Genomic DNA, 56,441 nt, shown 5'->3' with positions numbered 1-56,441 from the left:
AAGCGGTTAACAGTACTCACGTAGATTTGATCACATCCCAGTTTTCATAAATTCCCTAATGAATTTAGCTGAATTGCTGTGTTATGCTGTTTGACCAATCGTAGAGAGTTAAACATGACCGCGTTATTAACCAATAGCACCATCAGCGTTGCGCGCGAACTAGCCGTCAAGTACGGGCTAGAAGAAGCTGTGCTGCTGAGCCATTTGAATGAAGCAGTAATCATTCGCGGTGTTAAAGGTAAAGACGGACATGCCTGGGTCAAACTCGAAGGTCCCCGCTTACTAAAGCTATTCCCTTTTTGGAATACTCAAGACCTGCAACGCATTATTCAAAGCCTGAACAATCAGTCCGCAATTATCGTTGCTTCACCCCCAGTTTCTGAAAGTAATGAACTTATTTACCGGCTGATCCCACAGCAATTATCAGCTAGCGTTGAACAGCGAATGGCTCCGGTCACCCAAGCCATTGCGCGGCCTACCCCCACACAATTTAACGCCGCTTCACCCATGGCGCCAAACTGGCAACCAAGTGAAGACGATATGCGAACGCTAACTCAGTTTGGCGTAAGCCGAGAATTTGCACTTGAACAACTTACTGAGTTCGTTAGTTATTGGCGCGAGCGTGGCACCGCACACAATGCGTGGGGAAGTAAGTTTGCTGCTCAGGTTCGCCGAAAATGGCGAGAGCATCAGCAAGACGAGGCCGAGTCCGCTCGCAAGCAGCCGTTGAACGAGGGTTGGATTCCCGGCGACGATGTCACTAATATTTTGTTAAGAGATGGAGTACCACAGAGCTTCATTGATGACTGCGTTCCAGAATTCAAACTCTATTGGCGCGAACGCGGTGACAGTTCGTCAACATGGGACTCAAAGTTCCTGCAACATATTCGTCGCCAATGGCAGTCCTATTCCCATAATATTAAGCATGACACCAACCCGCAGCCTATCGCCCCGAATTGGCAGCCCGACCGAGATGTTATCGATATTCTCGCGATGGCTAATATCCCAGCCGATTTTGCCGCCAGCGTAGTGGGTGAGTTCGTGCTCTATTGGCGCGAAAGCCAACAGCTACATCGTTCATGGAATAGTAAGTTTCTACAGCATGTTAAACATCGTTGGGCACAACGCCACCAACAGGGTGTCGTGTCGACAACAGGAGATAATCATGGCAACAGAGCCACGCGTGACCTATCAACAGGGGAACTCGTCCAAGATCGCAGCTGGGCAAACTAAAGCAGTTTTTTCGGAAACTCATATTGATGCCATTAATCAGGTAGTAGGCATTCTGCGCCTGAATTATCACAACCAGTTTTTGGCTGCCTTCAAAGATGATCAAACACTCACACACATGCGAAGACTCTGGGCTGAATCCCTGCAGTGTTTTGAGGCAGATATTATTTTGAAGGCGGTAAAGAAACTCATTAACAACAGTGAGTACTTACCAACACTATTCAAAATGCAACAATTTTGTCGTCGTGAGTTGTTTGCTGCGCATGACTTACCCGGTGTACGTGCTGCGTATGTTGAGGCCTGCAACGCACCTACTCCGCGCGCCGCTTTCAAGTGGAGCAACCCCATTGTATACCACGCTGGCAGTGCTACCGGTTGGCATCTAATTGCCTCCGAGACCGAGCAAAAGGTGTTGCCTATTTTCACTCAGCATTACGAAAGCTGGTGCCAGAAAGTGGTAGAGGGTGAGTTTATACCTGCACCCGAAGTGAAAGAATTACCAAGTGAAATTTCGCAGCCGCTGTCAAAGGCCGAGCAGCTGGAGAATATGAAGGCACTCAAGAAAAAATTGAATATGAGCTAGCGGCTAGGTCGCTAGCTCATACCTTATAAATGTAACAACTCTCAGCCTAAACTCTCAGCCTAAACTCTCAGCCTAAACTCTCAGCCTAAACTCTCAGCCTAAACTCTCAGCCTAAACTCTCAGCCTAAACTCAACGCCCGACTAAGCTACGCCACCCGTTTGAACATCCCAAAGCTGGCGATAAATGCCGTTTTCAGCCACTAGCTCCGAATGAGTACCCTGCTGAACGATGCGCCCCTTATCCAGCACCACAATCTGATCGGCATCGACAATAGTAGATAGACGGTGGGCAATCATGATCAAAGTTCGACCTTCACGGATCTGCGTCAGTGACCGCTGAATAGCGGCCTCGGTTTCATTATCAACTGCCGAAGTTGCTTCATCCAAGATAAGCACCCGAGGATCTTTAAGTAACGCCCGTGCGATGGATAAACGTTGTCGCTGACCACCGGAGAGTTTCTGACCGCGCTCACCCACAATGGAGTCATAGCCGTTGGGTAGCTCGTTAATAAATTCATGTGCTTCGGCCAACTTAGCCGCCTTTTCTACCGCTTCGAGACTGGCATTTGGCTCGCCGAAGGCAATATTCTCGCGCACCGTCCCGTGAAACAGGAAGACATCCTGGCTGACTAGGCCAATAGTATCTCGCAGGGACTGCGTATCCCAATCCGTAAGGCTAACTCCATCTAGTTTCACCGCGCCGGAACTCGGATCATAGAAACGAAGTAGTAGCTTAGTAATGGTGCTTTTACCAGCGCCTGTCGCCCCCACAAACGCCACCGTAGTACCCGGTTGAATATCAAGTGAAAGTTGGTTAATTACCGGTCGCGACGACTGATACGCAAAGCTGACACTGTCAATACTTATGGCACCCTTCACTGACTTGGCCGGTAACTTATGGCCACCATTTGAAAGCTGAGACTTCACGGAGAGCACATCTAAAATTCGACGCGTTGAAGCCATCGCACGTTCGTACAGATCAATCGTACTGGCAAGTTGAGTAAGTGGCCAAAGTAGACGCTGAGTCAAGAATACTAACAACCCGTAGGCGCCTACCTCCAAGTCACCCTGAAGACTCATATAACCGCCTACGCAAAAGGTGAGGAGGAAACCCGTCAAGATCGCCATCCGAATAACAGGAATAAACGCTGAGCTGACCGCAATCGCTTCTCGGTTTGCGGTGACATAGTCAGTGCTCTCCTGCTCCAGTCGAGATTTCTCTCGCGCTTCGGCCGTGAAGCTCTTAATAGTTGTCACACCGCTCAAGTTATTGCTCAGGCGGGAGCTCAACAGCGAAACCTTCTCACGTACCTTGTTGTAGCGTGGCTCAGCACGTTTTTGAAACCAAAAAGCGCCATAGATAATTACCGGGATAGGCAAGAATGCGAGCATGGCAATAGTCGGGTTAATAATGAAGAACACCGTTCCCACACCAATCACCGCCGTCAATACTTGCAGCATCGCATTCGCTCCGCCGTCAAGAAAGCGCTCCAGCTGATTGACGTCATCATTCAAAATCGCCACAAAGTGACCGGTATTATGCTGCTCAAGATAACTATGATCCTGCTTTTGGAGGTGATCATAGGCGTCAATTCGGAGACGATGCTGAAGTCGTTGAGCCAAATTACGCCACGCAACCAAATGGAAGTATTCGAACAGTGACTCACCAGCCCAGATTAGGAAAGTCAGTACGCCCAGCAACATAATTTGATGAACCGGGTCAACGATACCCAAGCTCGCTAGAAAAGATTCCTCCTGCCGGACCACCACATCAATGGCCACGCCTATCAAAATTTCCGGGGCGATATCAAATAGTTTATTCACTACCGAGCAAAAGCTTGCCCAATAAACTTGCGGGCGATCGGCATCCGCATAACGTAATAATCGACGAAGTGGTGAAACTTTTCCTGACATTGGGAGCTACTCATTCAGCATGATGAAAACACGAGTCATCGCGGTGGGGGCTACATTAACCGTCATCTAAACGGACTTCAAGCTGTGGAAAATCTCGACGCAGATGATCCCGCACGAAGTCCAGTTTAGCCTCGTTTAGGTCTACCAGTACTTTCAAGCACGACTCATACTCCACGAAGATTTCAGCCTCAGCCTGCGCAACGATATAGCGAATCTGTGCTTCCTGCTCAAAGCCCGCATCGAAGCTTAATCGAACTTTGGGCGAATAGTATTCCGTCTCAAGTGTTTGTAGGCCATGTTTTGCCGCCTCGCCATAGGCTCTTGCTAAGCCGCCGGTTCCCAGCTTAGTGCCGCCGAAATAGCGTATAACCACCGCGGCCACATGACTAACCTCAGCGTGTTGGAGCACAGTGAGTATGGGGCGCCCCGCGGTACCCTTGGGCTCGCCATCATCACCTTGCCCTTCGTGGCGGCCATTAAAACTCGTAAATGCCCAGCAGTGATGACTAGCAGTTGGGTGTGCCTTGCGCGCTTCAGCCAGGAGACGCTTTAGATCCTCTCGCCCTTCTGCATAGTCCAACCAACAGATAAATCGAGACTTCTTGACCTCGATTTCCGTGATATGACGACCTATTGGCACTTGATAAGATTGATCGGGCAATTTACTCTCCTGCTCCAAGCAGCGTAAAACTCGTAGCGTGCTAGCATATCATCTTGTAACGCGGCTTTTTAGCAATGCGCCATTTATGGTTTAAACTCATTAGTCAGAGAACTCCATACCAACTGACTCGCATTGCAACGTCGCCGTAAATAATGATAAAGGAATATAGCTTAATGAATTCAAAACAATCTTTGTTGATTCTATTTTTAACCGTCGCGGTGGCAGTTGGCTGGCTGGTAATGGTGGATACACCAAAGGAAGTAGCGCTTCCTTCAGAAGACAGTGTTGTTGACTCCGCAACGCCTTCATCCACTACCCCTAACTCGAACCTCTCGAACGTCGAGACGAGCGACACAAGACAAGCGACCTCACCGGTTCGCGTTGATCGCGCACCACCGCCAGTGGAAGATTTACCAGATTTTCGCAGTTTCACGGACACTAAAGCCAAGAAGCAGGCTTTCTTCGACTACTTCCGGCCAATTATAGCGGCCGAGAACGAACGCATGTTGGCTGAGCGAGAGATCGTTAGCAGCATAGCTAACCCTGAAGAACTAGCACCTTGGTGTGAAGAGTATCGCGTTGACCCGTGCGATCAGGAGCAATTACTCAGCCATGTTGATGAGATTCCAATGAGCATGGCGCTCGCACAAGCAGCCGTTGAATCCGCCTGGGGCACCTCTCGCTTCGCCGTTCAAGCTAATAACTTCTTCGGCCAGTGGTGCTTCCGTGAAGGGTGCGGCTTGGTGCCATCACAACGCTCTAGTGGCGCTCACCATGAAGTGCAAATCTTCGACCACCCGGACGACGCGGTGCGCGCTTATTTTCACAACATTAATAGCCACCCTGCCTATGAACCCGCCAGAGAAATTCGTCTTGAAGCCCACGAACATGGGCATCCCGTTTCCGGCTCAGATATGGTGGGTGGACTACTGAGCTATTCAGGAATTGGCGAGCACTATGTGGATGAGTTGCGCAGCATCATTCGCGTCAATAAACTCACAGATTAACTTGCTAGCCATTGCCCAGCAGCCGCCGCGGGTATCCTAGCCCGCGGCGATCCTACTTTAACAGTCCAAGCATGTTTATATGCCAATACAGTCAGCTCTGATCCTCTCGGAAACTCCGCTTCTAGCTGTGAGCCCCTGCGAGCCCCGATGAGCCCCCTAGGCTAACTGATACCTGCTAGTCAACCCAATTACCATCTTGATCCAGCTGCACTACTGGAACAGAGAACCAGTAGAAGCGATGTCGTTGATTGCTTCCCGCTGTACAGTTATATCGGCTACGACCCTTCTGAAGTGCGCCATCGGCAACAACACTGAAACTGTTTTCTCCTTCAGCGACCACCGTTTGTGCACCTAAACCCGATGCAAAGCAGTTGATTCCGGTAACACGGATACCACTGTCATCCTGCAGCGTTATATGTGCTTGCGGCCAAGGACTTCCGTAGTCGAGAATATGGCTAACTAGCGTTTCATCAGCACTGGTTAGCACCACGGACTCTACCGGCATTGCTAACGTTCTGACCTTGGTATGAAAGTCTTCGACTGTTCCGTATGGCCCACCAAATGGAAATCTTGGCAAGTGCCCTAAATCGGATAGTGCACCCACCGCACCAGATTGTTGCCCCACTGCGGCGAAACCTTCCTCAGCTAACACCTCAAGCATCTCCGGTGAAAATTCACCATAGGGATAGGCAAGAATCCTATGGGATTCACCTGTCATCGCTTCAATCCTGGCCTCGGCCTTGAGTAGATCTTCACGGAAGCGCGCTAACCAGGCTTCGTCTGACTCACCCGGTAGTTTTGCGGCTAGATGATTGTGCTCCCAGCTGTGGTTCGATAACTCACCTCCCAGCGTTTTCAGTTCATTTAGCTCATTCCAACTCATGTACCCACGGATGCGTTGATCAATCAGCAGGGGCGGCACAAAAATGGTAAAGGGCCAACCGCGCGGCACGATTTCAGCTTTGATCGCCGCCATATTATCGCTGTATCCATCATCAAAGGTGATGGCTACAACATCATCGGGAATGGCCTCACCATTTCGCAAGTTAGCCACTAGCTCACTCAAGGGTACGACTTGATAGCCGAGCTCCTCTACGTAGGCCATATGCTGAGCAAATAAGTCTGGGGAGATGCTCGTTGATGCGGGGGTATCATCTGAAACATGATGGTACTGCAAAATTACCGCCGATTTAGCCGCTGTGCTCAATAGCAATCCCGTGATGATCATTAACAGCCTTAGCATTAGCCTCTCCTCGCTTGTTGGGTCATAATGGTGCACAATAAATTTTTCATGACTAGGGCGCTATAGCTAGAACACTATGGTTAAGTTATCGCAAAAACTTCGCAAACATCGCTATCGGCTATCGGCCGACCTGCGCTTTTTGCTGAGGTCTTTACTAACTATCCTATTGATCCAGCAGCTCTTACGCGTCTGTCTCATGTTAGCCTATCCTTCTGATACGCTCTACTTGCCTCTACCAGTCATCGCCGAAGCGCTATTTTACGGTTTTCGATTTGATCTTATGTTGAGCACATGGATATGTATCCCCATGATTATAGCCTGTGCTTTTCCCTCGGGTCTTAGAGTTCGCAGTCTGTGGCGAGCTTGGTTGAGTTTTATGGGACTCGCGTCAATTATCACCGGCCTCGTGGCAATTTCCTTCTATCAGATTGTTGGTGCCGAACAAGGCAGTTCCTTCTACCAATGGCTCGCCAATGGCGAGAAGCTCCCGTGGCTGGCTCTGGCTCAGCGCTGGGAATCAGTAATTTGGTTAATGGTAGCCATTTTATTCAGCGGGCTGCTCCATGAGCTAATACGAGCTTCGGATCTTAGTTGTCGGAACATTGGACGCGAGAACAACTGGAAGCGACTTGGTATCTTTTCGCTACTAATTATCGTCGCCGCCGTCGCCATGCGCGGGACCATTTACTGGGGGCCACCACTTAAGCCTGAAGCAGCACAGTTTAGTAGCTATCAACACGCTAACCATCTTGCCGCGAATAGCTCATTTAGCGTTATTCGCACTCGTATGCGGATGCCCGATCGCGATAATTCCCCACAATAAACTACAGTTAACGCTAACGGCGTTAATGCAGATTCCACAAGGTATCAACCACTCATGAGTTTTGATTCGTTATTCCTGCGTGCTGAGTTACTCAGTGCGGTAGCACAAAGTGGCTACACTCAACCCACCGCTATTCAGGCAGCGGTTATCCCCGGAGTCCAGCGTGGACGAGATGTTTTAGCATCGGCGCAGACTGGTTCAGGAAAAACTGCCAGCTTCGCGCTGCCAATTCTCAATCTCTTCGATGAAGCTCCACCTTTGGAGAAAAACCAGGTTCAGAATCTGATTTTGGTACCTACGCGAGAGCTCGCCCAGCAGGTATTTGATCAGTTTAAACACTATGGCCAGGATCTTCGCGTTCGCTGTGCAGTGGTTTACGGCGGCGTTAGCATTAACCCACAGCTCATGCAGCTTCGCCGCGGTGCTCACGTGCTAATTGCTACACCCGGTAGATTGCTAGACTTAATGAGCCAGAATGCGGTGAAGTATGATCAATTTAGCACCTTGGTACTGGATGAAGCTGATCGTATGCTCGACCTTGGCTTCCGTGAAGACCTAGATCGAATTTGCGACAAGCTACCAACCCAGCGACAGAATCTGCTTTTCTCGGCAACCTTCTCCCCTTCTATCCGAGATTTCGCCCGTACTCGCCTGCGCGATCCACTCGAAGTAGATACTGCACCTAAAGTCGGCGCAGCTAGCTCAGTCAAACACTGGCTTCACCCTGTGGATAAGAAACTCAAGCCTGAGTTGCTACTCGAAATCATCGAAGTGAACAGTTGGGTTCAGCTGTTGGTATTCTGTAAAACTAAGCGAGGCGTAGATAAGCTAGTCAAACGCCTTCAACAACAGCGCTTCAAGGCCGTCGGCATCCACGGCGATAAGTCACAACGCCAGCGCACCGAGGCATTAAGTACCTTTAAGCGAGGTCAAGCCGACATTCTCGTTGCGACCGATGTTGCTGCGCGAGGGCTGGATATTGAAGATATGCCGGTGGTGGTCAACTTCGACCTACCGCGCAATCCGGAGGACTACGTCCACCGCATTGGCCGAACGGGCCGCGCAGGAAAGACTGGCCTTGCGGTTTCACTTGTCGCCGCTGACGAGATCGAGGAGCTCAAAGGGATTGAACGCCTTTTGCAAAAACTAATTGAGCGTAAACTCGTTGATGGCTTTGAGCCGGATCACGATCTTCCGGTCAGCCCATCTATTCGTCCCGCCAGGGGCCCCAAAAAGCCTAAAAAACCCAAGGCACGTGCTGCCGGCGCTCACAATACCGATCGTGCCCCAAAACGAGATAGTCGCCGCAAGCCAAGTCGAGCGGGAAAGTCGAGCGGATCGTCAGCACCATCGGCCAGTAAGCCAAGTCGTCGCGCCGGGAGTCAGCACGGAGCGAAGGCTGCTCCCAAGAACGCTGCTAAGCCAAGACCGGGTAGTGGCGAGAAAACGGCTGCGCCCGCTAAGCGCAAGACAAATACGAATGCAGCCGCCGCAACGCCACGCCGAAGAACTAGCGCTGTAACACCTCCAGCTGGAGCAAGGCAGCCGCGTCGGCGCTAGCCTGCGGCTTTCCACTAAATGCGGTTTGCACATATAGCAGATCCCCTCTGGACACTCTTTAATCAGTCCAGAGGTACCAAATTATGTCTACACAACGCTATTCGCTATCGGAGTTGTGCGCCATGTCGTCGCAACCAATTTCGACCATCAGAGAATTAACACAGGCCGGAATACTCCCCTGTGAGCAGTCCGGCATGTACACCCAAGAAGCGCTTCTGATGTTAAATAGAATGAGTCAGATGGAACGTTTAGGCTGCAGTAAAGAACAGATTCAGCGCTTTCTCGGCAAGTCTAATCCTTAGACTGTTTAGCTCGCTTCGCATCGCGCTGACGACGAGTAAGAAACAAAAACACATTCAACCCCACTAGCGAGCCAATCACCGCTCCCGCAGAAGCTCCCAACAGGAAATGCCCCAGCAGCAAACCTGCAACGGCGCCCGCGCCAAAAAAGCCGACTGCTAGAAATAAACCAACGTGGCTGGGTCGGACCTCTAAATCTGACATTAGCGTTCTGCCTCGGTTGAAGTGCCCGAATTGGGCTCTATGTCTGCGGATGAGTCACTGTTACCTGTACTCGCTGGTCTAACGTCGCTATACGGCAGCGACATTTGAATTGCTTGATCTAAGTAGGCAATCCAGCGATTGTAGGAGCGATGAATTGACGCCTTCTTCTCATTATAATTAAGGTTTTCGCTACTAACGTAGCGAATCTGATATTGGCTATCGGAGTAGTCGACAGCCACTTTAACGTAGTGTGAACGCACGTAAATATCCAGGATAACCTGATCTGACTCAATGGAGACCACGCGCCAACCTTTAAACTGCGCGCCGTTAACAATCGCTTGCTGAATCTTCTCCGCATCAGCACTCGCTGAGGTGATGGTGGTTGGACCACGGTCAATAAGCGGTGCCGACGTACAGCCAACAAGTAGTGTTATTAGAACAACCATCGCTAGCGAGGAAGCTTTCATCGTTTTATCTCCATGTTCATTGAATAGATTCGAGGTTAGCCCCTAGCCTGCCAGGCTACCTTTAGAGCGTCGCAAATTGGAAGCCGATGCCGAATCTTTCCACTTTGTAATTATAATCAATCAAACTTTCCCCATAACCATTTGCGTATTGCAGTAACAAATCGAAGCGTTCGGTAAGTGGATAGGCAGCATTTAGCTCATAATATGCGCGGTTCTTAGAGGTGGATAAATTATTGCGTAGCATCAAGGATAACTCGAGCTCTTCAAAACGAGTCCCAACGGTGAATTCAAAATTTCCCATGTAATCTAGAATATCGGGATTATCGTCACCTACAGGATTACTAGGATCATCCTTTTCCTCTTCAGGGAGGCGATACCAGAGTTTAGCCACGTAAAAGAAGTTATCGGTCTCGGCAATCATCGTTCCTACGACTCGGTTCCAGCTGCGCGAAAGCGGATTGGTTCTGCCATTAGACTGATGATTGATTCCCAGCTGAAGTCCTAAGATATCTAGCTCACCTATTTGATAGCGCGGTGTCCAACGATAGAAAAGTTCCGGCTCATAATTAGTCTCACGAAACGGCGCCGATATTTCCGAGTTATACACTTGCCACCAGCTCTTCAAGGTGAAAGCAAAATACAACCCTTCCAAAGTATCGTCGCTCGCGCTATATAAAGGTGCCTTAATAGAAAGCTGATACTTAGCTTCGGCCTTGTCCATAGGTTGATTGCCGAAGAAGCTGTAATGCGCTTGGCTTGGGTCTGGAGAATACGTGTACGGAAGAATGTAGTTGGCGCGATGCTGGGTAATGATGAAGGGGTTGTCATGCGATTGGCGTTCAGCATCAATCCGGCGATCGAGGATCTCGCTGGCAAATACCGATGCGGAACAGACCGCGAGTAATAACGAAATGCCTTTAACTAAGGCGCGGAGCATCGAGGGCATTATTCGTTGTATCATGGCTACTATCTCAACTTAAGCACTTGCTGGTAGATTCAAATTTGGGGCTAATGTTAATTAATAGTAATCGTTTAGCTGTGGACTTGAAACATTTGGTTAACAACTGTTCGTAATTAGATCGAAAGCCTTAAAAGAGTAATGACGTGGCAATACTAACCATGATAATTCCCACGACGAACTCAAGTATCCTCCACGCACGAGGCTGACTGAAGAGCGGCGCCAAAAAACGCGAGCCAAAGCCCAGTGAGTAGAAGAAGACAAGCGAGGCACTCATGGCGCCTAGCGCAAAGAGTAACTGATTAGGGTGATACTGGGTTGAGATTGAACCCAGTAGAATTACGGTATCCAAATATACATGGGGATTAAGCCAGGTGAAGGCTAAACACATCAGTACTGCCTTACCCAGTGAAGCGTTAACATTTTCTGCGGCCTCTAGCGCATGTTGTTGTGTGAACGCTGACTTAAAACTCAATGCACCGTAGATCAACAAAAAAGCGGCTCCACCATAACGAGCAAGCTGCTCAATACTTGGAAACTGAGTCACCACCGCACCAAAGCCCGCTACACCTAGTGCAATGAGCAGGGCATCGGAAATAGCGCAAACGGTGCAGACGGCCAGTACATGCTGACGCTTAATTCCTTGCTTCAATACGAAAGCATTCTGCGAGCCAATCGCCAAAATTAGTGATAGCCCTAGCGAGAAGCCGGCAACAAATGTAGCTAACATAGCGGGTGTTCCCTGCTCATAATGAATGATTCAATCCGCGCTGGCATGCTCCAAACGAGCTGATGAATTAGCACAACTATTATTACTTTTTTTGCAGATTTCCAGTATTTTAACAACAATGCAACCGCTGGTTGACAATAAAACAAGCACACTTGGTAGTTTGCAACCACTGTGCTTTCTAAGCTAGAGGCTTAATTAAACACCAGGGGATGGACCCATGATACTTGCCGCAAAAATTATCCAACTACGTAAACAAGCCAATTGGTCTCAGGAGGAGCTAGCCGAGAAAATGAACGTTTCGAGGCAGTCCATCTCTAAATGGGAGAGTACCAATAGCATTCCAGATCTTAACAAGATCCTTATGCTAGCTAACTTATTTGAAGTCTCTACGGACTACCTGCTCCGAGATGAATTAGAAGCCCCAACACCCACTGACGAGCGAATTGATAATAACGCTATTCAGGTTAATCTGGACCATGCGAATCAGTATATCCAGAGCAAGATTGCCGCCGCTGCGCTCACCACTAAGGGTGTGATTTTATGTGTATGTTCCGTAATTCCACTGTTTTTCCTCATGGCAATGGAAGAATCTGGGCGACTCAATATCTCCGATGATATCGCCACCGCCGGCGGGATCATGAGTATCCTATTGATGGTCTCTCTGGGCGTAAGCTACTTCATCAAGATGAATCAATATGAAGCAGATTTTGACACGATTGATAATGAGCAGTTCGAACTGTGTTACGGCGTGCATAGTGTGTTTCAAGAAAAGTTGAAGCAGTTTCGCCCCACTTATAATAGGCGTTTATCACTGGGCATATTTCTGTTCATCAGTAGCTTCGCGCCACTGATGTTAACCGCTTTACTCCACGGTGGGCAGGACCTCGTTAAGCTCATGTTAATCGTGTTGATGCTAATGATCTCGGCGGGACTGTTCCTTGTTATTCCAGCCTCAAGCGAATTCGAAGCCTATAATAACATCCTAAAAGATCGTGACATGGAGTCCGTTAAGAGTAAACGCGCAAAACGTGCCGAAAAGCTGGCCGCCTTCTACTGGCCTTTGCTCGTGGCGATATTCCTAGGATGGAGCCTCTGGACAATGGATTGGGGCGTTACTTGGATTATTTGGCCCGTTGGCGCCGTACTCTTCGCCGCTTTGCTTGGTTTAATGGAACTCTTTGTTAAAGACGGCAACTAAATTGCAGAGATAGACAATTATGCGGAGGTCAGCTCAATGTTAAAAAAAATAGGTCTAGTCGCCATCGCACTGGTGCTAAGTACTCACGCCGTATCATCCGGCGAAAGAGCGCTTGAGCTTTCTCCGCAACGCATTAGCGAACTCCCTGAGCTTGAAGCGAATCAAGTTAGCGAGGCATATCACTACATTGGACGCTATCAAGAATGGCAGTTGTTCGGCGAAACATTAACCACCTCCGACGGTGATATGCCATTTAGCAGTACCTATGGCTATCGCGTCGCCGCTGACAGCGTTGAGGTGATTAATGGTAGGGCGCTCGCCCTGAGTAAGTTGCCTAGATGGATAGATGTTGAGACCTGCCCAGCGATTATTTCGGTCATCGCTGAGCAGGAAAAGCATCGGATAGTCGTAGCAAAAACGGAGGCTGCCTGCTGACGGAGGACAACTATTGAACTTGGCCGTGGCTAAACCTCAGCCAAGTTGCCCTTGTCTTCCAGCCAGGTTTTTCGATCACCAGATCGCTTCTTCGCCAAGAGCATATCCATAGTACCCATGGTGTCATCGCCGGCTTCAACATAGAGCTGTATCAGGCGGCGCGTATCTGGATTCATCACCGTTTCGCGAAGTTGTGCAGGGTTCATCTCACCCAAGCCTTTGAATCGGAGTACATGAGGAGTCCCACGTTTCTTCTCTACGCGAAACTTTTCCAAAATATGCTCTTTTTCTTGCTCATCCAGGGCATAGTAAACTTCTTTACCCAAATCAATCCGGAATAGCGGTGGCATCGAAACATAAATATGCCCAGCGGTGACCAACGGTTTAAAGTGACGAACAAACAGCGCGCAGAGGAGTGTCGCAATGTGGAGTCCATCGGAGTCTGCATCGGCGAGAATACAAATCTTACCGTAGCGCAGCCCCTCTAAATTATCAGACCCGGGCTCTACGCCTATGGCAATAGCAACGTCATGAACCGTTTGCGATGCCAACACATCCACCGCATCCACTTCCCAAGTGTTAAGGATCTTACCGCGCAGTGGCAAAATAGCCTGGAAGATACGATCGCGAGCCTGTTTAGCCGAACCACCCGCCGAGTCACCCTCAACGAGAAATAGTTCGCCACGTTCAGTCTCGGCGCTAGAACAATCGGCAAGCTTACCTGGCAACGCCGGACCACTGGTGACTTTCTTTCGCGTTACCTTTTTTGCTTTTCTTAGGCGCGATTGCGCATTGTTGATGCACATTTCGGCAATCGCTTCGGCTTCAGCCGTGTGCTGATTTAACCAAAGTCCGAAGGCGTCTTTTGCGACACCACTGATAAAACTTGCGGCTTCACGTGATGATAAACGTTCTTTGGTTTGCCCTGAAAACTGGGGATCCGCCAATTTAGCGGAGAGCACATAGGAGCACTTATCCCAAATATCTTCCGGGCTAAGCTTAATACCCCGAGGCATTAGACTGCGGAACTCGCAGAACTCACGGATGGCTTCCAACAGACCTGTTCGCAACCCATTAACATGAGTTCCTCCCTGAGCGGTTGGAATCAAGTTTACATAGCTCTCAGTGGTCAGTTCGCCACCTTCGGGCAACCATTGTACTGCCCACTCGGCAGCTTCGCTCGTAGCCGAAAAAGTACCCACAAATGGGGCTGACGGGAGCACTTCCCAGCCATTAGTTCGGCCAGAAAGGTAATCTTTAAGGCCATCTTTGTAGAACCATTGATCTTTTTCACCGGAGGCTTCGTCATGGAAGTTGACAGTAAGCCCTGGACAGAGGACTGCTTTAGCGCGGAGCACGTGGCGAAGTCTACTCAGGGAAAACTTGGGCGAATCGAAGTATTTTGGATCCGGCATGAAACGAACTTGAGTACCAGTGTTACGCTGCCCACAACTATCAATGACACTTAAGTCGCTAGCCTTGTTGCCGTCGCGAAAGCTCATGCGGTGCACTTCACCACCACGGCGAATCGTCACCTCAAGCCCCAAACTCAGCGCATTCACTACCGAGACACCAACACCGTGCAAACCGCCTGAGAACTGATAGTTATCGTTGCTAAACTTACCGCCCGAGTGCAAGGTGGTGAGAATAACTTCAACACCCGGCTTACCTTGCTCTGGGTGCATATCCACTGGCATTCCACGGCCATTATCGGTAACCGACATTGATCCATCTTTGAAGAGCACCACATCAATCTTGTTACAATGCCCCGCAATCGCTTCATCCACTGAGTTGTCGATGATTTCTTGCGCCAAGTGGTTCGGTCGGGTGGTTTCCGTGTACATACCTGGGCGTTTTCGGACTGGGTCCAAGCCGGTTAGTACTTCAATCGATTCTGAGGTGTAGTTCGACATAGCTTCCGTCACACAAATCGTGATAAAAATCGGTGAATGGCGGGGAGGTAACGTGGATAATCCACAAAACTGTGATTACCCCCGTACTCAATGGAGCATCTAGCACGAGAATAGTGCTCCGTCGCCTGTTTAAAATCTAGTGTCTCATCATGTGTCTGAACCATCAACCACAAAGATTGCGGTATACCTATCTCGCCACTGGTCAGGCCAGCCAGAAAGTCGACGTCAGCTTGAGTAAAATCAAAATACTGCTCTGAGTGCCAAAACTTATTACTACCAATCCGCGCTCGCAGCGAGTCTGCAGGCGTTACCGCTGGATTAATCATCACTGCAGGGATCTCAAAATTTCGGTGTACCGCGTTGGCATAGAATCCGCCCAGGGACGAGCCAATCACCCCGCTGGGTTGCGTACTTGTCACCAGCTGACCAATCTGCTGCCACGCCTGCTCAGGCGAGATCGCCAGCTGCGGCGCATGCACCCGGACGGATGGGTGATGGTCAGCGTACCAGGCAAGGGTTTGCTGAGCCTTTAGGGATTGCGGTGAACTGGCAAAGCCGTGAAGGTACAGCAGGTCTTTCAATCAATCACTCCAACGCGGTGAACCGCTGTGTCATAGCTACCATTTGCATGAAGACTGAAGCGACGATAGCCAGGTCTTAGGCTTTTATCTAGGGCGAAATCCTGCGCTCCCGCCATGAACTGACGGCTCGTTGCGGGGGTACAATACCAATCAACCCCGGCAAAGATATCTTGCTTTTCCTGATGAACGTGACCATTTGCTAACCATTTCACCTGTGCATGCGCTGACAATATCTCTGCGAGTTCATCGGCATCGCGAAGGCGCTGAGGATCAATCCACGCCGTCCCTACTGGCAGAGGCGGGTGGTGGACAAATACCCCCACGTGATCGGCGGTAGTAGACAGCCACTGACCAAAACTACTCAACTGTGGTTTACCAATGCGCCCCCAAACCTTGCGCGGTACGGCGGAGTTTAAAAAGGCAAGCTTCCAACCGGGAAATTGCCACTCACGTACTAAGGGCTGCTTAAGTTCACGTTCCATGACATCTGGATCATCGTGATTACCCGGCACCCAAACCACCGGGGTGCTAGGGAGAATTCGCTGAACGAGTTCCGCTATCTCTCGGTAGGCTTCGACACAGCCATCGTCGGCGATATCACCACTAACAACCAGTAAATCAACCGGATTTTCGGCGATATCCTCTAATACCGCAGTACAACCCGTTACAAACTTAGGTTTGGTGATTGCACTAAAATGACAATCGCTAATTTGCGCAATCTTTGCAACTATTCCTTCCATGGCCACTCCCAGTTCATCGGACTTCTACCAAATTTATCACAGTGCGCCAGCCATTCGCGAACAAAACGATGCAATTGAGCTTTCTCATCGGGTTGCAACATGCGGTCATTGGGATAAGGGTATTTCGGCAGCAATTGGTGCAGGTGGTCGCAGCGAACAATATCGGCGATACACGCATCATGATAGACTCTAATTTGCATGGCAAAACCTTGAGTGTACGAAGCGTTAGATTCTGGGGTCAACTGAATCACAGCGGTATAGGGCGTGACCTCAATCACTTCAAGATGGACGTCGTTCTGATGGCCTTGATCTCCCATTACCAACGTTCGGCTCGCGTGCAGCGGCATTTCCCCCAGAAAACGAGATAACAGCAGATAAATGAGTTCGCCGTCGCGCTGCAGCCCGGCCAAGTCTACGGAGTACTTCACTTCTCGCCAAGACTCGCGAAGTTCAGCAACAGCCATTGGAGGCAAATAATTGTGGCCGAGTTATCCACACCACCGCTTGCCATGAGTTGCTGAGCCTCCTCTATAGAATAGGTGGCCAAACGAATATCTTCGTGTTCCGACTCCAAGCCAAAGACACCTCCTACATTCTCTAAATCCACCAATGCGCAATACAAATAGAAACGTTCGTCTACACCGCCAGGGCTTACCAAGTAGTCGCAAATTGGGATCAACTGATCACCCGTCACGACAACCCCAGCCTCCTCAAAGCATTCTCGTGCCGCCACTTCTCTTGGCCCTTCCGCCGTATCAATCATGCCTGCCACAATTTCATGAAGCCAAGGCGAACCTTCACGCGCTAGCGCACCAATCCTAAACTGCTCCACGAGTGCCACGCGTTGTATACGGCGATCGTAGAGTAGAACACCCACCGCATGACCACGTTGAAAAAGCTCGCGAGTGAACCAGGGAGTTGTTTCACCATCAAACTTGCGATGACGAAGGGTAAGCTTGGAGATCCGAAAGAAGCCGTCGTAGCAGACTTCCTGTGAACCGACTTCTACGTCATCCTTACCAAGTTGCTTATTCATAATCTTTCCTGAACAGGGGTTAATAAAAATGCGAAGCCTAATAACTCCTAGCGAAATCACAGGGTTGCCTGAGGCATTCTACGCAACGGCTTATTTTTCTCCGTAATTCCCTTATACTAGACGCTACCGTTTCCCAATAATAGATGAGTAAAGTTGCGCACTATGAAGTTGGCCTCTCAAACCACCACCATTGGCACCTGGGCGCTGGCGATCAAGCGAACGCTTGACGCACGTGGGGTGAACGGTGACAAATTACTGCGCGAAGCAGGCATTGACGTCAGCGTTTGTGGTGACCCGAATACCCGCTTGCCTAGTCCAAAGCTTAATAAACTTTGGGACTTAGCGGAACGGGCAACCGGCGACCCCCGATTTGGCTTAAGCGTGCCGATGTTCGTGCACGCCACCACGCTACACGCTATGACGATGGCTAACTTCGCGGCTACCAGCTTGTACGACGCCTTTTCCCGTTCGGCGCGCTTTTCGCGAATCATTACCACCACCATGCAGTTCGCGCTCAATAAACAGGATGGCGTGTATCAAATTGAGTACCTACTTACTGAGCCCAACTCGCTAAGTCATCACGGCGTAGAGGCAAGCATGCTCCTGTGTGTCCGTATGGCCCGTGAAATTGACCTCAACCCCGAGAACAAGCCCATTGCCGTGCACCTCAAACGTAGAGAAGACAATGATCGCGACTTCTTCGAACAGGCCTTCGGCTGCCCCGTTCACTTTGAGTCGGAGCGCTGGTTTATTGAAATGGACGCTGCCCAAGTAGAGGCTCCTCTACCAACCGCCAATCCAGAGATCTTGCAAAGCTGTGAGCGTATTATGGCCGAATACTTGGCCCGCATGGACAAGGCGGACATCAGCCACCGAGTTTATCAGCTTATTCTAGAACTACTTGTCGCTGGCGAACCCTCTCAGGAACGCGTGGCCGATGCCCTACATATGAGTACGCGGAGCCTTCACCGTAAACTTACTGCTGCCGGCACCAATTTCAAGTCCCTGTTAGACAACACGCGGCGTGAGTTGGCTATGCAATATATCCGCCAAAGTAATCTTTCCATTGCCGACATTACGTATAACTTAGGCTTCTATGACGCTAGCAGTTTCTCCCGCGCCTTTAAGCGCTGGACGGGAATGTCACCCGCTAAGTATCGCCGTGACATCGCCTTAAACTCACCCATAGAACACGAATAATTCCCTTAATTTTGCGATCCCTTTCAGGTTAGAATGATCGTTCAATTAACTAAGGTTCAAGCATGAGCAAGCACGATAAGACCCACTTTGGTTACACTGAAGTACCCGTTGAAGAGAAAGTCGAGAAAGTCGCGGGTGTTTTCCACTCCGTTGCCGCCAAATACGACATCATGAATGATTTGATGTCCGGAGGCGTTCACCGTCTGTGGAAGAAATACACAATTGAATGCTCGGCCGTTCGTCCTGGCTCTAAAGTACTAGACATTGCTGGCGGTACCGGCGATCTCACGCTTGCCTTTTCCAAACTCGTTGGCAGCGAAGGGCAGGTAGTTCTCGCTGACATCAATAGCTCAATGCTTAACGTAGGGCGTGACCGCCTGATTGATAAGGGCGTTGGGGCTCAGGTTCAATACTGCCAAGCGAATGCCGAATGCCTGCCATTCCCCGATGACTACTTCGACTGCCTAACTATTGCCTTTGGCTTGCGTAACGTAACCGATAAGGATGCGGCGCTGCGATCTTTCCTCCGTGTACTCAAGCCAGGTGGCAGAGTATTGGTGCTGGAATTCTCTAAACCTAGCAACCCGCTGCTATCCAAAGTTTACGATACCTACAGCTTCAAGGCGCTCCCATTTATGGGTAAATTGATCACCGATGACGCCGACTCCTATCGCTACTTAGCTGAGTCGATTCGCATGCACCCAGACCAAGAAACCCTGCGTGGCATGATGGACGATGCGGGCTTCGTGAACACCAAATATGACAATTTAACTGGCGGCATCGTCGCTCTACACCGAGGCGTTAAACCTTGATCCAGATTGCCGCCACCGCAGCATTGGAACACGCTGTGAATGGTGCTCTCTCCCTAGACGCTGGTGCCGAGCACGTATTGGCACCGCTTAATGGCTGCGTGTTAAAGCTGAGCATCACGTCCCCTAGTATGACCTTATTTGCTATTTTCTCCGGAGCTGAGATCAATCTCTACCAGCAATACGCGGGTGAAGTACACCTTGAACTCAGTGGCAGCGCCGCTGAATTCGTCGCTATGGCACGTAATCCCGAGAGTAATGCGCTGATTGACAGCGGCGTCAAAGCGCATGGCCAAACTGGTGTACTTATTCAGCTCAATGAAGCGCTGCCAAAACTGGACCTTGATCCCGAGGGGAAGCTAGCGGATTGGATCGGCCCGATTGCTGCTCATCAACTCGGTAGTGGCGCTCGCAAACTTTGGTCTGGGCTAAAGCAAGCAAAAACCTCCTTTGATCGCCTCGCTGGGGAGTCAATCCACTACGAAGCCCGACTGGCTCCCTCCCCTGAAGAGTTGGCACAATTCTCCGCTGACGTCCGTGACGTCCAGCGTCGTTTCGAGCGCTTGGAAGCGCGTTTCAATCAATGGAAGTCTCGCTAATGTTTCGCGCCCTCAAACGTGCCTTTGTGGTGCTTCGACAACTTAAACGCTTTGGCGTACACGAACTTGTAGCACATCGTTTGCCCTTCGGCGCTAAACTAATACTCGTACTTCTGGGGCCAACCGATCGCACTTGGCAAGCGAAGCCCATGGGGGAAAGAATTCGGGCATGTCTCGAATCACTTGGCCCTATCTTCGTTAAATTTGGCCAACTGTTGTCAACTCGGCCAGATCTCATCCCACATGACATCGCCCAGCAACTTGCCTACCTTCAGGATAAGGTTACGCCCTATCCAGGCCCGTTATTCCTAGCGCGAGTTGAGCAGAGTCTTCAGCGACCGCTAGACGAAATGTTTGCAGAGGTTGAGAAAGAACCGCTCGCATCCGCGAGTGTTGCGCAAGTCCATCGAGCAACGCTATTAGATGGAACACAAGTAGTCATTAAGTGTCTTCGACCAGATCTAGGCTCCGTTATTGACGACGACATCGCCCTCATGCACTGGCTTGCTCGTAAGGCTCTGCAGTGGCTACCCGACGCTAAGCGCTTACGACCTACCGAAGTGGTTAGTGAGTACCAGCTTACCATTGCGCGCGAGCTAGACCTTCGCATTGAAGCGGGCAACGCGTCGCTATTTCGCCGTAACGCACAGCAAAAGGGGCTTCTCTATCTTCCCGAAGTCTACTGGGATTATTGCACTGAAGCGGTCATGGTCTCCGAATATATTGACGGCATTCCCGTTAATGACATGGCGCAGATAGCAGCTCAAAACACCAACCTCAAGATTCTAGCCGAACGTGGCGTGGAAATATTTTTCACCCAGGTATTTGAAGAGAACTTCTTTCACGCCGACATGCATCCCGGAAATATCTTCGTCAGCCGTGAGCATCCAAGCGACCCAACTTATATGGCAGTGGACTGTGCAATAGCCGGCTCGCTCAGTCGTGAAGACCAGTACTATTTGGCACGTAATTTGTTGGCGATTTTCCGCCGCGATTACCGTCAGGTCGCGGAACTTCACATTGATTCTGGCTGGGTGCCCGCTACTACCCGCGTTGGTGATTTTGAAACCACTATTCGCTCAGTCTGCGAACCCATCTTTGAAAAGCCGTTGGGCGAAATCTCATTCGGTAACGTGCTGGTCAACCTCTTCCAAACGGCAAGGCAGTTTGACATGCAGGTTCAGCCACAACTGGTCTTACTCCAGAAAACACTCCTCAATATTGAGGGCATGGGCCGCCAGCTCTATCCACAACTCGATATTTGGGCTACAGCCCACCCGTTTTTAGAGAACTGGTTGAAGGATCGTTTTAAACCCACCACGCTGTGGCAAGAGTTAAAGCGCTATGGGCCAGATTGGCTAGAGAAATTCCCGCAAGTTCCCAACCTGCTCTTCGACGCGATTCAGCAGGCTGCCAAGCCAAGCGGCACGGTCGTTGAAGCAAAGCAAGTGGACAGGAAGCCAGTTCGTCGTCGAACGCTTGGTTCAGTTAGCTTGGTGGTCGGCATCGCTGCTGGGGTGAGCGCTGGCGTTGCCTGGCCGGAACTACTCAATCGCGAAACAGCGCTAGTGTGTGGCGGACTTGCCATAGGCTGGGTCATTGCCCGCTTAAGCCGCGCATAGGAAGCAAAGGAATTAAGAGGCCAACAACGCTATGAATGACTTTCTGAATGACATTAAGTTCAATGAACAGGGACTTGTGGCCGCTATCGCTCAGTGCGTGCACTCAAAAGACGTACTGATGATGGCCTGGATGAACGCCGAAGCCGTTACGCTTACGCTTCAAGAACAGCGAGCCGTCTACTACTCTCGATCTCGGCAGTCGCTATGGCGTAAGGGAGAACAAAGCGGCAACGTGCAAAAACTGCACCGCTTTGCGCTAGATTGTGACGGCGATACAATCTTGCTAACCGTAGAGCAAGTTGGTGGAATTGCCTGTCATACTGGTCGTGGTAACTGTTTTTATAAAACAGCGAGTGACAATGGTTGGCAGATCAACCAAAATGTGATCAAAAGCCCCAAGGCGATGTATAATGAATGACATAATTGCGCAGCTTGAAGCAACAATTCAAGCGCGAATCAATACCGCAGATGAGAATAGCTCTTATGTTTCTCAACTCCACAACAAAGGCCTGAACAAGATCTTAGAAAAAGTGGGTGAAGAATGCACTGAGTTGCTTTTAGCCGCCAAAGATTATGAAAACGGTAGCGATCGTGAATCACTACCTAAGGAAGCAGCTGACGTGCTGTTTCACATGATGGTTTTGCTCAATCACTTGGGCTTGAGCATCAATGACGTTACACAGGTGCTTGCCTCGCGCACGCAGCAATCCGGACTAGAAGAAAAGGCCTCACGAGGCTAAAAAGGAGTTAATTATGGCGCCGAGTATTTGGCAAATTCTGATCATCCTACTCATTGTAGTGCTACTGTTTGGCACCAAGCGTTTAGGCGGCTTAGGTTCTGATCTAGGTAAAATGATCAAGGGCTTCAAGTCATCAATGGGCGATGACGACGCAGCAAAGAAAGAGGAAGAAAAAGGCGCCGCACCGGCTGAGAAACTCAGTAGCGACGAAGCCAGCAAGGCCGCGCCGACGGAAAGCACCGAAAAGACCAAGCAGGACTAATCGCCGCGCATGGACATCGGTTTTCTGGAGTTTCTCCTAGTGATGATTGTGGGCCTGCTCGTACTTGGCCCCGATCGCATGCCGGAAGTAGCCCGCAAAGGGATCTACTGGTGGGGACGTGCGAAGCGTACCATCAATGACACCCGCGAGGAGATCGAGCGAGAGATTGGTGCCGACGATATACGCCGCCAACTCCACAATGAAAACATCATGAAATCGCTGGGCGAAAGCAAGGCCGCGATTGAAGCGACCGTTAAAGAAACCACCGATAATATCCAAAGATTCAAAACTATTGGCGAGCAGAAACCGCGCCGAGGAAGCGCTGCGGCAGAACCTGCTGTCAGTGGCGATAACACCCAAGCGGATGAACTGGCAGTGATTAAGGCCAAGAAGGAGCTTGCCGCAATCCGTCAAGCGGAAGCGGAGTTAGCCAAACAGATGTCGATAACGTCAAACGCAGCAGAAGACACTTTCGATGAAGTACAGTCAAAGCTTTCAGAATCGAACGCCGAATTGGCCTCGAACACCTCCGCCGAAACCCCGAAGCCGGGAAACAAGGACCAACTGTGAGCGAAACTACGGCTGAAAAATCGACTTTTGTGGGTCATCTAATCGAACTCCGTAGCCGTTTACTGAAAATGTTCGCGTCGGTATTTGTGGTGTTCCTCTGTTTATTCCCCTTCGCCAACGAACTCTATCAAATTGTCTCTGAGCCTCTACGCCGTTATTTACCCGAGGGTTCATCGATGATTGCGACCGAAGTCGCATCACCGTTCCTCACGCCCTTCAAGCTAACGCTAATGTTAGCCTTCGTGACCGCCATTCCTATTGTTCTGTGGCAGATATGGGCATTTATCGCCCCGGGTTTGTATAAGCGTGAGCGACACATCGTAGCGCCGTTACTCTTTTCATCCGTTGCGCTTTTCTATGGCGGCATGGCTTTTTGTTATTTCGTTGTCTTCCCTCTGGTCTTTGGCTTCTTCACCTCGGTGGGACCCGAAGGCGTAGCGGTAATGACCGACATCAATCTCTACCTAAACTTCGTTATTAAGCTCATGCTAGCCTTTGGCATTGCCTTCGAGATTCCCGTCGCGGTGTTTATCCTCGCATGGGTAGGTGCTATCGACGCTGATAAGCTGGGGCAGAAGCGCCCGTATATCATTGTGGGATGCTTCGTGGTGGGCATGCTGCTGACGCCGCCCGATATCATTTCACAGACACTCTTGGCCGTGCCGATGTGGATGCTCTTTGAGGTAGGTAGTTTCTTTGCCAAGATGATTCAACGCTCCCGAAAAACTAGCGATGACCAAACTGACAGCCCAGAGCAGGATGCTAGCTAGCCCATGAACTACTGGCTGCTCAAGTCTGAACCCGATGACTTTTCGATTAGCGATTTAAAAGCGCTAGGGAAAACCGGCGAGGGTTGGAATGGCGTACGCAACTACCAAGCTCGTAACTTTATGCGCGACGATATGGCATTGGGAGACTTGGTGTTGTTTTATCACTCTAGCTGTAAAGCCGTGGGCGTAGTTGGCATTGCCAAGGTAGTAAAAACGGCCTACCCAGACCCTACGCAGTTCGACCCAAACAGTCACTATTTCGACCCCAAAGCCAGCCACGAAGTACCGCGGTGGTTTCAGGTAGACATCGCCTTCGAGCGGGCCCTCAAGCGTGTGCCGTTGGCGGCCATGAAAGCCAATGAGAAATTAGCCGGGTTGCTTCTGATTAAAGCAAGTAGACTGTCAGTGATGCCCGTTTCTGCCGAACATTTTGCGGAAATTGTGGCCATGTCCGAAGCCCGATAGCGCCGCTTCAGTTCGATTGAAATTCGCTTATAACCAACGCCCAGAATTCCAAACGCCAGTTTCGATAGCCACATACATAGCGAGCGCACCGAAGGCAATGAGCACAACGCTCAACACACCCATAAGGCGCCAGAATTTGAATTCTCCGCGGTCAGTTTGGTGGATAGTGGAATTAAGATACTCTTCAACACGAGCCAAATCTTCAGGACTCAAGTCTTCTTTATCGCGCATAGTTCAGTCCGCTTAGGGTTATTATTTTTAACTCAGGGTAACGTGAACCCTGAGCTAAAAACAAGCACTTCTTAGCGCTACAAATCTACCGTCAAACCCGCCTTAATTGAGGTGAGTAGCGCATTGAATCGTGGAAAAATACGCATCTCGAAGAATGCTAGACGTCGTTGACGTTCACTGAGGTCATCGCCTTGAGCCGCAGCGACCATCCGAAGCAAGAAATGGTAGTAACTCAGATAGCCTAGCGCATGAAGATAGTCCACGCTGATTGCCCCTTCGCGACCGGGGTGCTCTGCTAGTATTGCGACCATTTCCTCACTTAAGGCAACAAATTGCTGAGCAGCCAATGTGAACGGCTCATCGGGCGTTGTCTTGAGGAAATCATTAAGCATTGCTTTAAGCGCGCGAGCATCATCCACACAGACCTTACGCTTCACCAAGTCCTGCGCTTGAATACCATTCGTTCCCTCGTAGATCTGTGCAATACGTGCGTCTCTGACCCATTGCTCCTGACCCCATTCGCGCACATAGCCATGGCCGCCGAACACCTGCTGACCAATCACACAGCTCTCGAAGCCTTGATCCGTTAGGAAGGCTTTAACTACTGGAGTGAGCAGCGCCGCGCGCTGCGCCATCTCTGTACTGTCTTCGCTCTTGGAGCTATCTAGGCAATGGGCGGCATAGACCGCCAATGCTCGCCCGGCATCAGCCAGAACACGCATCGTTAAGAGCATACGCTTCACGTCGGCATGTCGATTGATGGCAGCTAGTTCGCCACCTACGCTGCCTTGTTTGCGCTCTGCGGCATAGTTCATCGCCGCATCATAGGATGCCACACCAGACGCTAGACCCTGCACGCCAATAGACAAGCGTTCATAGTTCATCATGGTAAACATCGCCTGCAGACCGCGATTTGCTTCGCCGACTAAATAGCCTTTGGCGCCGTCAAAATTTACCACACAGGTTGCCGAGGCGTTGATACCCATTTTGTGCTCAATAGAACCTACAGTAACAGCATTCTTATCACCCAAGCTGCCGTCAGCATTGACATGGAATTTAGGCACCAAGAAGAGTGAAATACCGCGATAGCCAGCCGGTGCGCCTTCAAGACGAGCAAGTACGAGGTGAATCACGTTCTCGGTCATATCCTGATCACCACCGGTAATAAACATCTTATTACCTTCGATCGCGTATTCACCATTACCCAAGTCCTGTGCCTTGGTACGCAACAAACCTAGGTCAGAGCCCGCATGAGGCTCAGTGAGATCCATAACGCCTGCCCAACGCCCTTCATAGAGGGCTGGAAGATAGGTTTCCTTTAGCTGCTCACTACCATGTGCATCGATACACAACGCTGCCCCTACACTCAATGTGGAGTACAACATAAAGCTTGAATTGGCCGAGTAGAAGAGTTCATCGGCCATCACCGAGAGCGCTTTTGGCATCCCTTGGCCACCCCAAGCCGGGTCACCCGCCATAGACGGCCAACCACCTGCGGAAAAGGCGGCCCAGGCTTCGACAAAACCCGTTGGCGTGTGAACGCCATCAGCTTCGAGCCTACAGCCCTCTTCATCACCAGAACGATTGATTGGCGCGAGTGCTTCGCGGGCGAATTTATCGGCTTCGCTTAGAATCGCATCGCCAAGCTCAGCGGTGTAATCGGCAAAGCGTTCACTGGCCTGCCAGCTGTCTTCAAGCTGGAAGACATCACGAAGGAGAAATTGCATTTCATTGAGTGCAGACATAGGAGCCTCAACTAGAGAAAGGAAGTGTGTTAAAAAAGGCCGCTGAATTAATCCAGCGGCCTTGGGGTCTTAGGAGATAACGAACTGCTCTTCGGCCATATCCATCAGCGTATCGAGCGGCGCCTTCATGGTTGCTGCCAAGGTAATGGTACGTGGCAAGATGCGCGCGAAGTAGAACTTCGCCGTGTGCAACTTCGCTTCGTAGAAGGCAGTCTCTGACGTTCCCGCAGCAAGCTTTTCAGCAGCTGTCTTGGCCATCTGAGCCCAGTAGTATGCCATGCAGACGTAACCCGCATACATCAAGTAATCAACTGACGCTGCGCCTACTTCTTCTGGGTTTTCCATCGCCAGCATACCGATATGCATGGTCAGCTCGCCCCACTCTTTGGTTAGCTCCTGTAGCTTCACTGAGTAACCGCCAATGGTTTCGTTTTCTAGGTTCTCTTTCGCGAACACATAGATTTCTTTCGTTAGCGGCTTTAATAGTTCGCCACCCGAGCCCAATACTTTACGGCCTAGCAGGTCAAGACCCTGAATTCCGGTAGTCCCTTCGTAGATGGTAGAGATACGGCAGTCACGCATGTTTTGCTCGGCTGGCCATTCCGCTGTGTAGCCATGTCCGCCAAATACTTGAACGCCCAAGCTTGCAGCTTCACAACCTACTTCCGTCATGAACGCCTTACCAATTGGAGTAAGGATAGAAAGCAGGTCATCAGCAACTTTGCGCTCTTCCTCATCCTTACCATCGCTAACGATGTCCGCGTTATAGGCCATGTGGTAGCCCATCATACGCATACCTTCTGTCAGCGACTTAATAGTAAGTAGCATACGGCGAACGTCTGGGTGAACAATAATTGGGTCCGCAGGGCCGTCAGGGTTCTTCTTACCTGATAGTGAACGCATCTGTAGACGATCGCGAGCGTACTCAGTGGCGTGCTGAATAGCCAGCTCCGAATGCGCTAAACCTTGGAATGCGGTACCGATACGAGCTGAGTTCATCATGGTGAACATATAGCTCAAACCCTTGTTCTGCTCGCCAATAAGGAAGCCTTTGGCACCGTCAAAGTTCATCACACAAGTTGCATTACCGTGGATGCCCATCTTGTGCTCAAGCGCGCCACAGCTTACTGCGTTACGCTCGGCAACGTTACCGCTGTCATCGAGGTTATTCTTAGGTACAACGAAAATCGAAATACCTTTAGTTCCCGCTGGCGATCCAGGAACACGCGCCAACACCAAATGAATGATGTTATCAGCCATGTCATGATCACCTGCAGAGATGAAAATCTTTGTGCCGGTAATAGAGTAGCTACCATCGGCGTTAGCTTCTGCCTTGGTACGGAGAAGACCAAGGTCAGAACCACAGTGTGGCTCAGTTAGACACATGGTACCGGTCCACTCACCAGAAACCATGCGCGGCAGGAAGGTGTCTTTTTGTTCAGTTGAGCCGTGAGCTTCAAGCAGGTGCTTCGCGCCGTGCGAAAGACCTGGGTACATTCCCCAAGACCAGTTTGCCTGTCCCACAATTTCAGAGACGGTCATGCCCAGCGAAACTGGCAAGCCTTGACCACCGAACTCAGGGTCAGCAGAAAGTGAAGGCCAGCCGCCCTCTACGAACTTCTGGTAAACTTCTTTAAAGCCACTTGGCGCAATCACACCATCTTCGCCAAGTTTACAACCTTCACGATCACCGGTTACGTTGGTCGGCGCAATTTCCTGCTCAGCAAAACGACCGATCTCGTCAAGGATGGCATCAACCATATCTGGTGTAGCATCCTCGCCACCGTTGATCTTAGTGTAGAGCGTATTGAAGTCGAAAATTTCATCGCGAACGAAACGAATATCGCGTAATGGGGCTTTATAATCTGCCATGTGGAGAACCTCTTAATTATACCAATGCGGGCGCCGAAACGAGGGCGCAGACCGAGCTACTATTCAAACACTTGTTTGAAACATACGTTTAAGGCCATAACGTGTCAAGATTTGGACAACACCTAGTTGCTACGATGCCCTTAAATTTAGACGAATCTGAACAGTTTGCGCGATTGAAATTCGCAATGCCGTCACCCAGGCGACTAGCGTGAAGCCCTTATTTAATAGGGCTTCTACTAGGCCAACATATGCGTACGCAGTGCCTTCTTAAAAACGGGCATTTTGTGACTCAATAGTCGCAAATAGTTTTAGCGATTAGCCAACTAACGTCTGTATAGCTATATACGAGGCGGCGGCTTTAGCAGATTGCTCTGCCTGAAAAGGAACCACACCAAGACATGGTGCAGGAAGGCGCTGCTTGAGTGTGGCAAGATTTTCCTCAAAGCGCGGCATTTGCCCCGTCGCGCTATTGGCCACCCAGCCAACGAATGGCAAACCATCACGGCGAATCGCCTCAACGGTCAGCATGGCATGGCTAAGGCAGCCCAAGGTCATATCAATGACCAAAATTACGCCAAATCCCAGCTCGCGGGCGATATCTGAGACGTATTCGCGATCATTTAGCGGTACACGCCAACCACCGGCACCCTCGACCAGCGCAAAGTCTACTGGCGTCATCAGGGCGCCACGAATCTTGCCGGTGATGCCCACAGCGTTTAATCGCTTACCTTCATCGTTTGCCGCAATATGTGGGGCAATAGCCGCCTCAAGACAGACTGGATTGACCAGCTGATAGGGAAGTTGAACCGTGGAAGCCCGCATGAGATTCAGCGCATCTTCATTGCGAAGTTTACCGTCGTGTAATTCTGATCCCGCCGCAATTGGCTTAAGGCCAACCGTACTCAAGGCTTGAGATTGAGCCGCCCAGAGTATTGCCTCGGCAACATAGGTTTTACCAACATCGGTGTTGGTCCCGGCGATGAAGTATCGGTGCTTTTTCATGATCAATCCTAATTCAACTTAGTCAGTGTGAGCTGAACCACATCATAGTGAGTGCGATAGCTACCGCCACCGGCTTCACGTGCAGCCTTGCCCCAGCTTTGCAAATTTGACCGAGTGAGCGGCTTTCGGGGTGCGTTCAGGACACAGTTGGCTCCAACACCGCGAAGATGTTTAAGCAAGTCAGAAAAACTGCTCGCCTCCACCGGTGCCTGATAACGCTGAAGCTGACTGTTCAGTAGCGATGCCCTGGCAAACGCCAGCCAGTCAGTGTGCGCGGGAAAGTCGTTGACTCGATTGCCAACACCGGCGACTTCGGCCGACGTTCTCAACTCAGCTAGACTCAGCTCACCCAGCGTAGCAATCCAAGCCCTACCGTTGGGTTTTAATACCCGAGCAATCTCTGCAAAGACGCCAGCCGGGTTGGGACACCATTGAATAGCCAAGCTACTTACCAATACATCCACACTATTATCTTCCAACGGTAACGCCTGCGCATCGCCCACTGTTGAACGAAATCCTAGCTGGCGAGTATGCGCTACCATCTCTGGACTCAGGTCAATACATAAGAGCTCGCCCGAGAAACGCGTTTGGAGTTGCTGGGCACAATAGCCGGTGCCGCTCCCCAAGTCCACCAGCAAACCTGCCTCCGGCAAGGTCACTTCGGCCAATAGCGAATCGGCCACACGTTGCTGAAGGCTTGAGGATTCTGCGTAACTATCCACCGCTCGGGAGAAACTGCGAGCAACCTTTCGCTGGCGTTCACGTAACCAATACTGCTGGATAAGCTCGCCCAACTGTTTTGGCGCGGCGAGAGGTAAATCATGGGACTGCTCTGCCAGCACTTCCACCTCGGCCTCAATCTCCGGCAGTGGCGCCACCAACGCATCCAATCCCCCCAACACATAGGAGGCGCCGTGAGTCACGGAAACGGTGGCCGCGAGATCGGCCAGACTGCGACCGTAGTCGGCCAGTTCCGGCTGAAGATAGCGGGTAATGGCGGAAGCATCGTGAGCGAGTGGCCCACCGTGTGAAACTAACGCGGCAAAATACGCGCGCGCTCGCGCTCCCCCCTTTGCAACACGCTTTTGGAATTTGGCGAGGTCAGCCAATTTCAGCCCGCGTCCCGCTTCAACAATGAATGAGGCTCGCCCCGCAATGGCAAACACTGATTCAAAGATGACACCACGCTGCTGCAAGCGCGCCACTACTTGAACACCTAATGACCACGCGATAACTCTTGGTCGCTGATCCTTTAGCTGCTGATAGAGCGCTTCAAACCATTCGTTGTAGTCACTATCTGCAGGTTGATCCACCACCTGCAAGCGAGTATTGAGCTCATTACTCAAGGCCTGCCAGGCGCCAGCTTGAAAGCCCCAACCATTGAAAACCAGCGCCAAGGACGAATCAAACTCCGCCTGCTGGGTTTTGACGTTAGCCTGGTCACACTGCGAAGCGCCTAAATGAGGGATTATATGGCTAAATAAGGTCACTACGTCTGACCTCCGAAATAAGTTGTTCAATCTGCGCAGGGGTATGCGCAGCCGATAGTGAAATGCGTAAGCGTTCCGAGCCCTTTGCTACGGTTGGGGCACGAATCGCCCCCACTAGAAAACCCTTTGCCTCAAGGTGCTCAGCAAGATTCATCAACCGTGTGTTGTCGCCAACATGGATGGGTTGAATGGCACTATGACTTGCGCTTAATAACAGTCCCGAGTCTTCAGCACAGTAACGAAAGTGAGCAATATTGCTCTGCAGTGTGGCGATGGCGCTATCATTTGCTTGCAGCAGTGCGAGTGCTGCGGAGCTTGCCGCGGCCTGCGCTGGCGGAAGAGCGGTGGTGTAAACATAGGTTCGACTGAAGTTACTCAAACCAGCAATTAACTCCTTTGAACCACAAACTAGCGCCCCATAGGAGCCCAAAGCTTTGCCGCATGCCACCATCAATATATCCGGCTTAATGGCCGTACTGGCACCACGGCCATGATGCCCAATGACGCCCACCCCATGCGCGTCATCCACAAGTAACGTGGCACCAAACTCCTGGCAGGCAGCCTGGATCTCAACCAGGTCAGCCACATCACCATCCATGGAATAAACGCTTTCGATCGCCACTAAAGTGGGCTCGTTGGAGCGACTGAGGAAATCTCGTAGTTGTGCCACATCGTTGTGACGAAATCGTCGGAAGTTGGCACCACTCAGTGCACCGCCATCCAACAAGCTCGCATGATTTAGACGGTCGTGAAGTACCCGGTCACCCTTAGTAAGCAACGTAGCTATAATGCCAAGATTTGCAGCGTAGCCAGATGAAAACACCATGGCAGCCTCATAGCCAAACAGCTCAGCGGCCTGCTGCGAGAGCAATTCATGGTGTTGGGTATGACCCATGACAAGATGCGAGGCTCTGCCCCCTACACCATGACTATCAATGGTCGCCTTAGCTGCACGCTTTAGCTCCTCTCGCTGACTGAAGCCTAGGTAATCGTTACTGGCGAAATCCACACCATGGCGCACACGAATTTGACGCTTGGCATTCTCCTGTTCAGCCAGCTTCAATCGCGCTGTTAGCCGATCAATTAGCACGCAGCATCCATAGCGTCATAGAAGGTTTTTGCTACAGGTTTAACTGGCTGATCTTTCAGCTCTTCGCGGTTGATACCCAAACGGGCAAACAGCTTAAGATCATCGTTCGACTCGGGGTTAGGTGTGGTAAGAAGTTTCTCACCGTAGAAGATGGAGTTTGCCCCTGCGAAGAAAGCCATGGCCTGCATTTCATCGGACATTTCTTCACGACCAGCCGAAAGGCGAACATAACTCGTTGGCATGATAATTCGAGCCACGGCGATAGTGCGAATAAACTCAATAGGATCCAAGACTTCTTGACCCTCCAATGGCGTTCCCGCACAGGCCACTAGCTGGTTGATGGGTACCGATTCTGGGTGCATCGGCAGATTAGCTAGCTGAACTAGCAATCCAGCTCGATCGCGCTGCTCCTCGCCCAGACCTACGATACCACCGGCGCAAACCTTCATCCCAGAGTTACGGACATTCTGCAAGGTTTCCAAGCGATCTGAGTAGGTACGTGTTGTGATAATTTCGCCATAATATTCGGGCGATGTATCCAAGTTGTGGTTGTAGTAATCCAGCCCGGCATCCGCAAGCGCTTGCGCTTTATCGTCAGACAGCATGCCTAGCGTCATACAGGTTTCCAGGCCCAGAGCCTTGACTTCCTTCACCATCTCAACGACATAGGGCATGTCTTTTGCTTTCGGACTGCGCCATGCCGCGCCCATGCAAAAACGGGTTGCTCCGGTTGCCTTGGCATCTTTAGCCTCTTCAACCACACGCTGCAACTCCATCAAGCGTTCGCGTTCAAGACCCGTATCGTAGCGTGCACTCTGAGGGCAGTAGGTACAGTCTTCTGGGCAGGCGCCGGTCTTGATGGATAACAAACGGCTGACTTGCACCTGGTTAGGATCAAAGTGCTGGCGATGCGTTGACTGCGCTTCGAACAGTAAGTCGTTAAGTGGTTTATTAAATAACTCAGATACTTCAGCCACCGACCAATCGTGGCGGGTTACAGGTGAGGATGCAGTCATAGTAGTTCTCGCAATTCATTATATTAGGGCGATAGGCACCAACTTCACTGTTGTAGCGCCTACGCAAAGGTTCTCTATGGAGCACATCCTGCGAAAGCTACGCTCGATTGTCAACCAAATTTCGCCAGATGGTTTACACTGGCGACAAGCTGCACAAAGCCTGATGACTGAATTACCGTTCGAGTGCCCATTTTGTCGCTGCAGCTGCGTTTGGCCGGATCGATGCTGCGGCCCCTGCGCGAATGAATTACCCTGGAATAGGCAGGCCTGTCGTCGTTGTGCCCACCCACTTCAGCGGAGCGCTGATCATTGCTTAGCATGCCCACCGCATAACTGGGATATCGCGTACTCTGCCTGTTACTATCGCCTCGAAATTCGCTGGGCGCTTAGTAATCTAAAGCAGTCTGAACGTCTGGATTTGGGCGCCCTTCTCGGACAATTGCTAGAGCAATATCTAAGCGCCCAGAGAGTTGGTTCACTGCCGGATGCCATCATTCCCATCCCCATCAGTCGCCGGCGTTTTCGCGAGCGAGGTTTCAATCAGGTTGAGGCCATTCTTAAGGGAATGACCTGGCGCTATCGAAACCGTGTGCAACCGCTCCTGCGTGTATCGTCAAGTGCCAACGTTAAGGGCCGCAACGCAACGCAGCGGTGGCGACGCGATAACCCCTTCGAGGCAACTCAAACCGTCCCCGAGCGCATAGCCATCGTGGATGATATTCACACCACGGGCTCAACCCTCAGCAGAGCCACCGAGACCCTCCGAGACGCCGGCGCTAAGTATGTTGAAGTTTGGACTGTCGCGCGAACACCAAGGCCCGGCTATGGCGACTGTTACTGGCTCAGCAATGCTGATTATTAACGCCCGCCACCGAAAACAGAGTACACTAGCGAGATACTTCTGGGATATCGCTCACTATGCAACATATTTGGTACGAACTAGATCAAGACGCCGTTATTGAAGCGGTAGAATCACTTGGCTACTTCAGCGACTTGCGATTATTTCCACTGAATAGTTACGAAAATAGAGTTTGGCAGGTAGGCATTGAGGACGAGGTCCCGCTGATTGCAAAATTTTATCGCCCCAACCGCTGGACTAACGACCAAATCATCGCCGAGCACCAGTTTACTCGTCATTTGGCCAACGCTGAGATGTCTGTGGTACCGCCAATAGCCATTGGCGGACAGACCCTCTTCACCCACAAAGATTTCCGCTTCAGTATTTTTAAGCGCCAAGGTGGCCACGCGCCTGAGCTCGATAATTTCGATCATCTAGAAAAATTAGGACGTGCCTTGGGGGAGATCCACCAGCTGGGCCAGCAGGTGGATCTCAGCTTACGCGATTCAATGTGTGACGCCCGCATGGCCAACATTGCACGGGATTTCATTATTGAGGGGGATTGGGTAGGTGAAGCCTATCGCTCTCAGTGGGCGGACCTGAGCGGCGACATGATTGAGCAAATTGAAGCGGCTTTTAAGCAGGTCAATCCAAAGCTCATTGCTCTGCATGGTGACTGTCACCCCGGCAATATTCTCTGGCGCGATGACCGCCCGCATTTTGTAGATTTCGATGACTGCATTCGGGGACCCGCGATGGCAGACCTGTGGATGTTTTTGTCTGGGGATAGGGCCGACAAAACCGCGCAGCTTGATGCGATAATTGAAAATTACGAGCTATTTACTCATTTCGACCAAAATGAACTGGCGCTGATTGAACCACTCCGTGCAATGCGACTATTACACTACACCGGGTGGCTAGCTAGGCGCTGGGAAGACCCTGCATTTCCAATGCACTTCCCTTGGTTTAATAGTGAGCGGTACTGGGGAGAGCAAATCCTTGCGTTGCGGGAGCAGCTTGCAGCGTTAGACGAGGCTCCAATCAGCTTAGTCCCCTACTGACACTTGGCGCGGCGGGAACACCTACCGCGCCGCACCAAGTAGCCACGAAAAACCTGAAGGCGGCCCGAGGCATTTTGCCGACGCTACTCACCATTAAAGCTACTCACCATTAAAGCTAGTTACTATAGAAGCTGTGATCCATAGTTTGGGCGGGTTCAATACAGGTGGATTCACCGCGAACGGTAGCCGGCACTCCCGCCACAACGGTACGTGGCTCAACATCCCTCAACACAACACTACCGGCAGCAATTTGTGCACACGCGCCAACCTCAATATTACCGAGCACTTTGGCGCCTGCACCCACTAACACGCCGTAGCGAATCTTTGGGTGGCGATCGTCGGATTCTTTACCGGTACCGCCTAGGGTGACGGAATGGAGGATGGACACCATATCTTCGATCACGGCGGTTTCACCAATCACTATTCCAGTGGCATGATCAAACATCACACCCTTGCCAATTTTGGCAGCAGGGTGGATATCCACACCTAAACGATGGGAAATTTGACTCTGAAAAAATAACGCCATAGGGCGACGGTTGTTGACCCAAAGGTAGTGGGCTACCCGATAGCTTTGCAGCGCCAAGAAACCTTTAAAGTAGAGAAATGCGGTGGCCTTAGAGTCACAAGCAGGATCACGGCCATGAACGGCCGCTAAGTCCAGCCGTATACAATCTACCTGATCCGCTAGCGCCTCTTCGGCCAGTTCACGAATCGCCAACGCCGGCAGCGCGGTGCAATCTAGCTTTGAGGCAATATGATAGCTCAACGCGGAAAGCAAGGTTTTATGCTTTAAGATGGTGGCGTGAAGGTAGGAAGCTAACGAAGGTTCTTCACTCGCCCAGGCATCCGCATTGTATTGAATCTCAGCCCACACTGAGTCGACGACATTTTCCGCTGCCATGGCTGCTTTCATTTCATTAAACCTCGTTTACGCATCCGTGGGACTAAGAATAGCTCAATAACGATAATCGCTAAGATCACTCCTACTCCATCTGCAGTCAAATCTAACATTTCCGCCGAACGCCAGGGTATTACGGCTTGTAACAATTCCACCGCTAAACCCAGCAAGAAACTGCCAAGATAAACCATGAAACGTTTGTTAGGGTAGGCAAAAAAGAACAATCCACAAATTCCACCGAACGCAACGGCGTGCTCCAGCTTATCAATATGCTGAACATCCAGAACTTGCGGCGCTGGAATACTACAGACTATGATCACAAAGAGGGCAGAGAACCAGGCCAAGCCCTTCCAGTAACGTTTCAACAAACTCATTCTTCATCCCTGTCTAAAACCATACGTGTCAAATAGTGAAAGCCTGGAACCGACTTATGCGGTGCTGGGCGAGAGTACTGATGGACAAAGCCTAAATGTAGGTACATGGCCATCGCGAGCGCGTTACTCTTCGCCACATCTAAACTCAAATTCGAGCAGGCCATTTCATACGCCTTCTGATCAGCAAAATTCACGATTTCCCGCAGTAGTCCGCGACCCCGAAATTGAGCGTCAACCGCAATGCCGCTGAGGTGCAGGCAATCGGGTTTAGGCGCTGGCAAGCTTCGCTCCAAACGAATCCCTCGCCAACTACATGCCAGCGCAGCGCTAAAGCCGTAATAGCGAAAGACTTGAGTGATACCGGGCCCCGCTAGGGCCTCTGCAGAAGCTTTGCTAGCCAGAATAAAGGTAGCGATAACAGAGCCCTCTGAGATAACACCCCAGATATTATTGTGACTCAATGCAGTATCGTCCCGAGTAAAACTGTTAGCCAAAAAAGACATGGCTCTTAGTTTATCTCCGTTACCATACAACCAAGTGAATGCCTCGGGGCCTGAACTAAAGAGCAGGGGGACAGCACTTTCATACTCGGTGGCATCGAGGCGTCGAATATCAAAATCAGGCGTTGTTGTCGTCAAAGCTAATTACCTCAGAAAGCGTTTGCGTGGCCGCGGCTAGCATACAGATACGGTCTACGCCCATTGCGACACCTGCACAGCTTGGCATCGCTGAGTTAAGCGCAGCAATTAAGTGTTCATCCATGGCAACAACGGCCTTTTTTTGATGCGCTCGGAGCGCCAGTTCGCGCTCAAAACGCTGGCGTTGCTCTTCACCATCAGTTAATTCGAAATAACCATTGGCCAGCTCAACACCCTGATAAACCAACTCAAACCGCTGGGCAACTTGCCCATAATCACGGTTAGTAATTTTAGCCAAAGCCGACTGACTAGCCGGGAAGTCAAAAATAAACACTGGCGCGTCAAGCTCCGGCTCAATGGCGTGACTAAAGATTACATCAAGCCAGCCATCTCGGGCCAACGCGGTAGGATCTAGCCCTGATAGCCCGGCACCTACCGCAGCTAATTCCGTATCATTTATTGTGAAAGGGTCAAGATTAACCGAATCAATGAACAGCTTGCGATAACTCACTTGTGTTGCTGCAGGCATATTGAAAACAGCCTGGCAAAGCGCCTCAACCTCATCCATTAGTTGAAATTCATCGAAGCCAACCCGGTACCACTCCAGCATGGTGAATTCGCTGTTATGACGACGGCCGCTCTCACCCTTTCGAAAGACCTTCTGCAGCGCATAGACGTCACCATAACCGGCAGCAACTAGACGCTTAAGAGGGAACTCGGGTGAACTTGCCAACCAACGATCTTCACCTTCAATCTTCAGCAATTCGATATTAAGGTCGGTGCCGCCCGCTGCACTCAGTAGCGGCACCTCAATTTCAAGAATGCCACGCTTAGCAAGAAACTGACGGATGTCCGCGAGAATCTTTGCTCGCTGCTGAAGCGACTGTAATGAAGCCGTTGGGCGCCAAGATACCATAGTGTTTCCACGCGCAGTGCGTCACGTCGGGACGCGCTTACGCAGCGCGTCAAGATTAGTCTTTCGAGCGGCCGAGATATTCACCGGTACGCGTATCGATCTTAAGCTTGTCACCAATTTCAACAAACAGCGGAACCTTAATGGTTGCTCCGGTTGTCATTGTGGCGGGCTTTGTTGCACCCTGGGCAGTATCACCTTTAAGGCCCGGGTCAGTATGCGCAACTTCTAGCACAACGTGATTGGGCGGAGTGACCGTTAGCGGTGAGCCGTTATACAAGGTTACGGTGATCACATCCTGTTCACGAAGCCAGTTCTTTTGGTCTGCTACGGCTGATTCTTCCGCTTGATACTGATCAAAGGTATTTGGGTCCATGAAGTGCCAGAACTCGCCATCGTTGTACAAGTACTCCAATTCAACATCCATAACATCAGCAGCTTCAAGGCTTTCACCTGACTTAAAGGTACGCTCCCAAACGCGTCCTGTGCGCAGATTCTTCAAGCGTACACGGTTGAATGCCTGGCCTTTGCCCGGCTTAACGTATTCGTTCTCAACAATTGAACATGGATCGCCGTCTAGCATGACCTTTAGGCCACCTTTAAATTCGTTGGTAGAAAAATTAGCCACTTTAATTCGCCTCACAATTTCGGAGCGCATTGCTCCTTCAGATAGATATCTGAGCATTGTACACCAGCCTGCCCGTTTCGTCAGCGTTTGCAATCAGCAAACTAAGTAGCTTTGAGGACTTAATTTGCGCTGCTGAGGCGAGTACAATAACCAAAACAGTTAGGCGCGCTATGACACTAATTTATCGGGAATCTCAATCACTGAGCTGGCAGCAACAATTGCAGCAGGCCTTCACCTGTCGCACAACCCTTTTAGCCGCTGTTGATGTTGCCGATAATCGCTTCAACGACGAAGCTATTAACTTCCCACTATTGGTTCCTCAGGCTTACGCCAATCGGATCCGCAAAGGCGACCCAAAAGACCCTCTGCTTGCTCAGATTCTCACCGTTGGTGATGAGCTAATTGAGCACCCAGATTACTCGTCCGACCCGTTGGCCGAGGCAGAATTCACGGTGGCGCCGGGCATCATTCACAAATATCGGTCCCGCATTCTGTTGGTGCTCAGCGGTAAGTGTGCCGTGAACTGCCGCTACTGTTTTCGCCGTCATTTTCCCTATGAAGATAATCGCCTATCCACTGCACAATGGCAGAGTTCACTCAGCTATCTCAGTGACCATCCGGAAGTGAACGAAGTAATCTTGAGCGGCGGCGACCCTCTGATGCTTAACGATAAAAGCCTGCAGTCCTTGATTCGAGCGATTGAAGCTTACCCTCAAATTAAACGGCTACGGATTCATACCCGCCTGCCGCTAGTTATCCCTGCCAGAGTCACGAACGAACTCTGCCAGCTATTACAAAACACTCGCCTGAATGCGCAACTGGTGTGGCATATCAACCACCCTAATGAAATTGATGAAGAGGTAGCGGAAGCGGCCTTAAAACTTCACCGTAGCGGCGTTCGACAGTTTAATCAGAGCGTCCTTCTTGCCGGTGTAAACAACTGCTCAACAACCCTCGCTGTGCTCAGTGAAAAGCTGGATGATCTCAACATTCAACCCTACTACCTTCATCTCCTCGACCGGGTTCAAGGCGCCGCACACTTTCAGCTCTCCGCCGACGATATTAACCGTATTTACCAGCAACTCTGCGCGCTGCTACCCGGCACGCTAACGCCGAAACTCAGCCGCGAAGAGGCCGGAGGTAGTGCCAAAACCGTTTTCGGCAATGGCCTCTAACGCACTCTAAATAATGTGATCCATCGCCTAAAATTTCGCTACTTAAAGCCCCGTTTATTCGCTACCATAGAACTAACTGACAGTTAGGTAGACTATGGACACTTCAGAACGAATTCGGCTATTGGTTGCTAACCAAGATGAACATGAATCCACACGCTTGATCTCCATGCTTGAAAGCGCTGGAATCAACTTGCGACCTCAGTATGTCCACTCGCCTGAGTTATTGGACAAACTCACCGCTGATCAAACGTGGGACCTCTGCATTATCGATGCCGATAATCCGAATTTGGGCTACCGCGAAGTCTTGCAAGGCTTTCGCAAACAACGCTTAGATATTCCCACTTTAGTGCTCTGTCATGAAGATGATCACCCCGCCACGGTAATCCAGGCGCTAAAGCTAAGTGCTGTAGATGCCATCATGCATGACCATGATCAACACCTAATTGCAGTAGTAAAGCGTGAATTCGCTAATCGCCAACAGCGTCAATTGCGCCGTCAAGCTGAGCTCAACCAACAGGCGTCCGATGTGAAAGCGGCCTACCTACTAGATGACCTTCGTACGCCTACCGCCTATCTTCAGGACGGCATGTTCCTTTATTCAAATAGAGCCTTCCTAGACCTCTTTGGCTTTGAGGACGAAGATGACCTAATCGTTACGCCAATTGCCGACTTAGTGTCGGACACGCAATACCAGAAACAACTTTCCAAGTTGGCAACAGGTGAAGATGCCGCGGAGCAAAAGCAGCTGAACACTCAAATGACAACCTGCGAGGGCGAAGACTTTGACGTAGTCATGTTGATTCGCACCACTGAGTATGATGGCGAAGCCTGTAATGAAATTGTTATCCCCAGCCACCGATTGAATTTCGGCGAGCAAACCATCGCGGCCACCGAGTTTGAAATGCCTACCTTAATGGAGCGCCGCCAGTTTATTGAGCGCACCCAACAGGCAATGCGTGACACTCAAGACGGCAAGCGCCACCAACTCTGTTACTTTGAAGCTCCCGATTATGCTGAGGCTACTGCCCCCTTTGACTTGGGCGAACGCGAACTGCTCATCGAACAAATTGCCAGTTATTTAAGAGACAACCATCAACAACTTGGCAGTTGGGGTAACTTAGGCGAAGGAAAGTTCTGCCTCGTCAGTCAATATCAGAATGAAACGGCATGCCTAGCTGAACTCGAAGTGGTTATTGCCGGCCTCGACAAACAAGTCTGGGAATGCGGCGAGAAGTCCACACGGCTCCACCTCCGCGCTGGAATTTGCCAAGTCAGTAGCGTACACGCTTCCGTTGATGATCTCTTAGCTGCCGCAAAAGAAGCACACGCTGCAGCGGTTAAATTGAGCCAGGCCGCCGCTATCTTCGAATTTGCGGACGACGCTCAGCCCGAGCTAACCACCGAGGATATTATCACACAGGTCAAGAGCGCCCTCGCTGACGAGCGTTTCAAACTACTCTTCCAGCCCATCATTAATATTCACGGTAACACCCAGGAACTGTATGAGGTCCTGTTACGCCTTATTGACGAGGAAGGTAATGAAGTTAGCCCCGCTGAGTGGCGTGAGCAAGTTGCCAAGAGTGGCTTAGGCGCGCTCATCGATCGCTGGGTTATCCGTGAGGCGGCAAAGAAGCTGGCGCTTCACCTTCGTGATGGCCACGACACCAAGTTGCTAATTAACCTCTCCGAGGCAGCACTCAACGATGATGGATTGCCAGCATTCCTCGGGAGTCTATTCAATGCTGCAGGGCTTCCGCGCGAAAGCTTGGTGATGCAGCTTAGCGAAAAAGACGTTAACCGAAACCTCAAGAATGCCGCGCGACTCACTGAATCGCTAGCGGGCTTGCAATGCCATGCCGCGCTAACTCACTTCGGGTCATCACTCAATCCGTTCGAAACGCTTAATCACTTAATTATTGACTGGGTCAAGGTAGACGGATCTTACACCAAAGACCTCCAAGACGGCGGCGACACCAAGGTGCTGCAAACGTTGCTAACTCAGTTACATGAAGAAGAGCGCGAGACCATTATTCCAATGGTAGAAAACGCTGCCATCATTAACAAGCTATGGCAATCCGGCGCTAAGCACATTCAGGGTTACTACGTTCAGGCGCCGAGTGATGACATGGCGCACGACTTCGAACTCTACTGAGTTTTATGTAGCGAGTCAGGGAGACCCTAGCCCTGACTCGTATCTCTCAGCGCGTGCCAGCCTAGTTACTTCGCCGCTTACCGCCAAATCTTTGGCTTCTCCAGCCCTTATGTATAACTTCCTTGCAGGGTATTAGCCCTTATCTTTGCGCACCTTACTGCGTTACTAGCGCTAAGCTAGGGTAAAGCCTAGGTTATTCACGCAGTACACTTATTCAGTACAAGTGTGGTATAACAATTAAATTAAATTAAATTTTAACTGCAACCATTTTACCTGTGTAGCGTCTAAACTATGACGATAACCACATAAAGGATCAACAAACATGGCACTGAAGCGAAAAGCTCTTGCGACTGCACTACTGGTATCACTCAGCCCTCTCAGCCTTGCTGGTGACCTTATTGAAGTATACCAACGCGCCCTTGAAAATGACCCAACATTACGCGCAGCCCAGGCCACTTACCGTGCCAATATCGAACAGGAGAATATTAGTTTCTCTAGTTTGTTACCGCAGGTGAATGCATCGGCAAACTACACCATGACAGACCGAGAGTCTGATGACGGCACAAACATCACTCCTAGTCAGTCAGACAGCTACGGCTGGAGCGTTAGCGCCTCGCAAACCGTATTCGACGCTAATCGCTGGTTCAGCTTCCGATCTGCTGAATTCACCACTGCATCGGCGGAAGCTCAGTTTGCCGCGGATCAACAGGATCTGATCGTTCGCGTCGTTCAAGCCTACTTGGATGTACTTCGCGCCGTATCAGACCTTGAAACATCAAAGGCTGAAGAAACCGCGCTAACCCGTCAGTACGAGCAAACTCAACAGCGCTACGATGTGGGCTTGATCGCCATCACTGATGTCTACGAGGCACGCTCAACACTGGATGGCGTTATTGCTAACCGTATTCAACTTGAAGGCCAAGTCGCCATTAAGTTTGAAGCGCTAGAAGCCATCACTGGCCAGCCGGAATCAAGTGTTGCACCACTTATGTCAGAATTCCCAATTACTCAGCCGGTCCCATCGTCGCCAACTCCATGGGTAGCGGCGTCCCTAGAAAACAACTTGGACCTTCGTGTCTCCATGGCACAGATGAATGCTGCTGAGCGTACTGCGTCGGCTACCAGCTGGAATCGCGGACCGAAAGCCACTTTATCTGCAGACTACGGTCAATCAACCTCAGAAGTTGAACTACCTACCGCTGGGGATACCGATACCGATGGCTGGAGCGCCACACTAAGTGTGAGCATGCCATTGTTCGCCGGCGGCGGTCTGAATGCTTCTAGCCGCCGTGCTCATGAGCAATTCAACGTTGCTAAAGAACGTCACGTTGGCACTCAGCGTGCCGTCACCCAGCAGGCTCGATCAAGCTATCTTACGGCCACTACCGGTGTTGCTACCGTAGATGCTCGTCAGCAAGCCATCATCTCGGCACAGAGCTCACTGGACGCAACGCAGGCCGGCTACGAAGTGGGTACGCGAAATATCGTTGACGTATTGAACGCTCAGCAGGCACTTTTCCGAGCGCAATCTAACTTTAGTAATGCCCGCTTCGACTACATCATCTCGCTGCTGCAGCTTAAGCAGGTTGCGGGTAGTTTGAGCCCCGAAGACATTCAACGCCTGAATGACTGGCTCGACGCAGAGAACCAGTTGAACCGCGTGGACCTATCAACGTACTAAGCAAAAAAGGGCTTTAGCTATTCGCTAAAGCCCTTCTTCAATTCCTTCACTTCAACTCGCTACCGCATCCTCTACCCGATCTCGACTCCAACAGGAACTCGACCTACCGAGATGACTCAAGCTTTACCCCAACTATTGTCATGAGAATCGTTAAAGCAGCGCCAAGATATGCGCTAACTGCGCAGCTAGTGCGCCACGCTTAGTCTCTAGAAATGCCGCGGCCGCCTCTCCCTGTGCTTTGCATTCAATGGCATCAGTTGCTAAACGGACCAGGCTAGTCGATAACTCGGTGCTGTTTGGCACTATCATCAGCGCGCCCGCCGTCTGCATTTCTTGGCAAATTGCCTCGAAGTTATGCACATGCGGCCCGCTTAATACAGGAATACCCCAAACCGCGGGTTCTAAGACATTGTGGCCACCATGCTCGATGAGACTCCCGCCAACCAGTGCCGCGGAACAGGCACCGAACATCACCATCATTTCACCCATGGTATCACCCACATAGACAGCCGTATCGTCTTGCGGTAATTCCGCCGATGAACGTCTAACTGTAGGCCCCAGCTGATGACAAAGCTGCGCTACCTGATCGAACCTTTCCGGGTGTCTTGGCACCAAGACCAACAAGGCATTGGGCACCGCTTGGCGAAGTGCAGCATGCGCTTCAAGTATTTGCTCATCCTCGCCCCGATGAGTACTCGCCGCAATCCAAACGAAGCGATCACCAAATTGGTGTTTGAGCGCTTCGGCAGCACTGCGCTGCGCCGGCGTAATTTGAATGTCGAATTTGACACTGCCAACCTTATGAACTTTTTCCGTTGCAGCGCCAAGCGCTATAAAACGCTGAGCATCGTTATGGTGTTGAGCGAGGATGGCTTCGAAGCTGCTCAGCATTGGTTTGGTAATACGCGGCAGCTTGGCATAGCCTTGCGCTGACTTTTCCGATAACCGCGCATTAGCGAGAATGGTTGGTACGCAACGTAGTTCTAGGCCGGCGATAAGATTGGGCCATAATTCGGTTTCCATCATTACCGCAATGGTTGGCTCCCAGCGACGCAAAAAACGCTTCACGCAACCTGGCGTATCCCACGGACAATAGACATGTTCAACCCGATCACCAAAGAGTGCTTTCACGCGGTCAGAACCCGTTGGCGTGGTAGTAGTTATCAGTACGCGACTCACGCGTTCATCGGCCATCACCGCTTCAATCAAGGGTGCCGCCGCAATGGTTTCACCAACACTAACCGTGTGAAACCAGACTAACGAACCACTGGGGCGTTGGCGTTGACTATATCCCATTCGCTCGGACCAACGCGCTCGGTAGGCCGGCGACTTGCGCCCCTTTATCCAAAGTCTCAGCACCAGGACTGGCAGAAGGAGCGTTAATAAGATGCTATAGAGTGTGCGGCCCATTAGAGCTTCCATCAATTAATGAATTAGCCTTAGTTTAGCGAATATCGGCCAGCCAGCCTAACGCTTCGTTGACAGCCAGGCACTTTTTGCGCTCTAGTAGCGCAATAGCTAGGAGACTTTGAATGAAAACCGCATGGATTTTTGGCGCTACCGGCGCCACCGGACAAGCGCTTGTGGCACAAGCTGCACAGCTTCAGACCTTTGACGAACTTGTCTGCATCAATCGCCGTCCGCTTAGTAACACAACCGATAGCGTCACGGAAATACTGATCCCTGAGCTCTCACCGGAATCAGTGCAAGCCTTAGAAGGCAAGCCTCACACTGTCTTTATTTGCCTCGGCACTACGTTAGCCAAAGCCGGTAGCAAGGCCGCCTTTAAACGCATTGACTTGGATCTTATCTGTGCAGTGGGCGAGTGGTGCGCAGCACATCAGGTGGAACAGGTGCATTTGATCAGTGCCGTTGGGGCAAATCGCAGCGCAATGAGTTTCTATTCTCGAATAAAGGGGGAGACTGAGGATTATTTTCAAGCACTTGCGCTACCGAAGCTGGCGATCTACCGGCCGAGCTTACTTACACAAGCTGCTCGAAACGATGAGCGATTTGGTGAAAAATGGGCGGCGCGCTTCATGGCTCTCTTCGATTGGCTACCCTTCATGAGCGGCATTCGACGCGTTCCTGTTGATACACTGGCACGCGCCATGATCCGCGCTGATGAACGGGGCCTAAGCGGCACCATTTCGTCAGCGCAGATCCAACAGCTAGGCCAGCTTAGCGATTAACTCGCCCCTCAATGATAGCATCCACCACAGAAGGGTCTGCTAGCGTTGAGGTATCACCAAGGGTATCAATCTCATTACAGGCAACTTTACGCAAAATACGGCGCATGATTTTTCCAGAGCGTGTTTTTGGTAAACCTGGCGCAATTTGAATGATGTCTGGCTTTGCGATAGCACCAATTTCCTGGGTACAGATTTGGCGAAGTTCCTGCTGAAGTTCGTCGGTCACTTCCGCTCCTGCCATCAAAGTAACGTAGGCATAGATACCCTGACCTTTGATGTCGTGCGGATAACCAACAACCGCCGCTTCATTCACCGAGGTATGCTCAACCAGTGCACTCTCTACTTCTGCGGTACCCATTCGGTGCCCCGAAACGTTTAGCACATCGTCAACACGCCCGGTAATCCAGTAGTAACCATCCTCGTCACGGCGAGCACCGTCACCGGCAAAGTAGTATCCTGGGTAGGTAGTGTAATAGGTATCGATGCAACGTTTGTGATCACCGTAAACAGATCGAATTTGACTAGGCCAGGTGTTCTTAATGACCAGCGAACCCTCGCCTGGCCCTTCCACTTCCTTACCGTCGCCATCAAGTAATGCTGGCACAACACCGAAGAATGGTCGAGTTGCCGAGCCCGGTTTCAGGTCAGTCGCACCAGGTAGGGGTGTTAGCATGTGTGCACCCGTTTCCGTCTGCCACCAGGTATCAACAATTGGACAGCGTGTCTCGCCAACCACATCGTGGTACCACTGCCATGCCTCTGGATTAATTGGCTCTCCCACGGTTCCCAAGAGACGCAGACTCTTGCGACTTGATCGGGTTACGTATTCGTCACCGGCACCCATCAGTGCGCGAATAGCGGTAGGCGCAGTGTAGAAGATTGCCACATTATGCTTATCGCAGATATCCCAGCAGCGCCCTGCATCTGGGTAGGTTGGCACCCCCTCAAACATCAACGATGTCGCACCATTAGCAAGCGGACCATAAACAATATAAGAGTGACCCGTTACCCAGCCGACATCGGCCGTGCACCAATACACATCACCTTCTTGGTAGTCAAAGGTGTACTTAAACGTCATCGCTGCCTGCAGCAAGTAGCCAGCAGTAGTATGGAGTACACCCTTTGGCGTGCCGGTAGAGCCGGAGGTGTAAAGAATAAATAGCGGATCTTCCGCAGCCATCTGTTCAGCAACGCATTCTGTACTGACTTGACTGGTTGCCTCGTGATACCAGACATCGCGGGCATCATTCCAGCTTACGTCGGCTCCCGTACGCTTCACCACAATACTGGTGTGAACACTAGGACATGCCTCTAAGGCGAGATCCGCATTCACCTTTAGCGGCACTTGGCGGCCACCTCGAACACCTTCATCCGCGGTAATCAAGGCGCTACAGGTAGCGTCATTAATGCGATCCTTTAACGCCTCTGGAGAGAAACCACCAAAAACAACTGAATGGATAGCGCCAATTCGGGCACATGCCAACATGGCGTAGGTTGCCTCGGGAATCATTGGCATGTAGATACACACCCGGTCACCCTTCTTGACCCCACGGTGTCGTAGGACGTTCGCAAGTTTATTCACTTCGTCCGAGAGCATCTGATAGCTAATATGCTTACTGTCTTCGGGGTTGTCGCCTTCCCAAATCAGGGCGGTCTGATCGGCACGCGTTGGCAGGTGTCGATCAATACAGTTTTCAGCAACGTTCAGTGACGCACCTTCAAACCACGCGGCTTCGCCACGCGAAAAGTCTTGGCGCATGACCGAATCCCACTTTTTACTAAAGTTCAGGAATTCCTCGGCTTGCTCTGCCCAGAATATTTCAGGTTCGTTGACGGACTTAGCGTACATCGCCTCGTAGCGAGCAAGATCACAGTGTGTGTTGGCAGTATCCGCTTCGGAAACCTTACGAATTGCGTGTGCAATCATCGTGAATTACCTCAATTTATTGTTATCTTATGGCGAGCAATATAACGAAAATTGATCAATTTTAAAAGCCGACTGTAATAAATTTACAAGGGATTCCAGTCAAATTAGGGTGACACGAAGAATGACACAAAATGTCTACAGGCTAGTTGTTTAAGCAATATTACACTTAAACCCACGAATAGTGGGAAGCTTATCATTTGGAAAGCCAGTCGCTGCCTGTAATTTAATTACAAGCAGGAACTTAACGAATAACAAATGCGATTAAAGGCTAATTTCGATGTTATCAATAAGACGGGTATTACCCAAATACACCGCAACTAAGACCACCAGATTAGTATCATCCAGGCCGGCAGGCTCAAGATCATGGTTCCGTCGAATACTGAAGTAGTCAATACGCATGCCGTGATTAACCAAGTGCGCTTCCGCTGCCTGTTCAATAGCACCAAAATCCCTGCGCCCTTCATCAAGTAGCGACTTCGCCAGGCACAAGCTCTGATATACCTCGGCCGCAATGGGCCGCTCGAATTCGTCTAAATAACCGTTTCGTGAGGACAGCGCCAAACCGTCATGATCGCGCGCGATGGGTGCTGCGACAATTTCAATCGGCAAGCATAAGTCCGTTGTCATTTTACGAATCACGGCTAGCTGCTGATAGTCCTTGATGCCGAAAATAGCGACGTCTGGCTGAACCATATTGAAGAGTTTGGCGACAATTGTTGTCACCCCTTCAAAATGACCTGGGCGACTGGCGCCGCAGAGGATGTCAGTCATGGTAGGGACGCTCACACGGGTCTGGTTCGCCATTCCTGTTGGATAGACTTCGGCTTCCCTTGGATAAAGCAAAAAATCACAATCCACCGAAGCAAGCTTTTCACAGTCTGGTTCGAAGGTCCGTGGATACTGTTCCCAATCTTCGTTCAAGCCGAATTGCAGTGGATTAACAAAGATACTCGCCACCACGATATCAGACTGCTCACGCGCTAATCGCACGAGCTGAAGGTGTCCCTCGTGGAGGTTGCCCATGGTTGGTACAAAACTGATGCGTTTACCCTGAGCGCGAAATATCGCTAATGCCGAACGTAACTCAGCGATGGATTCGATTACTTTCATAACAATGAATTACTCGTCGTAGTCCCCGCCATATTGATCTGGCGAGAGATTTTCGAAACGAGAGAGTTTACCTACGAAGGCGACACGTGTGGTACCAATAGGACCGTTACGCTGCTTACCAATAATCAATTCGGCTACGCCGCGATCTGGACTATCTTCGTTGTAAACCTCATCTCGATAGATGAACATAATGATATCAGCATCCTGCTCAATTGCTCCGGATTCACGCAAATCGGAGTTGACGGGGCGCTTATTCGGGCGCTGCTCCAAAGAGCGGTTAAGCTGACTCAGCGCCAACATGGGACACTTAAATTCTCGCGCAATGGCTTTTAATGAGCGCGAAATTTCGGATATTTCCTGGGTTCTGCCTTCGCTAAAACCGGAGATACGCATCAGCTGAAGATAATCCACCATTACCATGGCTACCTTGCCGTGCTCTCGCTCAATTCGACGCAGGCGCGCGCGTATATCAGCAGGCGACAAGCCCGGCGTGTCATCAATAAACAGCTTGGTATCGCGCAACTGCTCAATGGCAGCGGTGAGCTTAGGCCAGTCATCGTGCTCTAACTGGCCAGTACGAATACGTGTCTGATCTATTCGCCCAACTGAAGCCAACATCCTCATCATTAACTGCTCGGCCGGCATTTCTAAACTGAATACGCATACAGGTTGCGACTGGCTTAGCGCCGCCTTCTCCACGGTGTTCATGGCAAGCGTGGTTTTACCCATGGAAGGTCGCGCTGCAATGATCACTAAATCCTGCTCTTGCCAACCCGAGGTCATATCATCAAGGCTATCCCAACCGGTAGACAAACCCGTTAGGCCGTCTTCAGACTCAAATAGCTCGGTAATTTTTTCAACGGACTTATCAAGTAACTCTTTAGCATCCAACCAACCGCCTTGCTTCGGACGATTCTCCGCGATGTCGGCGACTTTTCGCTCTGCCAGCTGCAATAGCGAGTCAGAATCCATCCCTGCGGGCGCCAAGCTGGTGCGGGAAATTTCATTCGCCGCCGTGATTAGCTGTCGGACGGTTGCGCGTTCGCGAACAATATTCGCATACGCCATGATGTTTGAGGTAGACGGGGTGCTTTCGGCCATTTCCGAAAGGTAGACCAACCCACCGGCTCGACCGAGCTCATCGCGCGCATCAAGTGACTCCGACAGGGTAATGACGTCAAAGGGTTGCGAGCGCTCATGCAGGCTCTGCATAGCACTAAAGATCAAACGGTGACGATCAATAAAGAAGTCATCCTCAGTTACCACTTCCATCACGTTATCAAGATGACCGTTCTCGATCATCAATCCGCCGATAACGGCAACTTCCGCTTCCTCTGAATGTGGCAGTGAGGGGCGCTCTGTTAACGGCGCTTCAACTTCATAATCTTCCATTTAGCTTCCCAGATACAAAAAAGGCACTCCTAAGAGTGCCTGATTTTGAAGTAAATTTCTGCTTTTTAAAACAAAAATTACTCAGCAACTACCACAACAGTGATGGTTGCAGTTACTTCAGTGTGAACCTGAACTGCTACTTCGAAAGAACCGATTTCGCGAAGTGGGCCTTCTGGCATGCGAACTTCAGACTTCTCAACAGCAACGCCAGCCGCAGAAGCTGCGTCAGCGATATCACGGTTACCAATTGAACCGAACAGCTTACCTTCGTCACCAGCGTTGGCTTCGATAGTAATTGTCAATTCATTTAGCTGTACAGCGCGAGCTTCAGCTTCAGCTAGTTTAGCTGCCGCTGCCGCTTCTAGTTCTGCACGACGTGTTTCAAATTCAGCAACGTTAGTTGCGTTAGCTGGAACAGCTTTGCCGAACGGGAACAGGAAGTTACGAGCGTAGCCCGATTTAACATTCACTTGGTCACCGATAGAGCCCAGCTTGCCAACTTTTTCTAAAAGAATCACTTGCATGGTGAATATCCTTTTAAGTTATGTCGCCGCATGGCGAGCTCTAGAATTAACGCTTATGCGCATCCGTGTAAGGCAGAAGAGCCAAGTAACGAGCGCGCTTGATAGCGGTCGCCAACTGACGCTGGTATTTAGCCTTAGTGCCGGTGATGCGGCTTGGGACAATCTTGCCAGTCTCAGAGACGTAAGCTTTAAGAGTGTCTAAATCTTTATAGTCGATCTGCTTCACACCTTCAGCGGTGAATTTGCAGAACTTACGACGACGGAAAAAACGTGCCATTTTAACTCTCCTTATTCTTCGCCTTCGGCTGCAGGTTTCTCAGCGGCTGGAGCTGGTGCTTCAGTTGCTGCTTCTGCAGGTGCTTCAGTTCGTTCGCGACGTGGACGGTCAGAAACCTTCTTACGATCACGAGATTCTTTTTCGCTCTTAGCGATTGGAGATTCACCAGTAACAGCTTCGTTCATGCTAACAACCATGTTACGCAGAACAGCGTCATTGTAACGGAAGTTAGTAGTAAGCTCTTCGAGTGCTTCAAGCGTACATTCAACGTTCATTAGAACGTAATGTGCTTTGTGGATCTTGTTGATTGAGTATGCCATCTGACGACGACCCCAATCTTCAAGACGGTGAACCTGGCCGCCATCTTTCTCGATGCTAGCTGTGTAGCGCTCGATCATAGCAGGCACCTGTTCGCTTTGATCTGGGTGTACCAGAAATACGATTTCGTAGTGACGCATTGTAGCTCCTTACGGATTAAACAGCCTGCGAACTCAACCATAGAGAACGTAGGCAAGGAGAGATAACCGAACCATTACGGCTATCAAGGCGCGCGATATTAAGACATTCGCGGTCAATGTGCAAGTTTCGACCAAGGTCAGCACTAGGGAATTTCGCCTATGGAAGCCGCTATCCTCTATCGACGCGCCTGAAGGCACTCAGCCAACAACCCCATTAAAGCTGTGTGGCGATACTAGCCGAAGGTTTCCAAATATAACGCCTCTACTTTGTCACGCGCCCAAGGCGTGCGCCGGAGAAACTTCAAGGAGGACTTAATAGAAGGGTCACTCTTAAAACAGTTTATATTGATGCGCGCTGCAAGTCCGTGCCATGCGTAATGATCCACTAGCCGGCGCAGCAACGCTTCCAAGGTAATTCCGTGTAACGGATTATTCGGTTGTTCAGTTGACATCGCAATACTCTACCCTAGCGCCCTTTAAGGCGCGATTCAGTCAAAGCCACCGTGGAGTATGAGAAATCCCACCACTGCGAGTTACCCACTAGCTCTATTAGTTCGACTTTCGCACAAACTTTGATTTCAGCATCATGGCACCGGAGCCATCAACCTTACAGTCAATATCATGATCGCCATCCACAAAACGCTTAATGACGGCTTTGGTGCCTACCTTGAGCACCGTTGAGCTTCCTTTAACTTTAAGATCTTTGATAAGCGTTACTTTATCACCCTCAGCCAAGGTATTACCTACTGCATCCTTCAAGGAAATCGCATCCTCATCTGGTGCCTCCGGGTCCCACTCATGCGCACATTCTGGGCAAATCAACAGCGATTGATCTTGATAGACATATTCGGAACTGCACTGAGGGCAGGGGGGTAGCGTGTTGCTCATTGCAACTCCTTGGTTATATCCGCTCAGCGGTAGACATCGCAGCGAGCGTTTGGGTGAACATATAGTAAGCCGTTAGTGTAGCCCATTTAGCCGCAACCGACTACGCGCTCCCGCGCACTAGACAAACTGCATTCGCCCACCTAACCGCTGGCCAAAGTGAGTCATTTCACCCCTCAACAACGCCCTACCGATTGCCCGCCAATAGTTAGAACTCTGTTGAATTATTGAGAAATAACGTAATTAGAAGGGCTAAAGGCAATAGAACACTAACTATCGATTAGTCATCACAACAACAAAACACTCATCCACCGCAATCGCTGTAACAACCGCCAAATCTGACAGCCAGAGCACCTTCAACGCCAAGCTAACAACTGAAATAGGTGAAAATTCGTACTAAAAGCCAACAATTTGCTGAAATTTTAATTAGAGTTCAATATAATTCACTTAAAGCTAAATAAAACTAACCTAAATGCACATCAGACACTCAGTGAAATCCTAGGGGGATTACATGCGCAAGACAACGCTAAGCCAAGCAATTGGCATGGTGACTATTGGCCTAGTTGCCAATACACATGCTCAAATTGAAGAGGTTGTAGTGACCGCCACCAAGCGTGCTGAAAATGCACAGGATATTCCGGTAGCTGTTGAAGCGATCACCGAGGAGTCTCTCGAGCAGTTTGGCATCTCCAATTTCACTGACTACCTGGTTCACTTACCTGGCGTTACCGCTGGCGGAAGTGGTCCAGGGCAAAACACCGTGTACATTCGCGGTGTCGCCTCAACAACACCAAACCTAACCACGGCAGGCGTGGCTGGCTTAGCCCCGAACGTGGCGCTCTACCTGGATGAGCAACCGCTCTCACAACCAGGTCGAAATCTAGATGTCTACGCGGCAGATATGTCGCGAGTTGAAGTGTTATCGGGCCCTCAAGGCACGCTTTTTGGCGCGAGCTCGCAAGCCGGACTCATGCGACTCATTACCAACAAGCCCGATCCAACGGACCAATACGGTAAGCTTAAGCTGGGCGTAGCAAGTACCAGTGGCGGTGACGCCAGCAACAACGTTGAGGTGATGTACAACCTACCGGTGAGCGATGGTGTCACGGTTCGTGCGGTACTGTATCGCGATGATCAGGGCGGCTACATTGACAACGTTGCTTCAACCATTGACCTCTCCGAAAGTGGTCGATTCCGTTCAGCTGGTACCGTGCGGGCCAATGGCGTTCCAGTTAGCGCCGGCCGCGAAGGTTTCCAAGCAGGCCAAGACCTTAGTAACGTCAACTTTCTTCAAGCCGATAATGCCGACTTCGTAGAAGAAGACTTCAATGGTGTAGTTTACGAAGGAGCTCGAGTTAGCGCTCTCTTCGACCTTGCTGAAAACTGGGAACTGCTAGTTGGCTTTGGTACTCAGACGATTGAAGCCGATGGCGTCTTCTCTGCGGACCCAGAGCTAGATGATTATGAAATCGCCAGCTTTACAGATAACCACCTTGACGATTCATTTGATAACTACAACTGGACCTTAACTGGCGAATTTGCTGACTTGGAAATGGTCTATACGGGTGCATATACCAGCCGTAATACTGATCAAACGGTTGACTACACTGATTACCTCTTCGTGGGGCAATACCTGCCGTATTACCTCTGTGATTACAGCGTTGTGTACCCAGGCGCTGCCGGCCCTGCTGGCACCTGTCAGGCTCCCAACCTATTGGTTGACGTAACGAGTGAGACAACCGTGCAGACGCACGAATTCCGTATCAGTACCGATCAAACTGCCTCTATTCGAGCCACGGCAGGTCTTTTCTATAGTGACCTGGAGCTGAAAGAGCGTAATGACTTTGATTATGCCAACTCGGTTCACATTGATGGCGGCTTAGGCTTCGTAGATAACTACGCCTTTGATACTGGTTATCGCTCCGATACCGGCGCCTTCCCACCTGGGGTTATTTTCCGTAACGATGTGCTTCGTACCGATGAGCAGTACGGTATTTTTGGCGAAATCACCTTTGACCTGAGTGAGACCCTCTCGGCCATCGTGGGCGCACGCTACTATGATGTGAGCGTAGACATGGAAGGTAGTGCAAACTCTTCATTCTGTAACCGTGCCTTATTCTTCACACAAGATATGCAAGCTTACGGCACCGATATCAGTGACCTCTATAACGGTGATGGTGAATTTACCGATCGTAAAGACTGTAGCGGCAACCAAACCACTTACACGCTAGATACAGTAGACGCGAATACCCCTGCCTACGTGGTTGCGGCGCTAAATGCACCGGACGAAGCGCATACCTCAGGTACTATTTTCAAGGCCACCTTGAACTGGCGTCCCATGGATGATGCACTCTACTACGTTACCTTCTCAGAGGGTTTCCGCCCTGGTCTGCTCAATCGTCCTGGCGGCTCAACCAACGGACAAGGTTTTAGCGTACCGTTTGCCCTAGACACCGATGAAGTGAAAAACTATGAATTCGGTTGGAAAACGGAGTGGTTAGATCGTACCGTCCGCTTCAACGGTAGCTTGTTCTTCGTGGACATCAGCCGCCTACAGACCACTATTTTTGACCCATCAATCACCAACCTGTTCTTCGCGGACAACGCGGCGAACGCTGAAGTACTGGGATTGGAGGGTGACCTAGTGTGGGCACCGTTGAACCTCGAAGGCCTGATGGTCAATGCCTCATTCTCGATGCTTGATACGGAAATCACTGAAGTTTTGACACCAACGGATGACGTAAATAAAGGTGATTCGCTAGCTTTTGCCCCCGAGCTTCAGGTAACACTTTCAGCGCGTTATGAATGGCCAGTGTTTGAAAACTTCACGGCGCACGTGATGCCTCATGCGTCCTACTCGGACACTGTGTACACCGACATCATTGATATTAACCGTTTAGAGCTGGATGCCTGGATGTTGCTTGGCCTAACCGCCGGTGTTAGCGCAGATGAGTGGACGTTGGAAGGTTACATTGACAACTTAACGGATGAGCAGGCCGAGATCTCTGGCAACTTCAACTTTGACCGCGCGCGCATCAATTACGCTCGCCCGCGTACGATTGGTGTTAGAATGAGCTATTCATTCTAAATCAACATTTCATGTGTCGCAGATCCTGCGGCACATGACTTTCTCGGAGTTACCTTTGAACAACTCGGACTTGGCTGAAATACACCAAAAACTTGAGCAGCTGCTACGCACTAAGCAGTATCAAACCGTTATTCATCAAGCCGAACAAGCGCTTCGCTCTTTCCCCGACGACCTCCATTTACTGTACTTGGGTGCTGTTGCCGCTCGCTACGACTGCCAGTTCCAGGTGGCGCAAGAGTTTATTGACCAACTTCTCAACGTCGACCCAAGTTTTGGCCGTGGCTATCAAGAAAAGGCGCACCAACTACGAGATCAGCACCAGCTAGATCCTGCCTATCATTACTACCAGCTTGCCGTTCGCCACAACAATGCGTTAATTGCCGCGTGGACTGAAATGGTGCGAGCCGAACAACGCCGTGGCGACCTAGTTGCTGCCCAAATTTCACAACAACAGCTTAACTACCTCTCCAACTTGCCTAAACCGCTCCAAGTAGCGCTCGATCACTGTAATGAGGGCCGCTTTGTTAAAGCAGAGAAGCTCTGTAGATTGGTCTTAAGCAAGCAACCTAAAAACATTGAAGCTATGCGATTATTGGCGGAAATTGGTATCAAGCTTGGCGCAATGGATGACGCTGAGACTTTACTCAACCATGCCGCGAGCTGGGCGCCAAAGAATGTAAGAGTGCGCACTGAGTACGTTCAATTATTGCGTAAGCGACAAAAATACGAGGCGGCCTTAGCGGAGAGCAAGGCGCTTCACCAAGCCTTTCCCGAAAACAGCCAATGCCTCTCAATCTATGCCATTGAGCTCATGCAAGTAGGGCGCTACGACGAAGCGATTGAAGCATTTAATACCGTGCTAGCACAACAGCCCAATGACCCCATTACCTTGGTATCCAAAGCGCATGCGTTAAAAACCAAGGGGTTGCAGTCCGAAGCAGTTGACTGCTATCGCCAAGCAATTGCTGTCAAACCTGAACATGGCGAAGCCTGGTATTCACTGGCCAACCTTAAGATGGTTGAGTTCAATGATGCCGAAGTTTCACAAATGGAGCAGCTCATGAGCAAACGGCAAGCGCTGGCAGGTATTGATCAGACCTACTTGAGCTTTGCGCTGGGTAAAGCCATGGAGGATCGAGAGGCCTTCGGCGAATCCTTCCGTTA

At 50.6% G+C, this 56,441-nt stretch carries 59 protein-coding genes (1 of these 59 running past the window's edge); 26 read left to right on the top strand and 33 right to left on the bottom strand.

The features are described 5' to 3' along the window. Positions 1-114 precede the first annotated feature (114 nt). Together DFR27_RS01595 and DFR27_RS01590 are read left to right on the top strand one after the other, a co-directional pair. Positions 115-1,233 (top strand): DnaT-like ssDNA-binding domain-containing protein, encoded by a 1,119-nt coding sequence (locus DFR27_RS01595; RefSeq protein ID WP_121875708.1) that lies wholly within the window; start codon positions 115-117, stop codon positions 1,231-1,233. Next, positions 1,166-1,813: a replication protein P gene (locus DFR27_RS01590; protein ID WP_121875707.1), complete on the top strand. Its 648-nt coding sequence runs from the start codon at positions 1,166-1,168 to the stop codon at positions 1,811-1,813. The genes DFR27_RS01595 and DFR27_RS01590 overlap by 68 nt, the downstream gene beginning before the upstream one ends. 141 nt (positions 1,814-1,954) lie before the next feature. Here the strand turns inward: DFR27_RS01590 and DFR27_RS01585 are convergent, their stop codons facing one another. Further along, on the bottom strand, positions 1,955-3,727 hold the full coding sequence (locus DFR27_RS01585) for an ABC transporter ATP-binding protein (protein WP_121875706.1): 1,773 nt from the start codon (positions 3,725-3,727) through the stop codon (positions 1,955-1,957). A gap of 55 nt (positions 3,728-3,782) precedes the next feature. After that, complete coding sequence (locus tag DFR27_RS01580; RefSeq protein WP_170150738.1) at positions 3,783-4,388, bottom strand: IMPACT family protein; 606 nt, start codon at positions 4,386-4,388, stop codon at positions 3,783-3,785. 173 nt (positions 4,389-4,561) lie between these two features. On the opposite strand from DFR27_RS01580, the gene DFR27_RS01575 reads away from it, so the two are divergent. Next, positions 4,562-5,395 carry a glucosaminidase domain-containing protein gene (locus DFR27_RS01575; RefSeq protein ID WP_170150737.1) on the top strand — a complete coding sequence of 278 codons (834 nt, stop codon included), beginning with the start codon at positions 4,562-4,564 and terminating at the stop codon, positions 5,393-5,395. A gap of 175 nt (positions 5,396-5,570) precedes the next feature. Here the strand turns inward: DFR27_RS01575 and DFR27_RS01570 are convergent, their stop codons facing one another. Further along, positions 5,571-6,638 (bottom strand): polysaccharide deacetylase family protein, encoded by a 1,068-nt coding sequence (locus DFR27_RS01570; protein WP_121875703.1) that lies wholly within the window; start codon positions 6,636-6,638, stop codon positions 5,571-5,573. 196 nt (positions 6,639-6,834) lie between these two features. Between DFR27_RS01570 and DFR27_RS01565 the strand changes: the two genes are divergently transcribed. From DFR27_RS01565 to DFR27_RS01555, 3 genes are all read left to right on the top strand, one after another. Then, positions 6,835-7,461 (top strand): hypothetical protein, encoded by a 627-nt coding sequence (locus tag DFR27_RS01565; protein ID WP_147434494.1) that lies wholly within the window; start codon positions 6,835-6,837, stop codon positions 7,459-7,461. A 54-nt stretch (positions 7,462-7,515) separates the two neighbouring features. Beyond that, on the top strand, positions 7,516-9,021 hold the full coding sequence (locus tag DFR27_RS01560) for a DEAD/DEAH box helicase (RefSeq protein ID WP_121875701.1): 1,506 nt from the start codon (positions 7,516-7,518) through the stop codon (positions 9,019-9,021). Positions 9,022-9,104: 83 nt separating this feature from the next. Then, positions 9,105-9,323, top strand: coding sequence for a MerR family transcriptional regulator (locus tag DFR27_RS01555; protein WP_121875700.1), 219 nt, complete (start codon positions 9,105-9,107; stop codon positions 9,321-9,323). Here the strand turns inward: DFR27_RS01555 and DFR27_RS01550 are convergent. From DFR27_RS01550 to DFR27_RS01535, 4 genes are all read right to left on the bottom strand, one after another. Further along, complete coding sequence (locus DFR27_RS01550; protein WP_121875699.1) at positions 9,313-9,525, bottom strand: hypothetical protein; 213 nt, start codon at positions 9,523-9,525, stop codon at positions 9,313-9,315. The genes DFR27_RS01555 and DFR27_RS01550 overlap by 11 nt on opposite strands. After that, the gene (locus DFR27_RS01545) at positions 9,525-9,992 is read right to left on the bottom strand and encodes a hypothetical protein (protein ID WP_121875698.1); all 468 of its coding nucleotides are present in this window, start codon (positions 9,990-9,992) and stop codon (positions 9,525-9,527) included. Before DFR27_RS01545 ends, DFR27_RS01550 begins: the two co-directional genes overlap by 1 nt. A 61-nt stretch (positions 9,993-10,053) precedes the next feature. Further along, the gene (locus DFR27_RS01540; RefSeq protein WP_121875697.1) at positions 10,054-10,953 is read right to left on the bottom strand and encodes a phospholipase A; all 900 of its coding nucleotides are present in this window, start codon (positions 10,951-10,953) and stop codon (positions 10,054-10,056) included. Between the two features lie 127 nt (positions 10,954-11,080). Next, positions 11,081-11,680 carry a LysE/ArgO family amino acid transporter gene (locus tag DFR27_RS01535; RefSeq protein ID WP_121875696.1) on the bottom strand — a complete coding sequence of 200 codons (600 nt, stop codon included), beginning with the start codon at positions 11,678-11,680 and terminating at the stop codon, positions 11,081-11,083. Between the two features lie 217 nt (positions 11,681-11,897). Between DFR27_RS01535 and DFR27_RS01530 the strand changes: the two genes are divergently transcribed. Both DFR27_RS01530 and DFR27_RS01525 read left to right on the top strand, forming a co-directional pair. Then, positions 11,898-12,878 (top strand): helix-turn-helix domain-containing protein, encoded by a 981-nt coding sequence (locus tag DFR27_RS01530; RefSeq protein WP_121875695.1) that lies wholly within the window; start codon positions 11,898-11,900, stop codon positions 12,876-12,878. Between the two features lie 36 nt (positions 12,879-12,914). Then, entirely contained in the window at positions 12,915-13,313 is a 399-nt protein-coding gene (locus DFR27_RS01525) for a hypothetical protein (RefSeq protein WP_121875694.1), read from the top strand. 29 nt (positions 13,314-13,342) lie between these two features. On the opposite strand, the gene parE is transcribed toward DFR27_RS01525, so the two are convergent. The 5 genes from parE to DFR27_RS01500 are packed head-to-tail and all read right to left on the bottom strand — an operon-like array spanning position 13,343 to position 17,583. Then, entirely contained in the window at positions 13,343-15,226 is a 1,884-nt protein-coding gene (gene parE / locus DFR27_RS01520; protein WP_121875693.1) for a DNA topoisomerase IV subunit B, read from the bottom strand. An 8-nt stretch (positions 15,227-15,234) separates the two neighbouring features. Next, positions 15,235-15,807, bottom strand: a complete 573-nt coding sequence (locus DFR27_RS01515; RefSeq protein ID WP_121875692.1) for a YqiA/YcfP family alpha/beta fold hydrolase — start codon at positions 15,805-15,807, stop codon at positions 15,235-15,237. After that, the gene (locus DFR27_RS01510) at positions 15,804-16,547 is read right to left on the bottom strand and encodes a metallophosphoesterase family protein (protein ID WP_121875691.1); all 744 of its coding nucleotides are present in this window, start codon (positions 16,545-16,547) and stop codon (positions 15,804-15,806) included. Before DFR27_RS01510 ends, DFR27_RS01515 begins: the two co-directional genes overlap by 4 nt. Further along, positions 16,535-16,975 (bottom strand): DUF1249 domain-containing protein, encoded by a 441-nt coding sequence (locus tag DFR27_RS01505; RefSeq protein ID WP_170150736.1) that lies wholly within the window; start codon positions 16,973-16,975, stop codon positions 16,535-16,537. Before DFR27_RS01505 ends, DFR27_RS01510 begins: the two co-directional genes overlap by 13 nt. After that, positions 16,972-17,583 carry an NUDIX domain-containing protein gene (locus tag DFR27_RS01500; protein WP_121875689.1) on the bottom strand — a complete coding sequence of 204 codons (612 nt, stop codon included), beginning with the start codon at positions 17,581-17,583 and terminating at the stop codon, positions 16,972-16,974. Before DFR27_RS01500 ends, DFR27_RS01505 begins: the two co-directional genes overlap by 4 nt. 162 nt (positions 17,584-17,745) lie before the next feature. On the opposite strand from DFR27_RS01500, the gene DFR27_RS01495 reads away from it, so the two are divergent. The 10 genes from DFR27_RS01495 to DFR27_RS01450 all read left to right on the top strand — a co-directional run bounded on the left by DFR27_RS01495 (position 17,746) and on the right by DFR27_RS01450 (position 24,620). Next, on the top strand, positions 17,746-18,783 hold the full coding sequence (locus DFR27_RS01495; RefSeq protein WP_121875688.1) for an AraC family transcriptional regulator: 1,038 nt from the start codon (positions 17,746-17,748) through the stop codon (positions 18,781-18,783). Positions 18,784-18,845: 62 nt separating this feature from the next. Further along, on the top strand, positions 18,846-19,595 hold the full coding sequence (gene ubiE, locus DFR27_RS01490) for a bifunctional demethylmenaquinone methyltransferase/2-methoxy-6-polyprenyl-1,4-benzoquinol methylase UbiE (RefSeq protein ID WP_121875687.1): 750 nt from the start codon (positions 18,846-18,848) through the stop codon (positions 19,593-19,595). Continuing rightward, positions 19,592-20,191, top strand: a complete 600-nt coding sequence (locus DFR27_RS01485; RefSeq protein WP_121875686.1) for a ubiquinone biosynthesis accessory factor UbiJ — start codon at positions 19,592-19,594, stop codon at positions 20,189-20,191. Before ubiE ends, DFR27_RS01485 begins: the two co-directional genes overlap by 4 nt. Next, positions 20,191-21,813, top strand: coding sequence for a ubiquinone biosynthesis regulatory protein kinase UbiB (gene ubiB, locus DFR27_RS01480; protein ID WP_121875685.1), 1,623 nt, complete (start codon positions 20,191-20,193; stop codon positions 21,811-21,813). The genes DFR27_RS01485 and ubiB overlap by 1 nt, the downstream gene beginning before the upstream one ends. Positions 21,814-21,844: 31 nt before the next feature. Then, entirely contained in the window at positions 21,845-22,231 is a 387-nt protein-coding gene (gene hisI / locus DFR27_RS01475) for a phosphoribosyl-AMP cyclohydrolase (RefSeq protein WP_121875684.1), read from the top strand. After that, positions 22,224-22,553: a phosphoribosyl-ATP diphosphatase gene (locus DFR27_RS01470; protein WP_121875683.1), complete on the top strand. Its 330-nt coding sequence runs from the start codon at positions 22,224-22,226 to the stop codon at positions 22,551-22,553. The genes hisI and DFR27_RS01470 overlap by 8 nt, the downstream gene beginning before the upstream one ends. Positions 22,554-22,566: 13 nt before the next feature. Continuing rightward, positions 22,567-22,815, top strand: a complete 249-nt coding sequence (tatA, locus tag DFR27_RS01465) for a twin-arginine translocase TatA/TatE family subunit (protein WP_211327527.1) — start codon at positions 22,567-22,569, stop codon at positions 22,813-22,815. Between the two features lie 9 nt (positions 22,816-22,824). Continuing rightward, complete coding sequence (gene tatB, locus DFR27_RS01460; protein ID WP_121875681.1) at positions 22,825-23,385, top strand: Sec-independent protein translocase protein TatB; 561 nt, start codon at positions 22,825-22,827, stop codon at positions 23,383-23,385. After that, positions 23,382-24,155, top strand: a complete 774-nt coding sequence (gene tatC / locus DFR27_RS01455) for a twin-arginine translocase subunit TatC (protein WP_121875680.1) — start codon at positions 23,382-23,384, stop codon at positions 24,153-24,155. The genes tatB and tatC overlap by 4 nt, the downstream gene beginning before the upstream one ends. Positions 24,156-24,158: 3 nt before the next feature. Further along, a complete protein-coding gene (locus DFR27_RS01450) occupies positions 24,159-24,620 on the top strand; it encodes an EVE domain-containing protein (protein WP_121875679.1) in 462 nt (153 codons plus the stop codon). A gap of 27 nt (positions 24,621-24,647) precedes the next feature. Here DFR27_RS01450 and DFR27_RS01445 read toward each other — a convergent pair whose 3' ends face one another. From DFR27_RS01445 to bioB, 7 genes are all read right to left on the bottom strand, one after another. Further along, on the bottom strand, positions 24,648-24,851 hold the full coding sequence (locus DFR27_RS01445; protein WP_121875678.1) for a DUF3094 family protein: 204 nt from the start codon (positions 24,849-24,851) through the stop codon (positions 24,648-24,650). 77 nt (positions 24,852-24,928) lie between these two features. Beyond that, a complete protein-coding gene (locus tag DFR27_RS01440; protein WP_121875677.1) occupies positions 24,929-26,596 on the bottom strand; it encodes an acyl-CoA dehydrogenase family protein in 1,668 nt (555 codons plus the stop codon). Between the two features lie 69 nt (positions 26,597-26,665). Next, positions 26,666-28,468 carry an acyl-CoA dehydrogenase C-terminal domain-containing protein gene (locus DFR27_RS01435; protein ID WP_121875676.1) on the bottom strand — a complete coding sequence of 601 codons (1,803 nt, stop codon included), beginning with the start codon at positions 28,466-28,468 and terminating at the stop codon, positions 26,666-26,668. A gap of 315 nt (positions 28,469-28,783) precedes the next feature. Next, positions 28,784-29,470 (bottom strand): dethiobiotin synthase, encoded by a 687-nt coding sequence (bioD, locus tag DFR27_RS01430; RefSeq protein WP_121875675.1) that lies wholly within the window; start codon positions 29,468-29,470, stop codon positions 28,784-28,786. A gap of 8 nt (positions 29,471-29,478) precedes the next feature. Further along, a complete protein-coding gene (locus DFR27_RS01425; RefSeq protein WP_170150735.1) occupies positions 29,479-30,960 on the bottom strand; it encodes a methyltransferase domain-containing protein in 1,482 nt (493 codons plus the stop codon). Beyond that, positions 30,947-32,050 carry an aminotransferase class I/II-fold pyridoxal phosphate-dependent enzyme gene (locus DFR27_RS01420; protein ID WP_121875673.1) on the bottom strand — a complete coding sequence of 368 codons (1,104 nt, stop codon included), beginning with the start codon at positions 32,048-32,050 and terminating at the stop codon, positions 30,947-30,949. Before DFR27_RS01420 ends, DFR27_RS01425 begins: the two co-directional genes overlap by 14 nt. Continuing rightward, a complete protein-coding gene (bioB, locus tag DFR27_RS01415) occupies positions 32,044-33,066 on the bottom strand; it encodes a biotin synthase BioB (RefSeq protein WP_121875672.1) in 1,023 nt (340 codons plus the stop codon). The genes DFR27_RS01420 and bioB overlap by 7 nt, the downstream gene beginning before the upstream one ends. A gap of 76 nt (positions 33,067-33,142) precedes the next feature. Here bioB and DFR27_RS01410 point away from each other — a divergent pair, with 76 nt between their 5' ends. Continuing rightward, on the top strand, positions 33,143-33,928 hold the full coding sequence (locus tag DFR27_RS01410; RefSeq protein WP_121875671.1) for a ComF family protein: 786 nt from the start codon (positions 33,143-33,145) through the stop codon (positions 33,926-33,928). A gap of 56 nt (positions 33,929-33,984) precedes the next feature. Continuing rightward, a complete protein-coding gene (locus DFR27_RS01405) occupies positions 33,985-34,965 on the top strand; it encodes a serine/threonine protein kinase (protein ID WP_121875670.1) in 981 nt (326 codons plus the stop codon). 115 nt (positions 34,966-35,080) lie between these two features. Here the strand turns inward: DFR27_RS01405 and cysE are convergent, their stop codons facing one another. Genes cysE through efp form a run of 5 tightly spaced genes read right to left on the bottom strand, consistent with a single transcriptional unit; the run spans position 35,081 to position 38,416 of the window. Beyond that, positions 35,081-35,878: a serine O-acetyltransferase gene (cysE, locus tag DFR27_RS01400; RefSeq protein ID WP_245962580.1), complete on the bottom strand. Its 798-nt coding sequence runs from the start codon at positions 35,876-35,878 to the stop codon at positions 35,081-35,083. After that, positions 35,875-36,237 carry a VanZ family protein gene (locus DFR27_RS01395; RefSeq protein WP_121875669.1) on the bottom strand — a complete coding sequence of 121 codons (363 nt, stop codon included), beginning with the start codon at positions 36,235-36,237 and terminating at the stop codon, positions 35,875-35,877. Before DFR27_RS01395 ends, cysE begins: the two co-directional genes overlap by 4 nt. Further along, positions 36,234-36,875, bottom strand: coding sequence for a GNAT family N-acetyltransferase (locus DFR27_RS01390; RefSeq protein WP_121875668.1), 642 nt, complete (start codon positions 36,873-36,875; stop codon positions 36,234-36,236). The genes DFR27_RS01395 and DFR27_RS01390 overlap by 4 nt, the downstream gene beginning before the upstream one ends. Next, positions 36,856-37,791, bottom strand: a complete 936-nt coding sequence (gene epmA / locus DFR27_RS01385; RefSeq protein WP_121875667.1) for an EF-P lysine aminoacylase EpmA — start codon at positions 37,789-37,791, stop codon at positions 36,856-36,858. Before epmA ends, DFR27_RS01390 begins: the two co-directional genes overlap by 20 nt. 55 nt (positions 37,792-37,846) lie before the next feature. Next, the gene (efp, locus tag DFR27_RS01380) at positions 37,847-38,416 is read right to left on the bottom strand and encodes an elongation factor P (protein WP_121876088.1); all 570 of its coding nucleotides are present in this window, start codon (positions 38,414-38,416) and stop codon (positions 37,847-37,849) included. 170 nt (positions 38,417-38,586) lie between these two features. On the opposite strand from efp, the gene epmB reads away from it, so the two are divergent. The 3 genes from epmB to DFR27_RS01365 all read left to right on the top strand — a co-directional run bounded on the left by epmB (position 38,587) and on the right by DFR27_RS01365 (position 43,424). Continuing rightward, positions 38,587-39,591, top strand: coding sequence for an EF-P beta-lysylation protein EpmB (gene epmB, locus DFR27_RS01375; protein WP_121875666.1), 1,005 nt, complete (start codon positions 38,587-38,589; stop codon positions 39,589-39,591). Between the two features lie 94 nt (positions 39,592-39,685). Further along, positions 39,686-41,743 (top strand): EAL domain-containing protein, encoded by a 2,058-nt coding sequence (locus tag DFR27_RS01370; RefSeq protein ID WP_121875665.1) that lies wholly within the window; start codon positions 39,686-39,688, stop codon positions 41,741-41,743. A 322-nt stretch (positions 41,744-42,065) separates the two neighbouring features. Further along, entirely contained in the window at positions 42,066-43,424 is a 1,359-nt protein-coding gene (locus DFR27_RS01365) for a TolC family outer membrane protein (RefSeq protein WP_121875664.1), read from the top strand. 150 nt (positions 43,425-43,574) lie between these two features. On the opposite strand, the gene waaA is transcribed toward DFR27_RS01365, so the two are convergent. Next, positions 43,575-44,834, bottom strand: a complete 1,260-nt coding sequence (gene waaA / locus DFR27_RS01360) for a lipid IV(A) 3-deoxy-D-manno-octulosonic acid transferase (protein ID WP_121875663.1) — start codon at positions 44,832-44,834, stop codon at positions 43,575-43,577. Positions 44,835-44,956: 122 nt separating this feature from the next. On the opposite strand from waaA, the gene DFR27_RS01355 reads away from it, so the two are divergent. Further along, positions 44,957-45,616 carry a Rossmann-fold NAD(P)-binding domain-containing protein gene (locus tag DFR27_RS01355; protein ID WP_121875662.1) on the top strand — a complete coding sequence of 220 codons (660 nt, stop codon included), beginning with the start codon at positions 44,957-44,959 and terminating at the stop codon, positions 45,614-45,616. On the opposite strand, the gene acs is transcribed toward DFR27_RS01355, so the two are convergent. The 8 genes from acs to DFR27_RS01315 form a co-directional block, all read right to left on the bottom strand. Further along, on the bottom strand, positions 45,606-47,543 hold the full coding sequence (acs, locus tag DFR27_RS01350; RefSeq protein ID WP_121875661.1) for an acetate--CoA ligase: 1,938 nt from the start codon (positions 47,541-47,543) through the stop codon (positions 45,606-45,608). The two genes, DFR27_RS01355 and acs, sit on opposite strands and share 11 nt — an antisense overlap. 261 nt (positions 47,544-47,804) lie before the next feature. Then, entirely contained in the window at positions 47,805-48,653 is an 849-nt protein-coding gene (panC, locus tag DFR27_RS01345; RefSeq protein WP_121875660.1) for a pantoate--beta-alanine ligase, read from the bottom strand. 9 nt (positions 48,654-48,662) lie between these two features. Then, positions 48,663-50,045, bottom strand: coding sequence for a replicative DNA helicase (dnaB, locus tag DFR27_RS01340; RefSeq protein WP_121875659.1), 1,383 nt, complete (start codon positions 50,043-50,045; stop codon positions 48,663-48,665). Positions 50,046-50,122: 77 nt separating this feature from the next. After that, positions 50,123-50,569, bottom strand: coding sequence for a 50S ribosomal protein L9 (gene rplI, locus DFR27_RS01335; protein ID WP_121875658.1), 447 nt, complete (start codon positions 50,567-50,569; stop codon positions 50,123-50,125). A 46-nt stretch (positions 50,570-50,615) separates the two neighbouring features. After that, complete coding sequence (gene rpsR, locus DFR27_RS01330; RefSeq protein ID WP_121875657.1) at positions 50,616-50,846, bottom strand: 30S ribosomal protein S18; 231 nt, start codon at positions 50,844-50,846, stop codon at positions 50,616-50,618. A gap of 11 nt (positions 50,847-50,857) precedes the next feature. Continuing rightward, positions 50,858-51,304, bottom strand: a complete 447-nt coding sequence (gene rpsF / locus DFR27_RS01325; protein WP_121875656.1) for a 30S ribosomal protein S6 — start codon at positions 51,302-51,304, stop codon at positions 50,858-50,860. Positions 51,305-51,537: 233 nt separating this feature from the next. Continuing rightward, complete coding sequence (locus tag DFR27_RS01320; protein ID WP_121875655.1) at positions 51,538-51,756, bottom strand: VF530 family protein; 219 nt, start codon at positions 51,754-51,756, stop codon at positions 51,538-51,540. A gap of 97 nt (positions 51,757-51,853) precedes the next feature. Next, complete coding sequence (locus DFR27_RS01315) at positions 51,854-52,192, bottom strand: zinc ribbon domain-containing protein YjdM (protein WP_121875654.1); 339 nt, start codon at positions 52,190-52,192, stop codon at positions 51,854-51,856. Positions 52,193-52,700: 508 nt separating this feature from the next. Here DFR27_RS01315 and DFR27_RS01310 point away from each other — a divergent pair. Both DFR27_RS01310 and DFR27_RS01305 read left to right on the top strand, forming a co-directional pair. Beyond that, the gene (locus DFR27_RS01310) at positions 52,701-55,277 is read left to right on the top strand and encodes a TonB-dependent receptor (protein ID WP_121875653.1); all 2,577 of its coding nucleotides are present in this window, start codon (positions 52,701-52,703) and stop codon (positions 55,275-55,277) included. Between the two features lie 55 nt (positions 55,278-55,332). Next, positions 55,333-56,441: the 5' portion of a tetratricopeptide repeat-containing sulfotransferase family protein gene (locus DFR27_RS01305; protein WP_211327525.1), read on the top strand. Its footprint extends 877 nt past the window's final position; only the first 1,109 of its 1,986 coding nucleotides appear in the window; it begins with the start codon at positions 55,333-55,335; its stop codon lies beyond the right edge, outside the window.

This window comes from Umboniibacter marinipuniceus (assembly GCF_003688415.1).
Classification (GTDB): domain Bacteria; phylum Pseudomonadota; class Gammaproteobacteria; order Pseudomonadales; family DSM-25080; genus Umboniibacter; species Umboniibacter marinipuniceus.
The sequence above is the reverse complement of the archived record's forward strand: the minus strand, read 5'-3'. Positions and strand labels throughout refer to the sequence as shown.

What these genes read in the sequence shown, in the direction of transcription:
- DFR27_RS01595 (WP_121875708.1), top strand. Translation starts at nt 115, where the DNA reads ATGACCGCGTTATTAACCAATAGCACCATCAGCGTTGCGCGCGAACTA.
- DFR27_RS01590 (WP_121875707.1), top strand. Translation starts at nt 1,166, where the DNA reads ATGGCAACAGAGCCACGCGTGACCTATCAACAGGGGAACTCGTCCAAG.
- DFR27_RS01585 (WP_121875706.1), bottom strand. Translation starts at nt 3,727, where the DNA reads ATGTCAGGAAAAGTTTCACCACTTCGTCGATTATTACGTTATGCGGAT.
- DFR27_RS01575 (WP_170150737.1), top strand. Translation starts at nt 4,562, where the DNA reads ATGAATTCAAAACAATCTTTGTTGATTCTATTTTTAACCGTCGCGGTG.
- DFR27_RS01570 (WP_121875703.1), bottom strand. Translation starts at nt 6,638, where the DNA reads ATGCTAAGGCTGTTAATGATCATCACGGGATTGCTATTGAGCACAGCG.
- DFR27_RS01565 (WP_147434494.1), top strand. Translation starts at nt 6,835, where the DNA reads ATGTTAGCCTATCCTTCTGATACGCTCTACTTGCCTCTACCAGTCATC.
- DFR27_RS01560 (WP_121875701.1), top strand. Translation starts at nt 7,516, where the DNA reads ATGAGTTTTGATTCGTTATTCCTGCGTGCTGAGTTACTCAGTGCGGTA.
- DFR27_RS01555 (WP_121875700.1), top strand. Translation starts at nt 9,105, where the DNA reads ATGTCTACACAACGCTATTCGCTATCGGAGTTGTGCGCCATGTCGTCG.
- DFR27_RS01550 (WP_121875699.1), bottom strand. Translation starts at nt 9,525, where the DNA reads ATGTCAGATTTAGAGGTCCGACCCAGCCACGTTGGTTTATTTCTAGCA.
- DFR27_RS01545 (WP_121875698.1), bottom strand. Translation starts at nt 9,992, where the DNA reads ATGAAAGCTTCCTCGCTAGCGATGGTTGTTCTAATAACACTACTTGTT.
- DFR27_RS01540 (WP_121875697.1), bottom strand. Translation starts at nt 10,953, where the DNA reads ATGATACAACGAATAATGCCCTCGATGCTCCGCGCCTTAGTTAAAGGC.
- DFR27_RS01535 (WP_121875696.1), bottom strand. Translation starts at nt 11,680, where the DNA reads ATGTTAGCTACATTTGTTGCCGGCTTCTCGCTAGGGCTATCACTAATT.
- DFR27_RS01530 (WP_121875695.1), top strand. Translation starts at nt 11,898, where the DNA reads ATGATACTTGCCGCAAAAATTATCCAACTACGTAAACAAGCCAATTGG.
- DFR27_RS01525 (WP_121875694.1), top strand. Translation starts at nt 12,915, where the DNA reads ATGTTAAAAAAAATAGGTCTAGTCGCCATCGCACTGGTGCTAAGTACT.
- parE (WP_121875693.1), bottom strand. Translation starts at nt 15,226, where the DNA reads ATGTCGAACTACACCTCAGAATCGATTGAAGTACTAACCGGCTTGGAC.
- DFR27_RS01510 (WP_121875691.1), bottom strand. Translation starts at nt 16,547, where the DNA reads ATGGAAGGAATAGTTGCAAAGATTGCGCAAATTAGCGATTGTCATTTT.
- DFR27_RS01500 (WP_121875689.1), bottom strand. Translation starts at nt 17,583, where the DNA reads ATGAATAAGCAACTTGGTAAGGATGACGTAGAAGTCGGTTCACAGGAA.
- DFR27_RS01495 (WP_121875688.1), top strand. Translation starts at nt 17,746, where the DNA reads ATGAAGTTGGCCTCTCAAACCACCACCATTGGCACCTGGGCGCTGGCG.
- ubiE (WP_121875687.1), top strand. Translation starts at nt 18,846, where the DNA reads ATGAGCAAGCACGATAAGACCCACTTTGGTTACACTGAAGTACCCGTT.
- ubiB (WP_121875685.1), top strand. Translation starts at nt 20,191, where the DNA reads ATGTTTCGCGCCCTCAAACGTGCCTTTGTGGTGCTTCGACAACTTAAA.
- hisI (WP_121875684.1), top strand. Translation starts at nt 21,845, where the DNA reads ATGAATGACTTTCTGAATGACATTAAGTTCAATGAACAGGGACTTGTG.
- DFR27_RS01470 (WP_121875683.1), top strand. Translation starts at nt 22,224, where the DNA reads ATGAATGACATAATTGCGCAGCTTGAAGCAACAATTCAAGCGCGAATC.
- tatA (WP_211327527.1), top strand. Translation starts at nt 22,567, where the DNA reads ATGGCGCCGAGTATTTGGCAAATTCTGATCATCCTACTCATTGTAGTG.
- tatB (WP_121875681.1), top strand. Translation starts at nt 22,825, where the DNA reads ATGGACATCGGTTTTCTGGAGTTTCTCCTAGTGATGATTGTGGGCCTG.
- DFR27_RS01450 (WP_121875679.1), top strand. Translation starts at nt 24,159, where the DNA reads ATGAACTACTGGCTGCTCAAGTCTGAACCCGATGACTTTTCGATTAGC.
- DFR27_RS01445 (WP_121875678.1), bottom strand. Translation starts at nt 24,851, where the DNA reads ATGCGCGATAAAGAAGACTTGAGTCCTGAAGATTTGGCTCGTGTTGAA.
- DFR27_RS01440 (WP_121875677.1), bottom strand. Translation starts at nt 26,596, where the DNA reads ATGTCTGCACTCAATGAAATGCAATTTCTCCTTCGTGATGTCTTCCAG.
- DFR27_RS01435 (WP_121875676.1), bottom strand. Translation starts at nt 28,468, where the DNA reads ATGGCAGATTATAAAGCCCCATTACGCGATATTCGTTTCGTTCGCGAT.
- bioD (WP_121875675.1), bottom strand. Translation starts at nt 29,470, where the DNA reads ATGAAAAAGCACCGATACTTCATCGCCGGGACCAACACCGATGTTGGT.
- bioB (WP_121875672.1), bottom strand. Translation starts at nt 33,066, where the DNA reads ATGACTGCATCCTCACCTGTAACCCGCCACGATTGGTCGGTGGCTGAA.
- DFR27_RS01410 (WP_121875671.1), top strand. Translation starts at nt 33,143, where the DNA reads ATGGAGCACATCCTGCGAAAGCTACGCTCGATTGTCAACCAAATTTCG.
- DFR27_RS01405 (WP_121875670.1), top strand. Translation starts at nt 33,985, where the DNA reads ATGCAACATATTTGGTACGAACTAGATCAAGACGCCGTTATTGAAGCG.
- cysE (WP_245962580.1), bottom strand. Translation starts at nt 35,878, where the DNA reads ATGAAAGCAGCCATGGCAGCGGAAAATGTCGTCGACTCAGTGTGGGCT.
- DFR27_RS01395 (WP_121875669.1), bottom strand. Translation starts at nt 36,237, where the DNA reads ATGAGTTTGTTGAAACGTTACTGGAAGGGCTTGGCCTGGTTCTCTGCC.
- epmA (WP_121875667.1), bottom strand. Translation starts at nt 37,791, where the DNA reads ATGGTATCTTGGCGCCCAACGGCTTCATTACAGTCGCTTCAGCAGCGA.
- epmB (WP_121875666.1), top strand. Translation starts at nt 38,587, where the DNA reads ATGACACTAATTTATCGGGAATCTCAATCACTGAGCTGGCAGCAACAA.
- DFR27_RS01370 (WP_121875665.1), top strand. Translation starts at nt 39,686, where the DNA reads ATGGACACTTCAGAACGAATTCGGCTATTGGTTGCTAACCAAGATGAA.
- DFR27_RS01365 (WP_121875664.1), top strand. Translation starts at nt 42,066, where the DNA reads ATGGCACTGAAGCGAAAAGCTCTTGCGACTGCACTACTGGTATCACTC.
- waaA (WP_121875663.1), bottom strand. Translation starts at nt 44,834, where the DNA reads ATGGGCCGCACACTCTATAGCATCTTATTAACGCTCCTTCTGCCAGTC.
- DFR27_RS01355 (WP_121875662.1), top strand. Translation starts at nt 44,957, where the DNA reads ATGAAAACCGCATGGATTTTTGGCGCTACCGGCGCCACCGGACAAGCG.
- acs (WP_121875661.1), bottom strand. Translation starts at nt 47,543, where the DNA reads ATGATTGCACACGCAATTCGTAAGGTTTCCGAAGCGGATACTGCCAAC.
- panC (WP_121875660.1), bottom strand. Translation starts at nt 48,653, where the DNA reads ATGAAAGTAATCGAATCCATCGCTGAGTTACGTTCGGCATTAGCGATA.
- dnaB (WP_121875659.1), bottom strand. Translation starts at nt 50,045, where the DNA reads ATGGAAGATTATGAAGTTGAAGCGCCGTTAACAGAGCGCCCCTCACTG.
- rplI (WP_121875658.1), bottom strand. Translation starts at nt 50,569, where the DNA reads ATGCAAGTGATTCTTTTAGAAAAAGTTGGCAAGCTGGGCTCTATCGGT.
- rpsR (WP_121875657.1), bottom strand. Translation starts at nt 50,846, where the DNA reads ATGGCACGTTTTTTCCGTCGTCGTAAGTTCTGCAAATTCACCGCTGAA.
- rpsF (WP_121875656.1), bottom strand. Translation starts at nt 51,304, where the DNA reads ATGCGTCACTACGAAATCGTATTTCTGGTACACCCAGATCAAAGCGAA.
- DFR27_RS01320 (WP_121875655.1), bottom strand. Translation starts at nt 51,756, where the DNA reads ATGTCAACTGAACAACCGAATAATCCGTTACACGGAATTACCTTGGAA.
- DFR27_RS01315 (WP_121875654.1), bottom strand. Translation starts at nt 52,192, where the DNA reads ATGAGCAACACGCTACCCCCCTGCCCTCAGTGCAGTTCCGAATATGTC.
- DFR27_RS01310 (WP_121875653.1), top strand. Translation starts at nt 52,701, where the DNA reads ATGCGCAAGACAACGCTAAGCCAAGCAATTGGCATGGTGACTATTGGC.